53 protein-coding genes, 6 tRNA genes and 1 pseudogene (1 of these 60 only partly in view) are annotated in these 55,848 nt (G+C 65.8%); 42 read left to right on the forward strand and 18 right to left on the reverse strand.

What is annotated here, in order from left to right:
* Positions 1–740 (forward strand): annotated as a pseudogene (locus ZAL01S_RS07205) (hypothetical protein); the annotation flags it as partial.
* Between the two features lie 116 nt (positions 741–856).
* Here the strand turns inward: ZAL01S_RS07205 and pgm are convergent.
* A complete protein-coding gene (gene pgm / locus ZAL01S_RS07210) occupies positions 857–2,479 on the reverse strand; it encodes a phosphoglucomutase (alpha-D-glucose-1,6-bisphosphate-dependent) (protein ID WP_066081893.1) in 1,623 nt (540 codons plus the stop codon).
* 162 nt (positions 2,480–2,641) lie between these two features.
* Here pgm and ZAL01S_RS07215 point away from each other — a divergent pair, with 162 nt between their 5' ends.
* From ZAL01S_RS07215 to pheA, 3 genes are all read left to right on the forward strand, one after another.
* Complete coding sequence (locus ZAL01S_RS07215; protein ID WP_159421634.1) at positions 2,642–3,166, forward strand: hypothetical protein; 525 nt, start codon at positions 2,642–2,644, stop codon at positions 3,164–3,166.
* Positions 3,167–3,190: 24 nt separating this feature from the next.
* Positions 3,191–3,517, forward strand: coding sequence for a hypothetical protein (locus ZAL01S_RS07220; RefSeq protein ID WP_159421635.1), 327 nt, complete (start codon positions 3,191–3,193; stop codon positions 3,515–3,517).
* Between the two features lie 110 nt (positions 3,518–3,627).
* Positions 3,628–4,602: a prephenate dehydratase gene (pheA, locus tag ZAL01S_RS07225; RefSeq protein ID WP_066081762.1), complete on the forward strand. Its 975-nt coding sequence runs from the start codon at positions 3,628–3,630 to the stop codon at positions 4,600–4,602.
* Between the two features lie 4 nt (positions 4,603–4,606).
* Here the strand turns inward: pheA and ZAL01S_RS07230 are convergent, their stop codons facing one another.
* Positions 4,607–5,893: a diacylglycerol kinase family protein gene (locus tag ZAL01S_RS07230; RefSeq protein WP_066081764.1), complete on the reverse strand. Its 1,287-nt coding sequence runs from the start codon at positions 5,891–5,893 to the stop codon at positions 4,607–4,609.
* Between the two features lie 139 nt (positions 5,894–6,032).
* Here ZAL01S_RS07230 and serS point away from each other — a divergent pair, with 139 nt between their 5' ends.
* From serS to ZAL01S_RS07255, 5 genes are all read left to right on the forward strand, one after another.
* Entirely contained in the window at positions 6,033–7,298 is a 1,266-nt protein-coding gene (gene serS / locus ZAL01S_RS07235) for a serine--tRNA ligase (RefSeq protein ID WP_066081767.1), read from the forward strand.
* Positions 7,295–8,089 carry an HAD family hydrolase gene (locus ZAL01S_RS07240; protein ID WP_066081769.1) on the forward strand — a complete coding sequence of 265 codons (795 nt, stop codon included), beginning with the start codon at positions 7,295–7,297 and terminating at the stop codon, positions 8,087–8,089. Before serS ends, ZAL01S_RS07240 begins: the two co-directional genes overlap by 4 nt.
* 140 nt (positions 8,090–8,229) lie before the next feature.
* Positions 8,230–8,317, forward strand: a tRNA-Ser gene (locus ZAL01S_RS07245).
* A 55-nt stretch (positions 8,318–8,372) separates the two neighbouring features.
* Complete coding sequence (locus tag ZAL01S_RS07250) at positions 8,373–9,674, forward strand: LCP family protein (RefSeq protein WP_159421636.1); 1,302 nt, start codon at positions 8,373–8,375, stop codon at positions 9,672–9,674.
* Between the two features lie 36 nt (positions 9,675–9,710).
* Positions 9,711–9,800: transfer RNA gene (locus tag ZAL01S_RS07255), tRNA-Ser, on the forward strand.
* 138 nt (positions 9,801–9,938) lie between these two features.
* Here ZAL01S_RS07255 and ZAL01S_RS07260 read toward each other — a convergent pair.
* A complete protein-coding gene (locus ZAL01S_RS07260) occupies positions 9,939–11,219 on the reverse strand; it encodes an MFS transporter (protein ID WP_066081773.1) in 1,281 nt (426 codons plus the stop codon).
* Positions 11,220–11,388: 169 nt separating this feature from the next.
* On the opposite strand from ZAL01S_RS07260, the gene ZAL01S_RS07265 reads away from it, so the two are divergent.
* Positions 11,389–11,461 (forward strand) — tRNA-Arg (locus ZAL01S_RS07265).
* Between the two features lie 161 nt (positions 11,462–11,622).
* Here the strand turns inward: ZAL01S_RS07265 and ZAL01S_RS07270 are convergent.
* The 4 genes from ZAL01S_RS07270 to upp all read right to left on the reverse strand — a co-directional run bounded on the left by ZAL01S_RS07270 (position 11,623) and on the right by upp (position 14,524).
* Entirely contained in the window at positions 11,623–11,967 is a 345-nt protein-coding gene (locus ZAL01S_RS07270) for an ArsR/SmtB family transcription factor (RefSeq protein ID WP_217995475.1), read from the reverse strand.
* Positions 11,968–12,111: 144 nt separating this feature from the next.
* Positions 12,112–12,567 (reverse strand): MarR family winged helix-turn-helix transcriptional regulator, encoded by a 456-nt coding sequence (locus tag ZAL01S_RS07275; protein WP_066081777.1) that lies wholly within the window; start codon positions 12,565–12,567, stop codon positions 12,112–12,114.
* 100 nt (positions 12,568–12,667) lie between these two features.
* A complete protein-coding gene (locus tag ZAL01S_RS07280; protein WP_083523168.1) occupies positions 12,668–13,426 on the reverse strand; it encodes a winged helix-turn-helix domain-containing protein in 759 nt (252 codons plus the stop codon).
* Positions 13,427–13,888: 462 nt separating this feature from the next.
* A complete protein-coding gene (gene upp / locus ZAL01S_RS07285; protein ID WP_066081779.1) occupies positions 13,889–14,524 on the reverse strand; it encodes a uracil phosphoribosyltransferase in 636 nt (211 codons plus the stop codon).
* Positions 14,525–14,657: 133 nt separating this feature from the next.
* On the opposite strand from upp, the gene ZAL01S_RS07290 reads away from it, so the two are divergent.
* On the forward strand, positions 14,658–15,131 hold the full coding sequence (locus tag ZAL01S_RS07290; protein ID WP_066081782.1) for a nucleoside deaminase: 474 nt from the start codon (positions 14,658–14,660) through the stop codon (positions 15,129–15,131).
* Between the two features lie 129 nt (positions 15,132–15,260).
* On the opposite strand, the gene ZAL01S_RS07295 is transcribed toward ZAL01S_RS07290, so the two are convergent.
* Complete coding sequence (locus ZAL01S_RS07295; RefSeq protein ID WP_066081784.1) at positions 15,261–15,554, reverse strand: hypothetical protein; 294 nt, start codon at positions 15,552–15,554, stop codon at positions 15,261–15,263.
* 149 nt (positions 15,555–15,703) lie between these two features.
* On the opposite strand from ZAL01S_RS07295, the gene proC reads away from it, so the two are divergent.
* Both proC and ZAL01S_RS07305 read left to right on the forward strand, forming a co-directional pair.
* Entirely contained in the window at positions 15,704–16,582 is an 879-nt protein-coding gene (gene proC, locus ZAL01S_RS07300; RefSeq protein WP_066081786.1) for a pyrroline-5-carboxylate reductase, read from the forward strand.
* Positions 16,583–16,586: 4 nt separating this feature from the next.
* Complete coding sequence (locus ZAL01S_RS07305; protein WP_066081788.1) at positions 16,587–18,074, forward strand: DnaJ domain-containing protein; 1,488 nt, start codon at positions 16,587–16,589, stop codon at positions 18,072–18,074.
* A gap of 84 nt (positions 18,075–18,158) precedes the next feature.
* Here ZAL01S_RS07305 and ZAL01S_RS07310 read toward each other — a convergent pair whose 3' ends face one another.
* Both ZAL01S_RS07310 and ZAL01S_RS07315 read right to left on the reverse strand, forming a co-directional pair.
* The gene (locus ZAL01S_RS07310) at positions 18,159–18,824 is read right to left on the reverse strand and encodes a potassium channel family protein (protein ID WP_066081790.1); all 666 of its coding nucleotides are present in this window, start codon (positions 18,822–18,824) and stop codon (positions 18,159–18,161) included.
* Complete coding sequence (locus ZAL01S_RS07315) at positions 18,817–20,268, reverse strand: TrkH family potassium uptake protein (RefSeq protein WP_083523170.1); 1,452 nt, start codon at positions 20,266–20,268, stop codon at positions 18,817–18,819. The genes ZAL01S_RS07310 and ZAL01S_RS07315 overlap by 8 nt, the downstream gene beginning before the upstream one ends.
* Positions 20,269–20,558: 290 nt before the next feature.
* On the opposite strand from ZAL01S_RS07315, the gene ZAL01S_RS07320 reads away from it, so the two are divergent.
* The 4 genes from ZAL01S_RS07320 (at position 20,559) to ZAL01S_RS07330 (ending at position 22,734) form a co-directional block, all read left to right on the forward strand.
* Positions 20,559–20,765, forward strand: a complete 207-nt coding sequence (locus tag ZAL01S_RS07320; RefSeq protein ID WP_066081792.1) for a helix-turn-helix domain-containing protein — start codon at positions 20,559–20,561, stop codon at positions 20,763–20,765.
* 147 nt (positions 20,766–20,912) lie between these two features.
* Entirely contained in the window at positions 20,913–21,011 is a 99-nt protein-coding gene (locus ZAL01S_RS09815; protein ID WP_082775156.1) for a 30S ribosomal protein bS22, read from the forward strand.
* A 216-nt stretch (positions 21,012–21,227) separates the two neighbouring features.
* Entirely contained in the window at positions 21,228–22,493 is a 1,266-nt protein-coding gene (gene nhaA / locus ZAL01S_RS07325) for a Na+/H+ antiporter NhaA (protein ID WP_083523171.1), read from the forward strand.
* 4 nt (positions 22,494–22,497) lie between these two features.
* Entirely contained in the window at positions 22,498–22,734 is a 237-nt protein-coding gene (locus ZAL01S_RS07330; RefSeq protein ID WP_244875362.1) for a glutaredoxin family protein, read from the forward strand.
* A 27-nt stretch (positions 22,735–22,761) separates the two neighbouring features.
* Here the strand turns inward: ZAL01S_RS07330 and ZAL01S_RS07335 are convergent, their stop codons facing one another.
* Together ZAL01S_RS07335 and aspS are read right to left on the reverse strand one after the other, a co-directional pair.
* Positions 22,762–23,499, reverse strand: a complete 738-nt coding sequence (locus ZAL01S_RS07335) for a DUF1345 domain-containing protein (RefSeq protein ID WP_066081796.1) — start codon at positions 23,497–23,499, stop codon at positions 22,762–22,764.
* Positions 23,500–23,510: 11 nt separating this feature from the next.
* The gene (aspS, locus tag ZAL01S_RS07340; RefSeq protein ID WP_066081798.1) at positions 23,511–24,821 is read right to left on the reverse strand and encodes an aspartate--tRNA(Asn) ligase; all 1,311 of its coding nucleotides are present in this window, start codon (positions 24,819–24,821) and stop codon (positions 23,511–23,513) included.
* A gap of 75 nt (positions 24,822–24,896) precedes the next feature.
* On the opposite strand from aspS, the gene ZAL01S_RS07345 reads away from it, so the two are divergent.
* Genes ZAL01S_RS07345 through ccsB form a run of 5 tightly spaced genes read left to right on the forward strand, consistent with a single transcriptional unit; the run spans position 24,897 to position 29,685 of the window.
* A complete protein-coding gene (locus ZAL01S_RS07345) occupies positions 24,897–25,544 on the forward strand; it encodes a histidine phosphatase family protein (RefSeq protein ID WP_066081800.1) in 648 nt (215 codons plus the stop codon).
* Complete coding sequence (locus ZAL01S_RS07350; protein ID WP_244875363.1) at positions 25,541–26,152, forward strand: TlpA family protein disulfide reductase; 612 nt, start codon at positions 25,541–25,543, stop codon at positions 26,150–26,152. The genes ZAL01S_RS07345 and ZAL01S_RS07350 overlap by 4 nt, the downstream gene beginning before the upstream one ends.
* Positions 26,149–26,913: a cytochrome c biogenesis CcdA family protein gene (locus ZAL01S_RS07355; RefSeq protein ID WP_066081802.1), complete on the forward strand. Its 765-nt coding sequence runs from the start codon at positions 26,149–26,151 to the stop codon at positions 26,911–26,913. The genes ZAL01S_RS07350 and ZAL01S_RS07355 overlap by 4 nt, the downstream gene beginning before the upstream one ends.
* Positions 26,897–28,576, forward strand: coding sequence for a cytochrome c biogenesis protein ResB (gene resB / locus ZAL01S_RS07360; RefSeq protein WP_066081805.1), 1,680 nt, complete (start codon positions 26,897–26,899; stop codon positions 28,574–28,576). The genes ZAL01S_RS07355 and resB overlap by 17 nt, the downstream gene beginning before the upstream one ends.
* Positions 28,573–29,685, forward strand: coding sequence for a c-type cytochrome biogenesis protein CcsB (ccsB, locus tag ZAL01S_RS07365; protein WP_244875364.1), 1,113 nt, complete (start codon positions 28,573–28,575; stop codon positions 29,683–29,685). The genes resB and ccsB overlap by 4 nt, the downstream gene beginning before the upstream one ends.
* Before the next feature lie 142 nt (positions 29,686–29,827).
* Here ccsB and ZAL01S_RS07370 read toward each other — a convergent pair whose 3' ends face one another.
* Positions 29,828–30,862: an o-succinylbenzoate synthase gene (locus ZAL01S_RS07370; protein WP_244875365.1), complete on the reverse strand. Its 1,035-nt coding sequence runs from the start codon at positions 30,860–30,862 to the stop codon at positions 29,828–29,830.
* 113 nt (positions 30,863–30,975) lie between these two features.
* Between ZAL01S_RS07370 and ZAL01S_RS07375 the strand changes: the two genes are divergently transcribed.
* The 4 genes from ZAL01S_RS07375 to ZAL01S_RS07390 all read left to right on the forward strand — a co-directional run bounded on the left by ZAL01S_RS07375 (position 30,976) and on the right by ZAL01S_RS07390 (position 35,224).
* On the forward strand, positions 30,976–31,437 hold the full coding sequence (locus tag ZAL01S_RS07375) for a hypothetical protein (protein ID WP_159421637.1): 462 nt from the start codon (positions 30,976–30,978) through the stop codon (positions 31,435–31,437).
* Between the two features lie 273 nt (positions 31,438–31,710).
* A complete protein-coding gene (locus tag ZAL01S_RS07380) occupies positions 31,711–32,622 on the forward strand; it encodes a 1,4-dihydroxy-2-naphthoyl-CoA synthase (protein ID WP_066081810.1) in 912 nt (303 codons plus the stop codon).
* 20 nt (positions 32,623–32,642) lie between these two features.
* On the forward strand, positions 32,643–34,085 hold the full coding sequence (locus ZAL01S_RS07385) for an AMP-binding protein (RefSeq protein WP_159421638.1): 1,443 nt from the start codon (positions 32,643–32,645) through the stop codon (positions 34,083–34,085).
* Positions 34,086–34,255: 170 nt separating this feature from the next.
* The gene (locus ZAL01S_RS07390; protein ID WP_174519461.1) at positions 34,256–35,224 is read left to right on the forward strand and encodes a 1,4-dihydroxy-2-naphthoate polyprenyltransferase; all 969 of its coding nucleotides are present in this window, start codon (positions 34,256–34,258) and stop codon (positions 35,222–35,224) included.
* 22 nt (positions 35,225–35,246) lie between these two features.
* Here the strand turns inward: ZAL01S_RS07390 and ZAL01S_RS07395 are convergent, their stop codons facing one another.
* Complete coding sequence (locus ZAL01S_RS07395) at positions 35,247–35,720, reverse strand: DUF4229 domain-containing protein (RefSeq protein WP_066081814.1); 474 nt, start codon at positions 35,718–35,720, stop codon at positions 35,247–35,249.
* A gap of 148 nt (positions 35,721–35,868) precedes the next feature.
* On the opposite strand from ZAL01S_RS07395, the gene ZAL01S_RS07400 reads away from it, so the two are divergent.
* The 3 genes from ZAL01S_RS07400 (at position 35,869) to ZAL01S_RS07410 (ending at position 39,230) form a co-directional block, all read left to right on the forward strand.
* Positions 35,869–36,372 (forward strand): PLDc N-terminal domain-containing protein, encoded by a 504-nt coding sequence (locus ZAL01S_RS07400; protein ID WP_066081815.1) that lies wholly within the window; start codon positions 35,869–35,871, stop codon positions 36,370–36,372.
* Positions 36,365–38,218, forward strand: a complete 1,854-nt coding sequence (menD, locus tag ZAL01S_RS07405; protein ID WP_066081816.1) for a 2-succinyl-5-enolpyruvyl-6-hydroxy-3-cyclohexene-1-carboxylic-acid synthase — start codon at positions 36,365–36,367, stop codon at positions 38,216–38,218. The genes ZAL01S_RS07400 and menD overlap by 8 nt, the downstream gene beginning before the upstream one ends.
* Positions 38,219–38,372: 154 nt before the next feature.
* On the forward strand, positions 38,373–39,230 hold the full coding sequence (locus ZAL01S_RS07410; RefSeq protein ID WP_066081818.1) for a PPK2 family polyphosphate kinase: 858 nt from the start codon (positions 38,373–38,375) through the stop codon (positions 39,228–39,230).
* A 34-nt stretch (positions 39,231–39,264) separates the two neighbouring features.
* On the opposite strand, the gene ZAL01S_RS07415 is transcribed toward ZAL01S_RS07410, so the two are convergent.
* On the reverse strand, positions 39,265–39,774 hold the full coding sequence (locus tag ZAL01S_RS07415) for a TetR/AcrR family transcriptional regulator (RefSeq protein ID WP_066081820.1): 510 nt from the start codon (positions 39,772–39,774) through the stop codon (positions 39,265–39,267).
* A 56-nt stretch (positions 39,775–39,830) separates the two neighbouring features.
* Here ZAL01S_RS07415 and ZAL01S_RS07420 point away from each other — a divergent pair, with 56 nt between their 5' ends.
* Complete coding sequence (locus ZAL01S_RS07420) at positions 39,831–40,673, forward strand: EamA family transporter (protein WP_066081822.1); 843 nt, start codon at positions 39,831–39,833, stop codon at positions 40,671–40,673.
* Positions 40,674–40,911: 238 nt separating this feature from the next.
* On the opposite strand, the gene ZAL01S_RS07425 is transcribed toward ZAL01S_RS07420, so the two are convergent.
* Complete coding sequence (locus ZAL01S_RS07425; protein ID WP_244875367.1) at positions 40,912–42,231, reverse strand: isochorismate synthase; 1,320 nt, start codon at positions 42,229–42,231, stop codon at positions 40,912–40,914.
* 137 nt (positions 42,232–42,368) lie between these two features.
* Here ZAL01S_RS07425 and ubiE point away from each other — a divergent pair, with 137 nt between their 5' ends.
* From ubiE to ZAL01S_RS07450, 5 genes are all read left to right on the forward strand, one after another.
* Positions 42,369–43,076: a bifunctional demethylmenaquinone methyltransferase/2-methoxy-6-polyprenyl-1,4-benzoquinol methylase UbiE gene (gene ubiE / locus ZAL01S_RS07430; protein ID WP_066081824.1), complete on the forward strand. Its 708-nt coding sequence runs from the start codon at positions 42,369–42,371 to the stop codon at positions 43,074–43,076.
* Positions 43,077–43,146: 70 nt separating this feature from the next.
* Complete coding sequence (locus ZAL01S_RS07435; protein ID WP_066081826.1) at positions 43,147–44,289, forward strand: polyprenyl synthetase family protein; 1,143 nt, start codon at positions 43,147–43,149, stop codon at positions 44,287–44,289.
* 37 nt (positions 44,290–44,326) lie between these two features.
* Positions 44,327–45,679, forward strand: a complete 1,353-nt coding sequence (locus tag ZAL01S_RS07440) for an FAD-dependent oxidoreductase (protein ID WP_066081829.1) — start codon at positions 44,327–44,329, stop codon at positions 45,677–45,679.
* A gap of 114 nt (positions 45,680–45,793) precedes the next feature.
* Positions 45,794–47,335, forward strand: a complete 1,542-nt coding sequence (locus tag ZAL01S_RS07445; RefSeq protein WP_159421639.1) for a hypothetical protein — start codon at positions 45,794–45,796, stop codon at positions 47,333–47,335.
* 89 nt (positions 47,336–47,424) lie between these two features.
* The gene (locus ZAL01S_RS07450) at positions 47,425–47,889 is read left to right on the forward strand and encodes a hypothetical protein (protein WP_159421640.1); all 465 of its coding nucleotides are present in this window, start codon (positions 47,425–47,427) and stop codon (positions 47,887–47,889) included.
* A 180-nt stretch (positions 47,890–48,069) separates the two neighbouring features.
* Here ZAL01S_RS07450 and cls read toward each other — a convergent pair whose 3' ends face one another.
* Both cls and ZAL01S_RS07460 read right to left on the reverse strand, forming a co-directional pair.
* Positions 48,070–49,569, reverse strand: coding sequence for a cardiolipin synthase (cls, locus tag ZAL01S_RS07455; protein ID WP_066081835.1), 1,500 nt, complete (start codon positions 49,567–49,569; stop codon positions 48,070–48,072).
* A gap of 9 nt (positions 49,570–49,578) precedes the next feature.
* A complete protein-coding gene (locus ZAL01S_RS07460) occupies positions 49,579–50,067 on the reverse strand; it encodes a YajQ family cyclic di-GMP-binding protein (RefSeq protein WP_066081909.1) in 489 nt (162 codons plus the stop codon).
* A gap of 274 nt (positions 50,068–50,341) precedes the next feature.
* On the opposite strand from ZAL01S_RS07460, the gene ZAL01S_RS07465 reads away from it, so the two are divergent.
* The 7 genes from ZAL01S_RS07465 to ZAL01S_RS07495 all read left to right on the forward strand — a co-directional run.
* Positions 50,342–50,423, forward strand: a tRNA-Tyr gene (locus ZAL01S_RS07465).
* A 95-nt stretch (positions 50,424–50,518) separates the two neighbouring features.
* The gene (locus tag ZAL01S_RS07470) at positions 50,519–51,343 is read left to right on the forward strand and encodes an inositol monophosphatase family protein (RefSeq protein WP_066081911.1); all 825 of its coding nucleotides are present in this window, start codon (positions 50,519–50,521) and stop codon (positions 51,341–51,343) included.
* 210 nt (positions 51,344–51,553) lie between these two features.
* Positions 51,554–52,822 (forward strand): M23 family metallopeptidase, encoded by a 1,269-nt coding sequence (locus ZAL01S_RS07475; RefSeq protein ID WP_066081837.1) that lies wholly within the window; start codon positions 51,554–51,556, stop codon positions 52,820–52,822.
* Between the two features lie 69 nt (positions 52,823–52,891).
* A tRNA-Thr gene (locus tag ZAL01S_RS07480) sits at positions 52,892–52,963 on the forward strand.
* A 30-nt stretch (positions 52,964–52,993) separates the two neighbouring features.
* Positions 52,994–53,067: transfer RNA gene (locus ZAL01S_RS07485), tRNA-Met, on the forward strand.
* Positions 53,068–53,557: 490 nt separating this feature from the next.
* A complete protein-coding gene (locus tag ZAL01S_RS07490) occupies positions 53,558–54,289 on the forward strand; it encodes a hypothetical protein (RefSeq protein ID WP_066081839.1) in 732 nt (243 codons plus the stop codon).
* A 45-nt stretch (positions 54,290–54,334) separates the two neighbouring features.
* Positions 54,335–55,848 carry the 5' portion of a pyruvate formate lyase family protein gene (locus ZAL01S_RS07495; protein ID WP_066081841.1) on the forward strand. The gene runs 613 nt beyond the window's last position, so only the first 1,514 of its 2,127 coding nucleotides appear in the window; it begins with the start codon at positions 54,335–54,337; its stop codon lies off the right edge, out of view.

Genomic DNA, 55,848 nt, shown 5'->3' on the forward strand with positions numbered 1-55,848 from the left:
CCCGCGCGAACGCTGCCCCCGCTCCGGCAGCATCCGCACCGGCCAACCGTGGCCCGCGCGCCGCGACCGCTCCCGCCGCGGCTCCTGGCGGCGGCCAGAACGGTGGCCAGGACCGGATCGGCGCGATGCTCGCATCCCTGGACCGACCGGACCGCAAGCGTCTGCTCACGATTCTCGTGGCGGCAGCGGGTTCGCTCCTGCTCGTCTTGAGCGCCGTCATCATCGGCGGTGCGATCGGCAACCGTCAGGCACCCGTTGCTGCGCCGAGCCAAACGGCAGCCCCTGCGGCTCCCGCCGAGACGCCGACGCCGACCGAGACGACGCCTCCGCCGCTCGTCGCCGACCCGAACTTCGAGACGGTGTCGTTCTACTCGCCCACCCAGAAGATGGTCTGCCAGATCTCCGGCGACATCGGCGTGGTCTGCCAGCAGTGGGGCTACAACTACGAGAAGCCCGGTGAAGTGTGTGACCCGGACAACCTGCTCGGTACGGTCGTGGGCCTCACCTCGAACGGTGTGAGCTACCCGTGCATCCCGGCCTCCCTCTATGGCAATGTCACCGTCAACCCGGGCGACACCTTCGAGGCTGGCGAGTTCAGCTGCCACCTGAGCGAGACGACCGGCATGCGCTGCGTGAACAAGGCTGGGGATGCCTTCGTCCTCGACCGCAACAACGGCCTCATGACCGGCGGACGGATGGAAGAAGCCCAGCCGACACCGGGTGCAACCCCAAACAACTAACCCTCGCGCAGCTTTCGCTGAGCTGATCGAGTGCCCGAAGGGTGTATCGAGATCTCGACCACCTCACACAACTGCGGTGGCCGAGATATCGACCACCGCAGTTGCGTCGTGCGCCGCTACTGCGCGAGGGCTGCCTGGACGATCGTCTTTGCCTCAGCCTGCACCTCAGCGAGGTGCTCGGCACCCTTGAACGACTCGGCGTAGATCTTGTAGACGTCCTCCGTGCCCGAGGGGCGTGCCGCAAACCAGGCCGACTCGGTCGACACCTTGACGCCACCAATCGCAGCACCGTTGCCGGGCGCCTCCGAGAGCTTCTGCGTGATCGGCTCACCAGCAAGCTCGCTTGCCTGGATCGCGTCACCGTTGAGCTTCTTGAGCTTCGCCTTCTCGTCCGGTGTTGCCGCAGCATCCACGCGCTCGTACGCCGGAGCACCAAACTCGGCCTCCAGCTCGCGGTAGCGCTCGGACGGCGTCTTGCCCGTGACGGCGATGATCTCGGCGGCGAGGAGCGCGAGGATGATGCCGTCCTTGTCCGTCGTCCACACCGAGCCGTCCTTCGTGAGGAACGATGCACCCGCCGACTCTTCACCACCGAAGACGACCGTGCCATCCGAGAGACCCGGCACGAACCACTTAAAGCCGACCGGCACCTCGACGAGTGTGCGGCCGAGTGAGGCGACCACTCGGTCGATCATCGAGCTCGACACGAGCGTCTTGCCGACGCCCGCGCTGGCCGGCCACTCGGGGCGGTTCGCGATGAGGTAGTCGATCGCGACCGCGAGGTAGTGGTTCGGGTTCATGAGGCCGGCATCCGGGGTGACGATGCCGTGACGGTCAGCGTCCGCGTCGTTGCCGGTGAGGACATCGAAGTCGTCCTTCTTGGCGAGGACACTTGCCATGGCGTGTTTGCTCGAGGGGTCCATGCGGATCTTGCCGTCCCAGTCGAGCGTCATGAACGGCCAGCGGGCGTCGATCTCCGGGTTCACGACCGTGAGGTCGATGCCGTACTCGTCGCGGATCGCCTCCCAGTAGCGAAGGCTCGCGCCGCCGAGCGGGTCGGCGCCGATGCGCACACCCGCGCGCTTGATCGCTTCAAAGTCGATGATGTTCGCGAGGTCGGCGACGTACTCGGCGACGTAGTCGTGCTTCGTGAGCTCGCCCGGCTCGGTGCGCTTGACGCCCTCGAGACCAGCCTCAAGGAGTGCGTTCGCGCGGTTGGCGATCCAGCTCGTGGCATCCGTGTCGGCCGGGCCACCGTGCGGCGGGTTGTACTTGAAGCCGCCGTCCTGGGGCGGGTTGTGGCTCGGGGTGATGACGATGCCGTCCGCCTGCTCGGTGTTCGCCGGGTCGGCGTTGTAGCGGATGATGGCGCGCGAGAGGGCCGGGGTTGGCACCCATTCGCCGCGAGCCTCGACGCGGACATTCACGCCGTTCGCGACAAGCACCTCGAGGGCCGTGCGCTCGGCCGGCTCCGAGAGGGCGTGCGTGTCGCGACCGATGAACAGCGGGCCGGTGATGCCCTGCTCGGCGCGGTATTCGCAGATGGCCTGCGTGATCGCGAGGATGTGCTGCTCGTTGAAGGAGCCCTTGAGGCTCGAACCGCGGTGACCGCTCGTGCCGAAGGCGACGCGCTGCGCGGGGTTCGTCACATCCGGCGTCGTCGTCGAGTACGCGGCGATGAGCTCGTCGAGGTTGATGAGGTCTTCAGGCTTGGCAAGGGTGCCGGCTCGCTCGTGCATGCCGACATTTTCACAGGGCCAGATGACCGGAAGGTGTGCGGCTGACATCGGACCGTCTGCCAAAGCAAATGGGAAACATTAGCACAAAAGAGCCCTTGCGCAATGTAGAGATTCGCAGGGGGGGGAGGTCAGGGTGGCTTGATGATGAGGACAATGAGGTCAATGTTGGTAGTGGTCGCGCTCATGGCAACGGTCGTGTTGACGCTGAATCCCGTGGGTCATCATTCACTCGCCCACGCCGCTGAAACGAACACAACGGCCCAGACGGAAGCCGCCACGGTCGTGAGGTCACAGTCCGACGAAACGGCTGATCGGATCGTTGACACGTATGAGCTGTCGAACGGTGATGTTGTTCAAATGGTTGTCGACAAGCAGGACGACACCCTCACGGTGCTCACGAATGGGCAGGTAAAGCGAGTGTTCACAGCAGCTGAAATCCGTGAAATGCTTTCGAAACACTCGTCTGAAGGAGGCGAGGTCATCACGGCTTCGTCTTCGCAAACTGTCCCCTATAGCCAAGGTGACGCCCAGACGTGCAGCGCGGTGCTTGGTGCGCTCGGGCTCACAGCGGGAGCAATCTGGACCGCAGCGGGTGTCACCGCGGCCGCTCCGCCTGCTGCTGTCGTTGCAGCGGTTGCTGACGTCAGCGTGTCGACCGTCTTCTGGATGATTTCGCTCATGTGCTGAACTGGCATGTCGAAAGGAAACAACATGACTGACTCCATCCCTCTTGAACGGCGTATCCGGTGGGGTGCGTTGGTGCTGCTGGCGATGAGTGGAACAAGCGTGGTCCTCGCAATTGTGAGTTGGGTTGCATCGAAGTTCGACATCCTGCCATTCACGCAAGCGACTGCAGTGCTTGGAAGCATCGGCTTTGGCGGCGTGCTTGTTGCCGTGTACTGGCTGGTTCAGGTTCGCAGCGAGCCAGTGGGTGTGTCGGTGAAGACACTCGCTGTCCTCGGGGCCGCCATGGTGATCACCATTCCTGCCATGTGTGGCATCGCGGGCTATCTCGCCTACCCAGCGTTGGCGGGGTAGCCAGCCTCGGTGAATGGTGTTGCAGATAGCTTGCGCATCCTCGAAATAGCGAGGGATGCGCAAGCTATCTGCAATTCTGTGCACCGCTCCCGTGCACCTAGGCTGGTGACATGACCGCAGAGCTGCGCGAACGCATCGAGAACTTCTCCTATCTGGGGCCGAAGGGCACCTTTACGGAGGCTGCGCTCGCGCTCGCGCCCGAGGCAGCGGGGAAGCCCTGGCGTGCGGTGAACAATGTGCCCGAGGCGGTGCAGGACGTCGTTGAAGGCCGCAGTGTCGGCGCGATGATCGCGATCGAGAACTCGATCGAGGGCGGCGTGACGGCGAGCCAGGATGCGCTCGCGAGCACGCCCGGCCTTCGCATCCGCGGCGAATACGTCGTCCCGATCCGATTCTGCCTCGCTGTCCGCCCCGGCACGAAGCTCGAGGAGGTCACGACCGTCGCCGCCCACCCGGTCGCCTACGGCCAGTGCCGCCGCTGGCTCGCGGAGCATCTGCCCGCGCACAGCCACGTCCCCGCGTCCTCGAACGTCGCCTCCGCGGAGCAACTCTTCGAAGCTGGGGTGGATGCTGCGATCACGCCGCCGACCATCACCGAGCATCTGCCGGTCGAGCTCATCGCGAGCGATCTGCAGGACAACCACACCGCTCAGACCCGCTTCGTCCTCGTCGGCATGAACCAGCACGTGCCCGCGCCGACCGGTCGCGACAAGACGAGCATCATCGTCGAGCTCCCGGAAGACCGCCCCGGCGCGCTCCTTGAGATGCTCGAGCAGATCTCGACGCGAGGTATCAACATGACGATGATCACCTCGCGGCCGGTCCCCGACAAGCCCGGCAACTACCGCTTCGTTGTCGACCTCGACGGGCACCTGCACGATGCACGCGTCGCCGACGCGCTCCTCGGCATCCGCCGCTTCTGCCCGAAGCTCATCTTCCTCGGCTCGTACCCGCGCGTCGGGGTCGTGCTGAAGCAGGCCGATCCCGCCCACAGTGATGAGCGCTTCGCGGCGGCACGCGCCTGGCTCGCCTCACTCGAGGCGGAGGATGCGCAGGACGACCGCACCAGCTCGCCCAGCGTGTAACGCCCTAGTGCGTCGGCGTCTCGTCGGTCGGGGTCGCCTCGTCGACGTGGTCGCCGTGATGCTTGTCGACGTGGATCTCGGTGCCGTGCTCCCGCTGCAGCTGGTCGAAGATCGAGGCGGGTGCAGCGTCCGTCGAAGCGTCGCCGGTGGCTGCGGCCTCCTCGGTCGCGCACTCAACGGCCGCATCCCGCGAACCACCCGTCATTGAGATCGTGCCGAATCCCGGCAGCGACACCGAGTTCACCTGACCGATCATCCGCTGCAGCTTCGACACGGCCGCATCAATCGCAGCTGTCGCCGTTCGCGATTGCTCGGGCGCCTTCACCGTCAAACCGCCAGCTTCAAGGTGGATGCGCGCGGCACGCATCTCGCCGAAGGCATCACCGTCGACCTCAAACTCGGCAGGCTCCGAGTCGAGCCGAATGACGAACTCGCGGGCTCGCGAGTAGTCGAGCGCGCGCATCCTGCGGCCATCCACAAGCCAGCGCTTGCCCACCTCGGTGCGCTGGATGAGGCCAGACTGCGCGACAAGGCGCGCCCAGATCTGCATCCAGCCTCCGATGCCGTTAGGGCGAAGAATTGCGACGTCAAGCTCCCCGTCGTCGATGACGGCATCCGGCATGAGGACGACGTTGCCGGGCAATAGGCCGCAATTGCCGACCATGATCGTGTTTGCGTGCACGGAGATCGTCGGGCCCTGGTCAGTACGGCAACGGAAGCGCATCGTCGAGCCACCCTTCAATGAGCGGCGGATGCCGTCGACGTAGGCAACCCAGCCCACACGGCGTTTCAAGTCATCGTCCGTGTTCGCGATCATTGCCGCGTCAATACCGACGCCGCAAAGCACCGTGAACACCGTGTGCTCGCGTGACCCGTCAGGGCGCTCGACGTCGGCGATGCCGAGGTCGATCTTGCGCTCGCTGTCACCAAACGCGATCGCGAGGGCATGCGTCACCGAATTCACGTCAATACCGAGGTTTCGGGCGAGGAGATTCCCCGTGCCTGCGGGGATAAGTCCAAGGCGTGCGGAGCTGCCCTGCAACGCCTCCGCAACCACGCGCACCGTGCCATCGCCACCTGCAGCCACGATGAGGCTCGCGCCACGATCGAGTGCCTCGGCGGTCTGGCCAACACCTGGGTCGTCTTCGGTGGTTTCCAGGCAGATGCTCTCGGGCCAGCCAAATTCCTGCTCGGCGGCGGTCACTGCGCGCCTGAGCGCCGCAATGTCCACCTTCGCGGGATTCGCGATGATGGCGGCCTGTTTCGTGGCGGTCGGGGGAGTGGAAGCCATATCGACACGCTAGGCGAGCGAGCCGAGAAAGCTCTGGTGACCGGGGGTTGTTGCAGCACGGATGCGGAGCTGCCCTCCCGATGCGACCCACAGCCCCTTGCTGAATCGCCGTTTCACACGCCCCGACTACGATGTTCCTGTGATCGATGCTCAGCTTCTTCGCGACCAGCCGGATCTCGTCCGGGCCTCCCAACTCGCGCGCGGCGCCGACCCCTCGCTCGTGGATTCGGCACTCGAAGCAGACGCCGCCCGCCGTGCCGCGATCAGCGAATTCGAGTCGCTGCGCGCCGAGCAGAACGCGTTCTCGAAGCAGGTCGCCAAGGCCTCGAAGGACGAGAAACCGGCCCTCCTCGAGCAGGTCAAGGAGCTCGCCCAGCGTGTGAAGGTCGCAAACCAGGCTGCGAACGACGCCGACGAGGCCTACGCCGCCGTCGTCCGCCGCATCCCGAACCTCGTCATTGAGGGCGTCCCCGCCGGCGGCGAGGACGACTTCGTCACGCTTCGTGAGATCGGCGAGCGCCCGAGCTTCGATTTCGACGCGCGCGACCACCTCGAGCTCGGCGAGTTGCTCGGCGCAATCGACATGCAGCGCGGCGCGAAGGTCTCCGGCGCACGCTTCTACTTCCTCCGCGGCATCGGCGCCCGCCTCGAACTCGCCCTGATGACGATGGCGCTCGACAAGGCCATCGCGAATGGCTTCACGATGCTCACGACGCCGACCCTCGTCAAGCCCGAGATCATGCAGGGCACGGGCTTCCTCGGCGAGCACGCCGACGAGGTCTACCGCCTCGAAGCGGACGACCTCTACCTGACCGGCACGAGCGAGGTTGCGCTCGCGGGCTACCACGCGGATGAGATCCTCGACCTCTCGAACGGCCCGCTTCGCTACGCCGGCTGGTCGACCTGCTACCGCCGCGAGGCTGGCTCGCACGGCAAGGACACCCGCGGCATCCTCCGCGTCCACCAGTTCAACAAGCTCGAAATGTTCGTGTACGCCGACCCGGCCGAGGCAGAGGCAGAGCACGAGCGCCTCCTCGGCTGGCAGGAAGAGATGATGCACGCGCTTGGCCTCAGCTATCGCGTCATCGACACGGCTGCTGGCGACCTCGGCACGAGCGCCGCCCGCAAGTTCGACGTGGAAGCGTGGATCCCGACGCAGGGTACGTACCGCGAGCTCACCTCGACGTCGAACTGCATGACCTTCCAGGCTCGCCGCCTCGATACCCGCTTCCGCGGCGAGAACGGCAAGACGAGCCCGGTCGCCACGCTCAACGGCACGCTCGCCACGACCCGCTGGCTCGTCGCCATCCTCGAGACGCACCAACAGGCCGACGGCTCGGTCATCGTGCCCGAGTGCCTGCGCCCGTACCTCGGCGGCCTCGAAGTGATGGAGCCGATCGCATGATCCGTCGGCTCGTCGCGCTCGACATTGACGGCACGATCCTGACGCACGATGGCCAGATTCCTGAGGCCACCCACCGCGAGGTCGACCGGCTGCGCGCGGCGGGCCACGAGGTGATGCTCGCGACGGGGCGCAGCTGGTTCGACACGGCGCCCATCCACGAACGCCTTGGCCTCGACTCGCGCTTCGTCGTGAGTGCGAACGGTGCGTTCACGCTCGAGCGGCAGGCCGACGGCAGCTACGCGCCGTGCCGCATCGAAACCTTCGACCCGACGGCCGTGCTCAAGCGCCTGCGCGACGGGCTCGGTGAGGCGCATTACGCGATCGAGACGCCCGACGGTGAGTTCCGCTACGCGGGCGGCGCCTTCCCGGAGGCGAGCTTCGAAGCGGCCGGTCGCGAGTGTAGCTTCGAGGAGCTGCTTGGACTCGAGGCGACCCGTGTGGTCGTCGTCGCGCCGGATCGCTCGACCGAAGAGTTCATGTCGGTCGTGGAGCGTTCGGGGCTGCACCAGGTGAGCTACTCGGTTGGCTGGACGAGCTGGCTCGACATTGCGCCCGAGGGCGTCAACAAGGCGACGGCTCTTGAACGCGTGCGCACGGCGCTCGGGATTGATCGCTCGGCGGTGTTTGCTGCGGGGGATGGGCGAAACGACATTGAGATGCTCACGTGGGCGGGCGAGTTCGGGACGTCGGTCGCGATGGGCCAGGCGCCGCAGGAAGTCTTCGACGCTGCCTCGAGCATCACCGGCAAGATCGACGAAGACGGACTCGCCGAGGCGCTCGCGCAGCTGTAGCCCTTTCAACAGACTCCCGCGATGGAGGGATCCTGTCTCTCACGCGAGGGGGACTCTGTCGGGATGGCAGTATCTGTTCGGGCGGGTATCCCGTACGATAGACCGGAGCTGCGAACGATACACAATTGTTGCGCAGGACTGGAGGGCTGTCCGAGCGGCCGATGGAGCTGGTCTTGAAAACCAGTGGGCAGCAATGCCTCGTGGGTTCGAATCCCACGCCCTCCGCCAGAGTGGCGAGACCTTTTCGCGCTCCGTGCCCGCGACATGAATCCGAGGACGCCCCGTGACGAGTTCAACCCCCCGCCGCGCCATGCGGGACACTGCCTCGTCGCGCCGTGCCGCGCCGAAGGTCGGCATCGCCCGACACGGACGCCTCAAGCAGGTCACCCCGGCTGGCAGCATTGCCAAGTTCGTCGGCATTGTCGCCGCTGTCCTCGCCACCTCGGTGCTCATCCTGGGCACCATCGTGTTCGTGAAGTTCCGCACGAACCTCGACATCATCCCTGCCCAGCCGGGTGAGGATGCGCCGGTCCAGGCCACGCAGGTGGAAGGTGGCGTCAACATCCTCCTCGTTGGTTCGGATGACCGCACCGGTCAGGGTGAAGAGTTCGGCGAAGGGCTCGACGAAGCCTCCGGCCGCCTCAACGACGTGAACATGGTGATCCACCTCTCGCAGGATCTCAGCCACGCCGAAGTGGTGAGCATCCCGCGCGACACGATCATCGACACTCCCGCGTGCACGAGTGACGACGGCGAGGACATTGAGGCGCAGAGTTTCGTCCCGATTAACTCGGTGCTCGATACGGGTGGCATGAACTGCGTCATCAAGACCGTCGAAGCGTTCTCCGGCCTCGACATCCATCACGCGGCGATGGTGAAGTTCCGCGGCGTCATCGAAATGTCGAATGCTGTCGGTGGCGTGCCCGTGTGTGTCTCCGAGCCGATCAATGACACCTACGTGGGCCTTCAGCTCGATGCTGGCGACCACACGCTCCAGGGTGAAGACGCGCTGAAGTTCCTCCGCACCCGCCACGGCGTGGGTGACGGATCCGACCTCGCGCGCATTTCGAACCAGCAAGTCTTCTTGTCGTCCCTCATCCGCACGATCAAGAGCAACGACACACTCACGAACCCGGTGCGCCTCTACGGTCTCGCGCAAGCCGTCACGCAGAACATGACGCTGACGCAGTCGCTCAATGACGTGAACACGCTCATGGGTCTGGCGCAAAGCGTTGCGAAGATTCCGACCGAGAACATCTCGTTCATCTCGCTCCCGGTCGTTGAGTCAGCTTCCGTCCCCGGCAAGGTCGAACCGCTCGATGGTGAAGACGACGCCCTCTGGTCGATGCTCAAGGATGACCGCTCCTTCGCGGATGCGAAGCCTGAACCGACGGCTGCTGGCCCGAGCACCGACCCCAGTATGCAGTCTGATGACACGATGACCTCGCCCGAGGAAACGACGGTTCCTGAGGAAGATGTGACCGGCGACACTGCCACCTCGAGCCCCACGCCGACCGGTGCGCCGGACGTCCAGCACCTCAACGCCAACAAAGTGACCTGCGCGAACGCGAACACCTTCGGTTAGCGCCAGCTCCGGGTTATGGGTAAGATGGCACAGCCTGGAGACGTGCCAGAGCGGCCGAATGGGCTTCCCTGCTAAGGAAGTGATCGGGTTCCCGGTCCGCGGGTTCAAATCCCGCCGTCTCCGCCAGTCTGTAAACGCCCCGCCTCGTGCGGGGCGTTTGCTGTTGTCTGGGCGCTGTGCTGGCCGCTGCGTGACCAGATTGCACTGCATGGGGAAACGGATGCGTGGGGAGCATTCATGTCCCTGGAGCGTGCAATCTGGACGTTAGTCTCGCCCCTCCGGAAGGTGATCGCCGAGCACAAACCCCTTCGGCCGCCACGGCAGCACGAGGAGCGTCAGTGCCACGGAGGCTGACACAAGGCCCAGCACCATGAGCACGAGGCCAGGCCAGCCGAGCGCGATGAAGGCGATCCCGCCGATGAAGCCGAAGGTGCTCGAACCCGCGTAGTAGCCGAGGTTGTAGAGCGCCGTCGACTGCGCCTTGCCGGTGCGCGCTGCGGAGCCCGCCCAGCCGGAGGCGACGGAGTGCGCGGCAAAGAGCCCTGCAGTGAGCACGAGAAGCCCCACGACGACCATCCAGAGCGGCTCTCCGAGGGTTATGAGCATGCCGACGGCCATGATCGCGCAGCCGATGAGGACGGTGCGCTTGCGTCCCTTCGCGGCAGCGTAGCGCCCGGCGATAGGGGAGGAGACGGTGCCGGCGAGGTAGGCGAGGAACACGAAAGCCACGACCCAGCTCGGCAGATCGTACGGCGGTGCGGTCAATCGGTAGCCGAGGTAGTTGTACGTCGCGACGAAGCCACCCATGAGCATGAAGCCGAGCGTGTAGAGCACGACGAGGCGGCGCGAACGAAGGTGTGAGCGGATGTTCGTGAGTGCTTCGCGGAGCGCGTCCCGGAAGCGGTGCTCGTCGCGCGGTGGCGGCGTGAAGCCCTTCGCGGGTGGGGTGAGGATGAGGAAGAGGACGGCGGTGACGGCGGCAACTGCGGTGACCGCGAGCGATCCGAACTGCCACCCGAAGTGTTCGCCGATTGGTGCAGCGATGAGCCGGCCGAACATCCCGCCTGCGGTGTTTCCCGAGACGAAGACGCCCGCACCGGCAGGTGCAGCGCTGGGATGCAGCTCCTCGTTGAGGTAGGCGTGTGCGACGGCCGGGACGCCGCCCATGGCGAGGCCTTCGAGCAGGCGCGCCGCGAGCGAGAGCTCAAAGTTCGGCATCGTGACCGTGAGGATCGAGAAGAGCACCGCAAGGCAGATCGACCACGCCATCGCGCGCACACGTCCGATGCGGTCAGCGATGAGCGACCAGGGGAGGACCGAGAGTGCGACGCCGAGCGTCCCCATTGAGACCATGAGGGCCGCGCGCGGGGCATCCACGGTGAAGGCCGCAGAGATTTCCGGGAGGACGGCCTGCGGTGAGTAGAGCTGCGCGAAGATCGCGAAGCCGCCGCAGAACATTCCGAGCATGATCCGCTGATAGGCGCGGCTGGGTCGTTCATGGCCGAGCCACGCGCCGTCATCGGGGCGTGGTAATGCGTTCGTCATCAGCCTTTACGCTAGCTTCGCGGCGAACAGAACGCACTGTGCGAGGCGCCAATGAATGGCGTGAAGTTGGCCTTCGGACTAGCTTGCCACGCTCGGCAACACGCGGATTTGTGTTGAGGTGAACAGTCGGTATATGCTGTTCTCCGGTCCCGCAGGAGGCCGAGAACATGCGCCCGTAGCTCAATGGATAGAGCATCTGACTACGGATCAGAAGGTTGGGGGTTCGAGTCCCTCCGGGCGCGCGAGTGAAAGCCCCAGTAGCTGCATTAGCTACCGGGGCTTTTTCGTGTCCGCACGAATGACGGCGTCAACACACGCTTGTGCGTGGCCGGCGAGCGATCGCCCACACAACAGCGCCGCCCCGCAACAGCGCGGGGCAGCGCCTGGGGGAGTGCGATGGGGCCTAGGCCTGTTCCGGTGCGATGAGCTCTGCGAGCTCCTGGAGACGCTCCGGGATCGGCGAGTAGAGGCTCCACGTGCCGCGGCGCTCACGCGTGAGGTAGCCAGCGTCCGTGAGGACCTTGAGGTGGTGCGAGACAGTCGGCTGGTGGAGGCCGAGCTCAGCGACGAGCGCCTTCACCGAGATACCGTCGGATTCGGTTGCAGCCAGCGAGAGGATGCGAACGCGTGCGGTGTCCGAAAGGACGTGGAACGCGTGCGCGAGGCGTGTTGCCTCGGCGGCAGTGAGGGGCTCGGTGCCAGCGCATCCGGGCCACGCAGCGGTCATGCGGGCTGCTGAAGAAGTCATAACCAAAGAGTGCCTTGTCATCGTGTGAGGAGTACGACGAGCCTAGGTGGGGTGCCCGTCGACCGCCTGTGTGCTCACTGGGGAACGTGAGCGGTGCGTGACAAGACTGTAGCGCGAAAGAACCTGAGGAGGTGTCAGGAACGGTTACTTTTCAACCGTGTTGTGCATTTCACTCAATGGTGTGAGGAGCTTGCCACAAAGGCGTTCGAGGATTGCCCGCTCTTCTTCATTGAGCACACCGAATCGAGTTCCGATATTGGCGGTGTGGACGCGAGCGACGCGCTGGAATTCGCTGAGGCCAAACGGCGTGAGGCACACGATCGCGCCGCGAGCATCCTCGGGATCGCCGCACTTGTCGAGAAGCCCTCGCGAGACCAAACGATCGACCAAGCGACTTACCGAACTCTGGGTAATCAACACATTGGCATTCAATGCACGCAAACGAATTCGATGTTCCGGTTCGCGTGCGACATTGAAGAGCACATCGTATTCATTCATTGTCATGCCTTGATCAACAAAAGCCATTCGCAAATCACGCATGATCGACACCTGGGCTCGAAACAAGCTTTCCCAGGCATTCGCGGCACTCTGATCAGACATCGGGCAACATTCTACGGAGCCGAGGGACGCCACATCGCCGCCAGCGTGCGGATTGCGGAAGGGGGCGCCGCGAGCGCACAGGCGGCAGCATCCACCCGCGCTAGATGCGGTCGGGCGACTTCGAAGGACGACGCAGCACCTCAACATCCGCGTGACGGTCGAAGCGGTACCCCTGACCGCGCACCGTGCGAATAATGTCCGAGTAGCCGCCGAGCTTCGCGCGCAGGCGACGAATGTGCACATCGATCGTGCGCTCGCTCGGACGCTCCTCCTCGCCCTCGTGCCACACGACGTCGATGAGCTCGTCGCGGCTTGCAGCACGGCCCTCGCGCAGTACAAGCGCCTGCAGGAGCTCGAACTCCGTGTAGGTGGCGTGGATGTTCTCGCCGTCAATGAGGATGCGGTGACGCGTCGTGTCGATCGTGACGCCCTCCACCTCGTCCTGGGCGGCGTGGATGTCCTGCGGGAGGCCAAGCTGTGCGCGCTTCGCGGCTTCGCGCTCGGCAAGTGCCTGGCGGTCGCCGAGGGCGAGGCGGACGACATCCACATCCCGGCCGCCGGCCCCCTTCGGGGCGAGTGCGACCGAGGCGTGCGTGGTCGCGTGCGGGGCGAGCTGGGCGGTGAGGCGGCGGAGCTCCTGCACGAGCTCGGTGAGGCTCGTGCCATCCGCGGCAGCCTTCGCCTCGTCGAGGCCGACGTAGAGGACGAATCCGCGAGTTTCGGCCGCGCCGACAGCCTGCAGCGTGGGTGCGTGGGTCTCGGCTTCGGGAGCCTGCTGGATGTCGATCGCGCGGGCGGCGTTCGAGCGCGGGTCGGTAACGATCTGGTGGGGACGGAGAGCGGTGACGTTCGACGACATGGGAGAAAGACCTTTCGTGTGCCGGAGCTCATCGGTGAGCGTCCAGCGAATGCTGTGCGAGATGCACCGGTGCCACGGAGCGGGCGGGTGCGGTGCAGATGTGTGCGGTCAGCGCGAGCGATCGCGGCAGACCGAGGAGGCCGCATGGCCGGGAGCTGTGCTCAACCGGCTGAAGGGTGACTCAGGCGTGGATGCCGAGTCAGCGACACATTCGACAGCTCGAAGCAGCGAACGACATCATCATGCCGTTCGTTCCCATCGCCACGGGGGCGGACAGGGTCAGCTTCGTGTTGGTCATGGAATCAGTATTCGTCACGGTATTGCGGGCGGTCAACTCACCCGCGTGTCGGGGGGATGGCATCCAGAGTCCATTCGAGCCTCCACGGGCATCGCGCCGGGCATGACGAACGCCCCGCAGAAGGGGGGGCTGCGGGGCGTTCGAAATGTGACGGCGGTGCGGTGTTACTCGGCCGTGCCGTAGAGACGGTCGCCGGCGTCGCCGAGGCCAGGGGTGATGTAGCCGCGCTCGTTGAGGCCAGCATCCACAGCACCCACGACGAGGGTGAACTCGCGGTCGCCAACAGCCTTGCGCATCGCCTCGATGCCCTCGGGGGCCGCGACCAGGCAAATGGCGGTGACATCCTGCGCGCCGTGCTCGAAGAGGTAGTCGACCGTGGCCGCAAGCGAGCCGCCGGTTGCGAGCATCGGGTCGAGCACGAAGCACTGACGGTTCGAGAGGTCTTCCGGAAGTCGCTTCGCGTAGGTCTCCGGCTGCAGGGTGTCTTCGTTGCGCTGGATGCCGATGAAGCCAACCTGGGTGCTCGGGACGAGCTTCACGAAGCCGTCGAGCATCCCGAGGCCTGCTCGGATGATCGGCACCGCGAGGGGGCGGGGGTTCGAGATCTGGACACCCGTCGTCGGGGCGACCGGCGTCTCGATGTCGATCGGCTCAACGCGCACTTCGCGCGTTGCCTCGTACGACAGGAGCGTCACGAGCTCTTCGACGAGCTGGCGGAAGGTCGGCGACGGCGTCGTCTTGTCGCGAAGCACCGTGAGCTTGTGGGTGATGAGGGGGTGATCGGCGACGTGGATACGCATGGTTTGAGGGTATCGGGTTTCGCTGTCGTGGAGAACAGAAACATACTCAGCTCGGCGAGAAGAGGACGATCCGGGATGCTGGTGTGCGCAGCGGCGGGGTCGGGCGGGGAGAATGGAGGGGAGAGGAGGCCCGATGCACGCGACCGAAGCGATGCGCGCGCACATGCGCGAGGCGCTCAGTGAAGGCATCCGGGCAGCCTCCTGGGGCGATGTGCCGATCGGGGCCGTTGTCGTCGACGAGCACGGCACGATCATTGGCCGCGGACGCAATGAGCGCGAGCTGCGGAATGACCCGAGCGCCCACGCCGAAGTGGTGGCGCTACGTGAAGCTGCGGCGCACCGCGGCAGTTGGCGCCTCGAGGGATGCACGCTCGTCGTCACCCTCGAGCCGTGTGCGATGTGTGCCGGGACGCTCCTCGCGGCACGCGTGGATGCGGTCGTGTTCGGCGCCTGGGATGACAAGGCAGGCGCGGTCGGCTCGGTTTACGACCTCGTGCGGGACGGCTACCTGCCGCAGCGGGCAGGTGTCGTCGGAGGAGTGCTCGCCGAGGAGTGCGCGGAGCCGATCCGAGCGTTCTTCCGCGATAACGACGCCGCCAACAGCTGAGCTGGTCAAACCACACTTGAGCTGATCGAGTAGCCGCGCAGCGGCGTATCGAGATCACGCGGTGTGGCAGCGCTCCTGCCGGTGGTCTCGATACACCGCCGTCGGCGGCACTCGGCCACCTCGAGCGCGCTATTCGGAGGCGCGGATGACGATCGCTTCCGTATTCAAGGTCGGCTGGCGTGGGCCGGAGACATCCGGCTCGATGAAGATGTTCGCCGTTGGCAAGAACTCGCGCACGCGATTGCGCAGCGTCGCGATAACGGGCATGAAGTCCGCAGCGGTCTGCACATCGGTGAGCGAGACACGGATGCCAATGAACTCCGCACCAGACGGTGCAAAGGAGCGAACCGAGAGCACCTCGGCCACATAGGGATTCTCGAGGAGTGCTGCCTTGATCTCTGCGTTGAGCTCGGGGTTCGTCACGGTGCCTTCTTTCGTCCACACAGCTTCAGGTGGCGGGATATCTCAGCATAACCACGGTCCCCGAATTCCAGCGTGCTCATTGTCGTGAGCCTTGAGCTTGAAGGCGCGGCAACCGGGTACGAACAGGGGCCGCGCCTAGACTCTCGAACGTGACGATCAACGAGGAACAGCCCACTGCCCACACGCTCCCCGATCGCCTGCCCACGGTGGCCATGCTCGGCGGCGGCAACATGAACGGCGCCATCCTCGAAGGCCTGCTCGCCGCGGATCTTCGTCCAGAAGCGCCGATTCGTGTGACGACCCGCTCGAGCGCAAGCGCCGAGAAGCAGGGTGCGCGCGAGCACGTCGAAGCCTTCGCCGTCGAAGCTGACCCCGAGGCAAACCGCCGCGCCGTCAAGGGTGCGGGCCTCGTCTTCCTCGGCGTGAAGCCGTACGCGATCGCAGAGCTCCTCGATGAGATCCGTGACGCCCTCGAGCCGGGCACGGTCATCGTCTCGGTCGCCGCCGGCATCACGACCGCCGCGATCGAAGCGAGGCTCACCGAGGGTATCCGCGTCATTCGCTCGATGCCGAACACCCCCGCCACGATCGGCCTCGGCGTCACCGGCATCGCCGCTGGTGCGACCGCCGACGATGAGGCGCTCGCGCTCGCGGTTGCTGCGTTCGAGTGCGTCGGTGAGGCCGTCGTCGTGGACGAAACGCTCATCAACGCGGTGGGTGCCGCATCCGGTTCCGGCCCGGCACACCTCTACCTCTTCGCGGAAGCGCTCATGGCCGCATCCATCGCCGAGGGCCTCGACGAGGCGCAGGCGCGCACGCTCATTGTCGGGACGCTGCGCGGCGCCGCCGAGATGCTCCACAAGAACCCGGACCTTGAGGCGAGCGAGCTGCGCCGCCGCGTGACGAGTCCGAACGGCACAACCGAGCGTTCAGTCGCCGTGTTCCAGGATGCCGACCTTGAGGGCATCGCGAAGCGCGCCTTCCGCGCCAACATCCTCCGCTCCGAAGCGCTCGCCGGAGACAAGTAGCGCGGTGGCACGACGGCACGAATTTACTGAGGACCTCTACCGGGTCCTCGGTGTCGCGCGCGACGCGGACCTCGCCGAGATTCGCCGCGTCGGGCGGCAGCGGCAGCGCGCCGCACACCCCGATCTTGGCGGCAGCGCCGATGAGTTCGTGCGAGTGCGCATCGCCGTCGAAGTGCTCACCGACGAGGGGATGCGAGCTGAGCACGACGCGTGGCTCGCTGCCCGCGAAGGCAATCAGCGCCGCGGCCCCCGCATCCGCCGCCAACCGGTCCCGCGCACGACCCCAGCCAAGCGTGAGCGGGAGGCGACTCCCGCACCCGCGCCGGCCCCGACCGAATCCAAGCCGCCCGAGCGCATCCCCACCCCGGACACGGACGTGCGCAAGATGGCCTGGTTCCGCACCGCCTGGCCCGCCACTCCGACGCTCTGGCCTGCCCGCACGGCGAAGCTGCCGGAGCTGCGCCCGGGTGAGCTTGCCGCGGTCATCGCGCATGTCGTCGTACTGCTTGGCGCAACGCTCGCGCTCGCGCTCCCCATGTCGCCCGCTCGTCTCACGGCTCCCGACCTCATCAACGAGCAGCCGGGGTCGCTCGTGTGGCCGGTTCCCGTGGTGTACTGCCTCCTCGGGGTGACGTGGCTCACGCTTCGCCTGCGGGTTCGCCGCCCCGGCCTTGCCCGGACCCTCCTGCTCACGCTCATGCCGCTCGCGATCGTGTCGGCTCTGGTCGTGTGCGCGATCGGCCTCGTCTCGCTCATCGCGACGCTTGGTCACACCGACTCCGTGACGCTCTTCCTGCAGTCGCTCTGCTACGCCGCGACCGCGGTCACGATGTTCATCGCATCCGTGAAGCTCAAGCACCGGGCCAAGCTTGCAGAACGGGAACGCCTGCTCGTGAAGCTCGCCGAAGAGGCCCTGCCTGGTGAGTCTTCACTCACGCGCGTGTGGGGCCAGCCCGGGCAGACAGTCCTCGGCGGTGTCGGCCTCTACCCGGGCGTCAACCCGATGCGCGCGATCCTCGCGCAGCGCGAAGTCGGCCAGGCGCTCGAACAGCTGGCACGCATGCCGGGCGTGCGCATTGTTCACGGCTTGGATGCCCCGGGTCGCGCCTCCGGCTCGGTGCCGCACGCGGTCATTGCCGGTCGACGCATCGCGCTCATTGACGCGCAGCTGGTCGCGCCCGGCCGTTACGCGATCGACCGCAAGGGCCGCATGACGCGCGATGGCGTGTTGTTTCCGACAACGGCGACGGAATTCCCGCATGCGGTCGAGCGGTACCACGAGCTCTTCGGAGAGGGTGTGCAGCTGCGCGGCTGGATTACCGTGCTTGCCGAGCGTGAGGGTGAACTCACCGTCGACAACGCGCTCACCTGGGAGCGTGTGCGACTGGCCACCTGCCAGTCGATGCTCCGCGAGGTGGGGGATTGGCTCGCCGCCGAAGGTGAGCAGGTTGATCGGCTGCTCGTGCGCGATCTGCTCCGTCACCGGCTGTAGCTGCGCACGGTTTGGCAGATATGTTCTCCGTGCCCCGCAATGCGGCGGATGACGAACATATCTGCCCTTATCGTGCAGCGTTCACTAGAGCGAGGAGAACTTCTCCACGTCGTCCGAGGCACCCGACACGATGATGAGGTCGTGGTTCGAGATGACCGTGTCCGCCGTCGCGTAGGTGAAGGGGCGGCCCGGGCTCTTCACGCCGACGACCGTCACGCGGTACTTCGTGCGCACGCCCGAGTCCTTGAGTGGCACGCCGCGGATCGACTTCGGCGGGTAGAGCTTCGCGAGCACGAAGTCGTCGTCGAACTGGATGAAGTCGAGCATGCGACCCGTGAGCAGGTGCGCCGTCCGCTCACCCGCCTCAGCCTCGGGGTAGATGACGTGGTGCGCGCCGATGCGGGCAAGGATCTTGCCGTGCGTGGCGCTCATGGCCTTTGCCCAGATCTGCGGGATCTTGAGGTCGGCAAGGTTCGCGGTCACGAGCACGCTCGCCTCGAGGGAGGTACCGACGGCAACGACGGCGACCGAGAACTCCTGCGCGCCAATCTGGCGGAGCGCGTCAATGTTGCGAGCGTCGGCCTGCACGGCGTGCGTGACGCGGTCGGCCCACTTCTGGACGAGCCGCTCGTCGGTGTCGACCACGAGCACTTCACGGCCCTGACGCTGCAGCTGACCCGCGGTTGCGGCGCCGAAGCGGCCAAGCCCAATCACCAGGACGGGTGCATCGTGCGGAACTGGGTTACCCAACGATGATCCTCTCTTCGGGCAGCCGGAACAGCTGCTTTGTTTCACTCGACGCGAGGGCCGCGGCCATCGTGACGGTACCAACTCGTCCCAGCCACATGGTGGCCGAGAGCACGTAACTGCCCGCTTCGGGCATGTCGGAGGTGAGGCCCGAGCTCAGGCCGCACGTCGCGAAGGCGCTGATCGCCTCAAAGAGTGCGTGCGAGAACGGTGCCCCCGTGATCTGCTGCATCGCGATCGTCGAGACTGCGACGATGGTCGAACCCCACAGAGCAACCGAGACGCCGAGGCGCAGGACATCTTGCGGGATGCGGCGGCCAAAGGCCTGGATATCGCTCACACCGCGCGCTTCAGCAACGGCTGCGAGGAAGAGGATCGCGAGCGTCGTCACCTTGATGCCACCCGCAGTTGAGGCCGAACCGCCACCGACGAACATGAGCATCGCGAGCACCTGAAGCGTCGACTCATCGGCTTGCGCGATGTCGATCGTCGAGAAGCCGCCCGAGCGGGCCATGCCCGAGAGGAAGAAGGACGTGAAGGGTCGCATCCAGGGGTCTTGCGCGCCTATCGTCGCGGGATTGTTGCCCTCGATCGCGTAGATGAGGAGCCCACCGGCGACAAAGAGGAGGATCGTCGTGACGAGGGTGAGCTTGACGTGCACGGAGAGGTGCTGGCGGCGGCGTGCCCAGCGGGCGAGCGCGAAGATGACGGGGAAGCCGACGCTGCCGAGGAAGACTGCGGTGAGGAGGCAGCCGAGCATCCACGCATCGTGCGTGAACGGCTCAAGGCCCTCATGGTTCGGCGTGAAGCCGGTGTTCGTGAATGCGGATGCAGCGTAGTAGAAGCCCTCAAAGATCGCCATCACCGGTTCGGTGCCGTACATGATGAGGCGCGGAATGATGAGAAGTGCGATGACGCACTCAATGACGAGGAGGGACACGGCAACGGTCGTGAGCATCCCGCCGATTTCGCCGAGGCGAACCGCCTGTGACTCCGCGACCGGGCCCGCATGCAGGCGCAGCGAGTTCGAGTCGCTCGCGGCCATGAGCTTCTGACGGAGCCCGAGGCGGCGCGTGACGACCGCACCCATGATGCTCGCGAGCGAGAGCACACCGATCGCACCCACCTCAATACCGATGAAGATCACCACATTGCCGAAGGCCGACCAGTAGCTCGACATATCGACGACGGCGAGGCCGGTGACACAAATCGTGGAGACAGCAGTGAAGAGGGCCACGTGGAAGGGGGCTGCGGTGCCGTCGGCGGTTGAGATAGGGAGCATGAGCAGCACCGTCCAAATGAGGATGATGCTGGTGAAAATGACGACGGCAAAGCGAGACGGGCTGTGCTGTGCGAAGCCGTTCACCCAGTCGTGAAAGCGCTCAGTGGGGGACTTGCGGCCAGGGAAGATCGCAGCGACCGGTGAGCTGCGGCGGCCGAGAGACATTGCGCTCCTTGATCTGGCGCCGGCGGGATGTCGGCACATGCGCGGTCAATGCTATTCCCAACTCGTGGGCCATTCACAGAGAGTGTGGGCGCTGGGGTAGAAGTCCTGATTGGCGGCCCGCAAGATACGTGACGATCGGATGAAATCAAGGATTTTCACTGGGCGTGTCGCACGTTGGACTTGTCACATGCGTCCCTTCCAGCATAGGCTCACCACGGAGCGCAGGAATCACTCTGATCACGCGCCATCACTGCTGATCGCTTTTCTTTCACCACAGGGAGAACCACCACATGCCGAACGACCTGTCCGACGTGCGCTTCCTCACGGTGGCTGAGGTGGCGGAGCTGATGCGCGTGTCGAAGATGACTGTGTACCGCCTCGTTCACTCGGGTGAGCTTCCGGCCGTGCGTTTTGGTCGTTCCTTCCGCGTCCCCGAGTCGGCTGTTGCCGAAGCGGTCGCGCAGACCAACCGCATGTACGGCGAACAGTCTGCCTAGTCGCCGACACCGCAGAAGCCACACGCGACACTCCGCGTGTGCACGCAGCGTGTCAGCGTGTGCACGCAGCGTGTAAGCTCGAAGAAGCGCGAATTTCGCGGTGCGTCGTCATCGCGTCCGCTCATCCGCAACTGTAAGGAAGATCCCATGGGCTCTGTTGTCAAGAAGCGCCGCAAGCGCATGGCGAAGAAGAAGCACCGCAAGCTTCTCCGTAAGACTCGCCACCAGCGTCGCAACAAGAAGTAAGTCGCGACACCGCGCAGAACGCGCCGACCATCAGGACGGCGCGTTTTTGCGTTCCCGGATGGGCGGGGAACCGAGTGCTCACGATCCTCTGTGACCCGCGCCACGCCGTCCGGGGCCTGACTTGTTACCCTTGACCCCTCAACTGGTGAGCCGGGAAGTCTGGTCGGCGTCGCGCATAAGCGCGTCTTCGTGACCACGACCACCCGAAAGAGGCCCATGGCTCGCAACGCCCTCGCTCACAAGCTGCACCGTCCCGACGACACCTTTTCGCTCCGCGACCAACTCAACGGTGAGCGCCTTGGCGGCATCCTGCTCCTCACCGCCGCCGCCATCGGCTTCGTCCTCGCAAATTCGCCGCTGTCGGAGTGGTTCAGCGATCTTGCACACACCGAGATCGGACCAGAGGCGCTCGGCCTCAAACTCTCCCTCGCGCACTGGGCAGCCGACGGTGTCCTCGCCATCTTCTTCTTTGTCGTGGGCCTTGAACTCAAGCGCGAGTTCGTCACCGGTTCGCTTCGAGATCCCCGCAAGGTCTCGCTGCCGATTCTTGCGGCGGTCGCTGGCATGGCCGTCCCCGCGGTGATCTACTCGATCGTTGTCTCTGTTGCTGGCCTGGATGCCGCGCTCCGAGGCTGGGCCATCCCCGTCGCCACCGACATTGCCTTCGCCATGGGGCTGGTGGCGGTGTTCGGTCGCGGGATGCCGCCTGCCTTCCGCGTCTTCCTGTTGACCCTCGCCGTCGTTGACGACCTCCTCGGCATCACGGTCATCGCGATCTTCTACACCGCGAACCTCTCGCTCATCTGGCTGGCCGCCGCGCTCGCGGTCATCGCCGCGTACTGGGTCATGACGCACCGGGGCTGGAACCCGCGCTGGCTGCTCATCCCGCTGGGTGTCCTCGCCTGGTACTGCATGCTGCAATCCGGCGTCCACGCGACGATCGCTGGTGTCCTCCTTGGCCTTTCGGTTCCCGCGCGCCCCATCGGCAACGACGAAATCTCGCTCGCCGAAGATATGGAGCACGACTGGAACGCGCTCTCCCAGGGCGTCGCACTCCCCGTGTTCGCCTTCTTCTCGGCGGGTGTCCCGGTTGCGGCTGGCGGTGGAGATCTCTCGAGCGTTGTGAGCGACCCGGTGTTTCTCGGTGTCTTGCTCGGCCTGTTTGCTGGCAAACCGCTCGGCATTTTCGCGAGCGTGGCGATCTTCCGCTGGGTGCCGGGCTTCGCGCTGGATGCGAGCCTCAAGCTGCGCGACATCCTCGCCCTTGGCGGTCTCGCGGGCATTGGGTTCACGGTGTCGCTCCTCATTGGTGAGCTCGCTTTCCGAGGCGACGAAACGCACATCGACCACGCGCATCTTGGCGTGATCGCGGGATCGCTCCTCGCAGCCCTCGCAGGCGGGATGCTGCTCTCCTGGTGCTCCGCCGCACACCGACGCTCGCACGATGCGGGCCTTGAGGACGAGCAGGGTGCGTCAAGCTAGAAGCGTGAAGACCGTTGACTTCTATACCCGCCAGGGGTGCCACCTCTGCGAGGCCGCCCTCGCCATTGTTGAGCCGATCGCTCGTGAATGTGGTGCACAGCTGCGCTTGCACGACATCGACGAAGACGTCGCGCTGCAGGAGCGCTACGGCGAACTCGTCCCGGTCGTGAATATCGATGGTGAGCGTCACGCGCAGTGGCGCGTGTACGAGAGCGAACTGCGGGCGGCACTCGTCGAGTGAGACGGCCTGCCTCGTTGAGATACGTGCCTAGAGCGTCGAGCTCGTCGCGACCGAGAGGAACAGCGCGATGACGACGGTGTTGAAGCCGAAGGCGATGATCGAGTTGAGTGTCACCCAGTTGCGGGCCGAGGCTGTCCGCGTTTCGACGTCCGAGGTGGCGAAGGTCGTCGCAACCTGGATGGAAGCATAGAGGAAGTCGCTGAAGTGCTCGTCCTCATCCCCGGGGATGTGGACGCCGTCCGACTGCGCCCACTCGCGCAGGTACGTGACCGCAAACGCGACGACCATGAGCAGCCACGAGCCCGTGATGAGCGCGAAGGCGGCAGTGACCATGATCCAGTCCTCACGCATCCCCGGGGTCAGCACGAGGGCCATGACGCCGATGAAGCCGACGACTGCGCCCGTGAGCGGGAGGGAAACGCCATCCATGAGCGTGAGGCGCTGCACGAGCCGTTCGTGCTCGGTCTGAGGCGTACTTGCGCGGGTCACGTCGCGGAGCGTCTCGCCGTGGAACGGGCGGAACGCGAGCCACGACCACACGAGGAAGATAACCGCGTAGACGAGCCAGAGGACCGCCGTGCTCACAAACAGGATGATGTAGCGGGGGATCGCCGGATACATGGCGAGGAGTGCCCACGCGACGACCGCGGCGATCGGGATAGACATCGCGGTCGCGCCGGTGAGGCGCCAGCTATCCCGCGTCCAGCGTGGAGCACGGGGTGCCCCCGACGCAGTGGTCAACGGGTACCCCGTGTCGCCTGCCATGACGCTGATCCTTACGGGGTCAGACGGTTCGGGCCGCGGAAGAGGAAGGTCACCTCACGCAGGTTCGGCTGGTGCAGCATGAGCATGAGCATGCGCGCAAGGCCCATACCGAAGCCACCGTGCGGGGGAGCGCCGTAGCGGAAGAAGTCGAGGTAGAAGCCGAGCTCCTCGACGTCCATGCCCTTCTCACGAGCCTGCTCCTCGATGACGTCCACGCGGTGCTCACGCTGGGCACCGGTCGAGATCTCGACACCGTTCCAGATGAGGTCATAGCTCTTCGTGAGCGAGGCGTCGTCCTCGTGACGCATGTGGTAGAACGGGCGAATCGAGGCCGGGTAGTCGGTGAGGAACACGAACTCGTGGCCGTACTGCTCCTTCACATGCGCCGCAATCTGACGCTCGCCTTCGGGGTCGAGGTCGAGGTCGCCGCGCTCGATCTTGTGGCCGCGAGCCTCAACGATCTCGCGTGCCTCAAGGAGCGGGATGCGCGGGAACGGGAGCGAAGGCACGACAACGTCAACGTCGAAGAGTTCCTTGATCTCTTCGCCGTGAGCTTCCTTGACAGCGGTGAGGCCGGCGACGAGGAGCTCCTCCTGCATCTTCATGACGTCCTCGTGGGAGTCAATCCAGCTCATCTCGGAGTCAACACCCGTGAACTCGGTCGCGTGACGGCTCGTGAACGACGGGTCGGCGCGGAAGACCGGGCCGATCTCGAAGACGCGACCGAAACCGGCCGACTGGGCCATCTGCTTGAAGAACTGCGGCGACTGGGCGAGGTACGCGGTCTGCTCGAAGTAGTCGACCTTGAACAGCTCAGCCTTCGTCTCCGAGGCGCTCGCCATGAGCTTCGGCGTGAAGATCTCGACGAAGCCGTTCTCGATCCAGTAGCAGCGCATCGCGTGCGCGAAGGTCGTCTGGACGCGGAACATGAGGTTGTTGCGCGGCGTGCGCAGGTCGAGGAAGCGCCAGTCGAGACGCTTGTCAATCGAGGAGTCATCCGCGATCGGCGTCTCGGCAATTGCCTCCGACTCGACCTTGAGCTCAGCGATCTTCACCTCGAGGCCGCCAAGCTTCACGCGCTCGTCGTGCTTGAGCTCGCCCGACACCGTGAGCATCGTGCCCTGCGCGAGGCCCGCAATCGTGGTCGAAATCTCCTCGCGATCCTCCGAGCGCGGATTCACGAGCTGGAGCGCTCCAGACTCGTCGCGCAGCACAACAAACTGCACCTTCTTCTGATCGCGCACCTTGTCGACCCATCCCTGGACGGTGACGGGGCCATCGGCGCGCTCGGACAGCTGGGAGATAAGGGTGCGTTCAGTCACCCAGCCAGCGTACCCGTCCCGCGTGTCGCTGTGGTTCCTCGGCTGTGCCTCAGCCCGAATCCGTAGCATGCCCGCATGGCAACTCAGCGCGTCCACCTCGTCCGTCACGGCGAAGTTGAGAACCCGAATGGACTCCTTTACGAACGACTCCCCGGGTTCTCGCTGTCCGAGCGCGGACACCGGATGGCGCGCCTCGCCGCCGAAGACCTCCGCGAACGCGACATTCAGGCGACAAGGCTCATCGTCTCGCCCCTCGAACGCACGCAGCAGTCGGCGGCCCCCATCGCCGAACTGCTCGGCCTCGATCCCGAACTCGACGAACGCGTCATCGAGCCCTGGAACACCTTCGCCGGGAAGACCATGCACGGCCGCTACTCGGCGCTGCGCCGCCCCATGAGCTGGCGCCACCTCGTGAACCCGACGAAGCCGAGCTGGGGCGAGCCCTACCGCGAGATTGTCGAGCGGATGAAGGCGGCGATCCTCGACGCGACCGCGGCAGCAGAGGGCGGCGATGTTATCGTGGTGACGCACCAGCTGCCCATCTGGATGGTTCACCGACGCCTTCGCGGAGTGCCGCTCGTGCACAATCCGAAGCACCGTCGATGCGCACTCTCGAGCATCACGACGCTCGAATACCACCCGGCAACGGGACTCGTTGAAGTGGACTACCGCGAGCCCGCCGCAGCCGAGCTTGCCGGGGCCATTGACGAGGGAGCCGTGTGACCCAGACTGCACCGATCCGACGCCTACGTGCCGGACTCGCGCTCGTGCTGACCGCTGGACTCAGCCTCGGCCTTGCCGCGTGCAGTGACGAATCCTTCGCCCAGAACTACGGCACCGCCGACAAGGGCTACGTGGCTGGCGACGGTTCGTGGCAGGAACTCCCCGCCGAACAGCGTGGTGCCGCCGTGAGCTTCAGCGGCGAGACGAGTGACGGCAGCACCTTCACGAGCGCCGACTACACGGGCCAGGTCATGGTCGTGAACTTCTGGTACGCAGCCTGCCCGCCCTGCCGTGCCGAAGCGAAAGACCTCCAGAAGGTTGCCGACGAACAGGCCGCCAACAAGGTGCAGTTCGTGGGCGTCAACATCTACGACCAGGCCGCGACCGCGCAGAGCTTCGAAGACAGCTACGGGATCACGTACCCCTCCATCCTTGACGTCGACTCGGCTGCCGTGCGCCTCGTCTTCTCGGAGTCGGTGCCGCCGCAGGCCATCCCCTCCACCGTTGTGCTCGACCACGAGGGCCGCGTCGCCGCCGTCGTACGCGGCCCCATCGACACCACCATGCTCGGCGACATGATCGACCGAGTCGTGGCAGAGAAGGCATGATCGCGCTCCAAGCAAGTCCGGGCGAACTGGTGCTGAGTGGCGACCTCATCGTCGCCATCCCCATCGCCCTGCTCGCCGGCCTCATCTCCTTCGCCTCGCCGTGCGTGCTGCCGGTTGTCCCCGGCTACCTCGGGCTCGTGAGTTCGGTCGCGGAACCCTCCGGCACGGGCGAATCCGCGAAGCCCTCGCGCTCGCGCGTGGTCACCGGCGCGGCCCTGTTCGTCCTGGGCTTCGCGCTCGTGTTCGTGCTCAGCGGTGCGGCCTTCGGGCAGCTTGGCGTGTGGCTCCTGCAGTACCAGAGCACGATCCTGCGCGTGCTCGGCGGCATCGTCATCCTCATGGGACTCGTCTTCCTCGGCCAGATCAGCGGCCTGCAGCGGGAACATCGCTCGCACCGCCAACCGGCAGGGCTCATCGGGGCACCGCTGCTCGGCATGATCTTCGCCGTCGGCTGGGCGCCCTGCATCGGGCCGACCCTCATCGCCATCAACGCGCTGAGCTTCGAACAGGGATCCGCGTGGCGCGGGGCGCTGCTTGCCGCCGTGTACGCGCTCGGGCTCGGCATCCCCTTCATCCTCGTCGCCCTCGGATTCGGCACCGCCACGCGAAGCATGGCGTGGCTGCGCAAGCACGTACGCGCCATCAACCTCTTCGGCGGCGTCCTTCTCATCATCATCGGCACGCTCATGATCGCGGGCGTGTGGCAGCAGTTCATCGCAACGATCGGAGCGTGGATTCCCGGCTATGTCTCGCCCGTCTGATCACATTGACGCCGGTCGTGAAGGATTCGAATCCCGCGACCGTGTGAAGAAGTCATCCAGCACTACGAACCCGGTGCTATCGGTATTGCGCGTGCTCTGGCGCCAGCTCACCTCGATGCGCGTGGCGCTCATCCTCTTGCTGCTCCTCGCCATCGCCGCAGTGCCAGGATCGCTCGTCCCGCAACACCAGAGCGACCCGAACGGTGTCACGAAGTTCTTCGACGAGAACCCGCAGCTTGCCGAGTTCTACGACAAGATCCAGCTCTTCGACGTCTACAGCTCGGTGTGGTTCACCGCCATCTACCTGCTGTTGTTCGTCTCGCTCGTCGGCTGCATCCTGCCGCGCATCGCCCACCACTGGCGTGCGCTCCGGAGCGCACCACCCGCGACGCCCGCGCGCCTCGACCGGCTTGCCGCCTACTCGACCCTCAAAGTGAGCGGTGAGGAGCTGCCCGACCGCGGCCAGATCATTGCCCGCGCGGAAGATCTGCTCAACAAGCGCGGCTACCGCACCGTCATCATCGACCGCGGCGAGCGAGGCCTCTCCGTCTCGGCCGAGCGCGGCTACCTTCGCGAGACCGGCAACCTCATCTTCCACATCGCGATGCTCGGCGTCATCGTCGCGATCGGCATCGGCAGCGGCTTCTCGTGGCACGGACAGCGCGTGCTCGTCGAAGGGCAAACCTTCCAGAACGGGCTCGTGAGCTACTCGTCCTTCACGCCCGGACGCTTCTTCGACCCCTCGCAGCTTGCGCCCTACTCGGTGAAACTCGACAGCTTCACCGTGAACTACGAAGAGCAGAACCAGCACGCCATCGGGCAGCCCACCCTCTTCGACGCGAACGTCACCGTGCAAGAACCCGGTCAGGAGGCCCGCCAACAGTCAGTTCGCGTGAACGAGCCGCTTCGTGTGGCAGGGACCGACATGTACCTCCTCGCAAACGGCTACGCCCCCGAAATCACGGTGAAGGACCCCTCCGGCAAGGAAGTGTTCCGCGACCGCGTCATCTTCATTCCGCAGGACAAGAACCTCACCGGCCTCGGCGTCGTCAAGGTGCCGGATGGTCTTGAGCAGCAGATCGGCATGCTCGGCTTCTTCTACCCGAGCGCCACGAAGCTTGAATCCGGCGCGTACACCTCGAACCACCCCGACCTCAAGGACCCGCTCCTCACCCTCAACGTGTACGAGGGTGACCTGGGGCTCGACTCCGGTGTGCCACAGTCGGTCTACAAGCTCGACACCGACACGATGACCGAGATCGCGGGGCGCAAGTCCGAGCACAAGCCGCTGCAGCTGCGCCCGGGTGAGACGGTCGAACTGCCCGGCGGACGCGGCACGGTCACGCTCGGTGACATCCCCCGCTACGCATCCTTCGACATCCACCACGACCCGACGCAGATGCCCGTCATGGTCTCGGCGATTTTCGTGATCGGCGGCCTGCTCATGTCGCTGCTCGTCCCGCGCCGACGCCTCTGGGTGCGTGCCGTGCCGAGCGGTTCCGGACTCCTTCTTGAATATGCGGGCCTTGCGCGCGGCGAAGACCCGCGACTCGTCCAAGCGGTGAACCAACTGCTCGACGATCACGCCGCGAACCTCGTAGGCTCTTCACACACTTTCCGCCCCCGTCCACGGGTGGATGACACGAAAGCGATGGAACCGTGACGCAAGTGCAGTCTGACTGGTCGAACGTCCTCATTTACGTCACGATGGCGATGTACGCGATCGCGCTCATCCTCTTCTCGATGGACCTCGCGAACCGTAGCGCCGCCCGCACGCGACAGCGCCAGGGCTCGGCGCTCGGTGCGACCAAGCGTCGTGAGAGCGTGACGGCCGGGGCATCGGCAGCTGGCGCTGCGTCATCGTCGGTGTCGACGGTGGGGACGCTCGTCCTCGAGCGCGGCGGCGACGCGGCCGACACTGCGGCGGATGCTGCGGACGGTGACGCCTCGTCGAGCGAGCTCGCCATGGCGCACTCGAAGGCGGGCGACGCCGACGAGTGGCGCGACGAACGCGCCTCCACCTCGCTCCGCATCGCGATGGCGCTCATGTGGGCAGGCTTCGCCGTGCACCTCGTCGCAACCGTGCTCCGCGGTCTCGCCGCCTCGCGCGTGCCGTGGTCGAACATGTACGAGTTCACGATGACCTCGACGCTGCTCGTCGTCCTCGTGTTCCTCCTCGCCCAGTTCTGGAACGACCTGCGCTTCCTCGGCACCTTCATCTCGGGATTTGTGACCCTCTGCCTCGGTATCGCCGCCGTCGGCTTCTACGTTGAGGTGGCGCCACTGCAGCCCGCGCTCCAGTCGTACTGGCTCGTCATCCACGTGTTCGTCGCCTCCCTCTCGACCGGATGCCTCGCCCTCGGCTTCGGGCTCTCGATCGCGCAGCTCATGCAGAACGCCCGCACGAAGCGCATCCGCGAGGGTGGCCGCTCGCACCTCGGCTTCCTTGCCGCGATCCCGAGCGAAGAGCGCCTCGAGGACCTCGCCTACCGCGTCATCGTCGTCGGCTTCATCCTCTGGACCTTCACCCTCATCGCGGGTGCCATCTGGGCGGAGCGCGCCTGGGGCCGCTACTGGGGCTGGGACACGAAGGAAGTGTGGACCTTCATCATTTGGACGGTCTACGCCGGCTACATCCACGCGCGCGCGACGAAGGGATGGCGTGGCACGCCGTCCGCGTGGCTCGCGATCGTCGGCTTCGGCACGGTGCTCTTCAACTTCGGCATCGTGAACGTCTTCTTCAAGGGCCTCCACACCTACTCCGGCCTCTAGGTCTCGGCTGAGCTGGTCGAGCCCGCGACTGAGCTGATCGAGTAGCCGCGTAGCGGCGTCTCGAGATCACGCGGTGTGGTGGTGCTGACGTTGGTGGCTTCGATACACCGCATGCGGCGGCACTCGACCACCTCGTGGTGACTCAGGGGAGGAGCGGGAGGCAGCGCTCGAGGCGGGCGAGCCACCACGCACGGCGCTCAGCGCTCGCGGCGTGCTGCTCGACGAGATCGCGGTCGGGCACAACCGGCGCAAGCGAGATCGTGCCCTCGACCGGACGCTTTGGTGCCCTCGTGACATCCGCGCTCAAGAGCGCCGCTGTGCCAAGCCCCGCGGGCGAGACCTCCGTGCCCGTCTCGCGGGCAATGCGTGCCGCCAGCTGTGCACCCATCGTGAGCCCGACCGAGGTGTCGAGCGCGCTCGAGACCGTCACCGGAAGCCCCACCTCGCGGACGATCTCGGTCGCGCGACGGAGGCCACCCAGGGGCTGCGCCTTCACAATGATCCGGTCGGCCGCACCAAGCTGCGTGACTCGGAGCGGATCACTCGCCTTCCGAATCGACTCATCCGCGGCAATCGCCACTCGTCCGTCAAGCTGTTCACGAAGCCGGGCAAGATCCTCAACGCTCGCCACCGGCTGCTCCGCGTAGTCGAGCGTGAAGGCGCCAAGCTGCTCGAGTGCCCGCGCGGCCTCCTCGAGACTCCATCCGCCATTCGCATCCACGCGCACGAGGACGTCATCTCCGAGCACCTCGCGCACGGCCCGCACTCGAGCCACGTCATCTTCGAGCGTTTGACCGGGCTCCGCGACCTTCACCTTCACGGCGCGCACCGTCCCGTACCGCTCGAGGAGGGCGGGCACCTCGGCGGCCGCAATCGCCGGCACCGTCGCATTCACGGGGATGCTGCCGCTGTCGGCAAGATTCAGCTCGGCATCGTTCGCGTACTCGAGCGCAGCGTGGAGCCATTGGGCTGCCTCGGCGTCGCCGTACTCGAGAAATGGCGACCATTCACTCCAACCCTCCGGCCCATCAATGAGCACTGCCTCGCGCTCGGTGACGCGGCGGAAGCGGGTCACGAGCGGCAGCGAGACGACATGGATGCGGGGGAGGAGCTCGTCGAAGGATGGCACCGCTTCATCCTCGCACGGCGGCGGGATGGCATCCCTGGGCCGGGTCACGCGGCACCCTGCATCGATCTCGAACGAACTATGGAGTGATTTCGGAGCATGCCGGGTAGGCTTGTTCGTCGCACATTCTTCGATGTGTGTCCCCGATTCGCGAAAGCGAGACCATGAGCCTCGACACCTCCGCACTGCAGCGCTGGCTGCAGCACGACGGCACCCCCGAGGGGCAGCCCCGTCGACCGGAGTTTCGGCACGGCACGGTCCTACCGCAGAAGTGGTTCGCGGTGCTCTTCAACCCGGCCTCCTGGAAGGTTGGCCACTGGGCGCTCTTCGGGGCCCTGCTCACGGCGATCGCCGACCTCATCACCTTCTTCTACGTGGCGAACCTGCTCGGCATCGGGCACGCGTTCGAGACTGAGATGTGGCTCGTCATCGCTGGCGTGACGGGATTCCTCACGATCACGGCGGCGCTCTGGGCGATCTGGAAGAACCGCGGACGCGGCCCCGCAATCTGGGCGCTCCTGCTTGGGCTGGCTTTTGGTGCGGCACCCGCGTGGCTGCTCGGCAACACGATCGTGCAGTTCATCGTGAACGGCGGCACGCTGCCCCCGCCCGACAACCTGCTCTAGCTCTCCACTGCGCTGGGCGCGCCCGCGACTGAGCTGGTCGAGTAGGCCTGAACGGCCGTATCGAGGTCACGCGGTGACCACGACGCCAGACACGAGTGACCGGTTTCGGTTCTCTAGCGCGCATCCCCTCGTATACGGCGGGATAGTCGCTATATGACGAAAACCGGTCAGCTGACCGGTGGCCGGCGGTCTCGATACACCGCCTTCGGCGGCACTCGACCACCTCAAGGCGCACTCGGGCAGCTCTTTCGCAGGCGCGGCTACCCTGGTGGCATGACTGGCGCCCACGTCTCTGAGATCTTTGACCCTGCCGAATGGACTGAAGTCCCCGGTTTCGGCTTCGAAGACCTCACATACCACCACGATACGAGCGGTCGCATCGCCCGCATCGCCTTCGACCGCCCCGAGGTGCGCAACGCGTTCCGACCCGGCACCGTCGACGAGCTCTACCGCGCACTCGACGACGCCCGCATGAATCCGAGGATCGGCGTCGTCCTCCTCACCGGCAACGGCCCGAGCCCCAAAGACGGTGGCTGGGCGTTTTGCTCCGGCGGCGACCAGCGCATCCGCGGCCGCGACGGCTACAAGTACGCCGACGGTGAGACGCGCGACACGATCGATGAAGCCCGCGCCGGACGCCTCCACATCCTCGAAGTCCAGCGCCTTATCCGCTTCATGCCAAAGGTTGTCATCGCCGTGGTCGGCGGCTGGGCAGCAGGCGGTGGGCACTCGCTCCACGTCGTCTGCGACATGACGATCGCGTCCCGCGAGCACGGCAAGTTCAAGCAGACCGATGCGGATGTGGGCTCCTTCGACGCCGGCTACGGCTCGGCCTACTTCGCCCGCCAGGTCGGCCAGAAGATCGCCCGCGAAGTGTTCTTCCTTGCCGAGGAGTACTCCGCAGACCGCGCCTACGAGATGGGCACCGTGAACCGCGTCGTCCCGCACGCCGAGCTCGAACGTGAGGCGCTCAAGATGGCGCGCACGATCCTCACGAAGTCGCCCACCGCGATCCGCATGCTCAAGTTCGCCTTCAACGCGGTCGACGAGGGCATCGTTGGCCAGCAGGTGTTCGCCGGTGAAGCCACGCGCCTCGCCTACGGCACCGACGAAGCAGTCGAAGGTCGCGACGCGTTCCTCGAGAAGCGCGAACCCGACTGGTCGCCCTTCCCGTGGCGGTTCTAGGGATGCTGGACGAGACCGCCATGCGCACGATCAAGATCGTCGATGCCCGTTCCCCGCGCCGCGTGAAGCGGGCCCTCGACGACGCCATGCACGGGCGCGGTCCCGCAATCTTGGCCCGCCGCTCTGCCGCCGAGGTCGTCTCGATCGGCGGCGCCGTGCTCGATGAAGGCGGGGATGACGGTCACTTCACGCTCCCTGACAACGCCCCGGAGGACGCCTGCCTCATCGTCGAAACGAGCGGCTCCACCGCGCAGCCGAAGCGCGTCGTGCTCACGGCGAGCGCCCTGCGTGCCTCCGCGAACGCGACCCATCAGCGCTTCGACGAGCTCGCCGGACGCCACGCAGGCCGGGCCACTCGGCAGTGGCTGCTGGCGCTTCCCGCCGAGTACGTCGCGGGCATGCAGGTGCTTGCCCGCTCAATCGTCGAGGGCACCGAGCCGATCATCCTCCCCGAAGGCAGCTTTGACCCGCGCGAGTTCTGCGATGCTGCGCAGCGGATGACGGCTGAGCGCCGCTATGTCTCGCTCGTCCCCGCGCAGGTGCAGCGCCTCATCGAACTCGGCGAGGTCGGCCTCAAGCTCGAGCGCGAGCGGGATCTCGATGCGCACGACAACGCCGACGGCTGGTTTGCGCCGCCGGTCACGATGGATGCGATCGCCTCCGGTGAGCCACTCGACGAGCACGAGGCGCTCGGCGACGACGTCCTTCGCATCGGCCGCCGCTTCGACGCGATCCTCGTCGGCGGGCAGGCAACCCCCGGGCCCTGGCTGAACCGCGGCCGCGAGCTCGGCTGGCGCGTCGTCACGAGCTACGGCTCGAGCGAAACGTCGGGCGGATGCGTCTACAACGGCATCCCGCTGGATGGCGTCTCGCTGCGTCTCAACGACGACGAGCTCGAAATCTCCAGCCCGACGCTCGCCTGGGGCTACCTCGACGATGAGGCCCGCACCGCCGAACGTTTCACGAGCGAGGGCGAGCAGCGCTGGTACCGTACCGGCGACCGCGGCGCGCTCGGCCCACGCAGCGGTGTGCGTCCCGCCGACGTACCGCCGGAGCACTGGCAGCGCGTGCGTGTGTACGGACGCATGGATGATGTCTTCATCTCCGGCGGCGTCAAAGTACGACTCGGTGCAGTCGAGGAGATCGTGCGCGCCCAGCCCGGATTCGAGGGCGCCGTCGTCGTGCCGGGGCCGCACGAGCGCTGGGGCGAAGTGCCGATCGTCGTCGTCACCGGCGACCCGGAACATCCGGGGGATCTTGCCGAACAGCTCGTGGAGATCCGCGCCGAAGTCCGCGCAGAAGTCGGCGTCGCCGCACGGCCAGACGACATCATCGAAGTGAGCGAACTGCCGCTCCTCGGCAGTGGCAAGCCCGACCGCCGCCGCATCGCCGACTTCGTTCGCGAGCACATTGAGGCGCGCTATTCGCCGCACGCGCTCGACCCTGACGACGAGCTCAACTAGCGGCCTGCCCGCGCGGAGCACCGCATCGGCGCTACCATGCCCGGGTGAGCCCCAAGAAGAAGCCCGCCCAGGTCAAGCGCGCCGAGCAGACGCGTCGTCGCGAAGCGAACGCGAAGAAGGCGCAGTCGCCCGCGCTGCCGAAGGGCATCCGCAAGCGTCCGCACGCGGCCGTGACCCCGAAGAAGGCGCACCCGAGCCAGCAGCCGCGTAAGCAGCTCACTGGCGGTGCGCACTCGGGCGGACGTCGTGTCTCGACCTTCGGCGCATGGCTTGAGGGCGCACGCCTGCGCACCCTGCCGCTTGCAATCGTCCCCGTGCTCCTTGGCACCGGTGAGGCACACGCGAGTGCTCGCCCCACCGAATGGCAGTGGCTGCTCGCACTCGGCTGCCTCGCCGTGGCGCTCTTCCTGCAGATCGGCGTGAACTACGCGAACGACTACTCAGACGGCATCCGCGGGACAGATGACTTCCGTGTCGGCCCGCCGCGCCTGACCGGATCCGGCCTCGCAAAGCCCGAGCACGTGAAGCGCGCGGCCTTCATCTGCTTCGGCATCGCCGCTGTCGTCGGCCTTGCCCTCGTCATCGCCACCGCGCACTGGTGGCTCCTCGTCGTCGGCGCGGCAGCGATCGCGGCAGCCTGGTTCTACACGGGTGGCAAGCACCCCTATGGCTACTACGGCCTCGGCGAAGTGTTCGTCTTCATCTTCTTCGGCCTCGTCGCGACGGCCGGCACGCTCTTCATTCAGCGCGGCGTCGTCACGACGAACGGCTGGCTCCTCGCGGTCGCGGCAGGACTCTTCTCCTGTGCCGTGCTTATGGTGAACAACATCCGCGACATTGAGCAGGACCGTCTCGCACGAAAGCGCACGCTTGCGGTCCTCATCGGCGACCGCGCCGCGCGGATCTCCTTCGCCGTCATGGCGCTCGCACCGTTCGTGGTTGCGGCGATGTTCTACATCACGATCCCCGCAACGGTGTTCTCCTTCGGCGCACTCCTGCTCATCGCGCCGGCGGTCATCATCACGCTCATGGCGGATGAGTCGAAGGACCTCGTGCTCGCGCTCAAGCTCACGAGCCTCGGTGCGCTCGTGTACGCACTCGGGATCGCGATCCCGCTCATGCTGCCGACCGTGTACTAGGACGCGGGCGGCGCTCTCCGGGCTACCGGTCGCTCGGGGCGATCTCGAGCGACGAGGTGTGGGCAGGGACGACGTCCTCCGGGTCCGGGCGCTGCTCGACCGGCTCAACATCCTCTGTCGCCGGAGCGAGTTCCTCGTCGAGCTTGTCGGCATCGTCAGCCGCGGTGTCGTCGCTCGACGGATCCTTCGGGACGTCGTGTTCGAGCGAGGACTCCGCTGCACCGTCGAGCGCCTCATCCTCAGCGAGCTCGTCCTCGCCGCGAACATCGCTCGCGTGCTTCGCCTCACGGCGCGCGATCATGCCCGCGGTCATCGCCTGACGCTGCTCCCGCAGGAAGAGGTACGACACGAGCGCACTCACGAGCGCGCCGATACCGACGCCCAGCAGCCAGTTCCACTCCCACGTCGGCAGGGCGAGCATGATGCCCGCGCAGGGGAGCGCGAAGGCGAGAAGGCGGACGATGGTGTACGAAATCCACGCACGTGTGCTGGTCATTCCGCCAGTCTATGGCGGCGGTCGGCTCCTGTCAGGCCCCGACTGTGACGTCTCGGCAGTGTGGACGCACCGCGTCACGGGTGCGCTTTGTGCATCCCCCCACACGGCAGAATCTGCCCAGAACGTGCCCGCCTAGACTGTCACCACCATGGTTCGCTTCCTCATCCTCGGTGCCGCCCTCACGATCGCGCTGTCCATTTACGCGGTCGTGGACTGTGCGATGAGCGAGCCGCGACGCATCCGCATCTTCCAGAAGCAGCTCTGGCTCGTCATCGTGCTGCTGCTGCCGCTCATCGGGCCGCTGTGCTGGATTCTTTTCGGCAAGGGCCTCATTACGATCAATGGAGGCGGCGCATCCAGCGCAGCATCGTCGACGGCCACCCCGAACTACGGCGGCCAGCGTGCCCCGGACGACGACACCGAGTTCTTGCGGAAGCTGCGCGAAGAGACGCCGGAGGAGCGCCTCAAGCGGCTCGAAGAAGAGCTTGCCTCGCTCGATGAGGTGACGTTCCCGGCGTCCAGTGAGCCAGCGGCACGTGGCCGCGATGCTGACGCCACGACGGACCCTGCTCCCGGGGCAGGTTCAGACGATGCGGCCGAGGACGACCCTGACGACTCGACGACGGACGGTCAGACCCGGCGCAATGACTGAGCCCACCGCATCCCCCTCTTCACGCGGTGTGACGCCCTCGTTGCTGCCGCCGCGCAGTGGCGACCCCTCAACAGATAGCGCGATCGCGCTGCTGTGCGCCGCCGTTGAGCGGGGGCTCCGGGATGTCGTGGTGTGCCCCGGTTCGCGCTCGCAGGCGCTCGCCCTGGCCGCCGCCGAGCTTGAGCGGGTCGGCGCCATCCGCCTCCACGTGCGCATCGATGAACGCTCCGCTGGGTTCTTCGCGCTCGGACTGGCGCGGGAAGGTCGCGTGCCCGTCGCCGTCATTGTGACGAGTGGAACGGGGCCTGCGAACCTGCATCCCGCGCTCCTCGAAGCCCACCACGCGGGCGTCCCGCTGGCAGTCATTACCGCCGACCGTCCCTCGGAGCTTGTCGGCATCGGGGCGAACCAGGCGACCGTGCAGAGCGACATGTTTGGCGCGATCTTGCCGAGCGTCGAGGTACCGCCCGCTGTGCCGCTGCCGGGAACCGCTGACGACGAAGCTCAGATCGTCATCGAAGACGGGATCGACATGGCGCGCGACACCGGGCGCCTGCTCATGGCATCCCCGGGTGCGCTGCACATCAACATGCAGTTCCGGGCGCCGCTCTCGGGCGCGATCCCGTCGCTGGATGCCTGGTGGGGTGACGTGCAGGAGTGCGTTACTTCGACCGTGACCGGGCCCATCGCGCGGTCGCGCGTCGCGCAGGGCGGGAGCGTCCCGGTGCTGCTTGACGGCCGTCCGACCCTCGTGATCGCGGGCGCGGACGCCGGCGACGAGGCCGAAGCGATCGCCTACGAGGGCGGTTGGCCACTCCTTGCCGAGGCAAGCTCCGGTGTGCGCTTCGGACGCAACCTCATCACGCACGTGCGCGAGCTGCTCGGGCCCGCATCCCCCGTGCCGGAACTTCGCGACGCGATCGAACGGATCATCGTCTTCGGGCACCCGACGCTCACGCGCGAGGTGCCAGCCCTCATTGCCTCCGACGTTGAGGCGTACGTCGTGGACCGGGTCGGCGCGGCCGACCCCGTGGGCGCCGATCGCGAGGGGCTGCAGCGCGTGAGCTCGGTGGAACTCGTGGCCGCCTCGGAGCTCAGCGCGGACGAGCAGCACGCGGCACTCATGGCACGGCGTGGCTGGCTGCGGGCATGGCTTGAAGCAAGTCACGAGTGTGCGGAGCGGGCAAGTTCTGATGCGCCAGCGCCGAGCCTTGGCCAGGCGCGCTCGGAGGACCGCCACGAACGGGCAGCGTTCGCCCGCGGCGAGCTCGCGGTCGCGCGCGAAGCCGTCACACGGGAGATGCTGGTGGATGCGGTGTGGCGCGCGAGCTGGCCGCATGACCGGCTCGTGCTCGGCGCATCCCGGCTCATCCGTATCCTCGACGAGCGCGTGCCAGGGAAGGCCATCCGGGTGCACTCGAACCGCGGTCTTGCCGGGATCGACGGCACGATCGCGACCGCGCTCGGTGTCGCGACGATGAGTCAGCTCGGCGATGGATCGGCGCAAGATGCGCTCGGGGTGACACGGGTGCTCGTGGGTGATCTCACGCTCCTCCACGACGCCTCCTCCCTGCTCGTTGGTCAAGGAGGCGAGACGGCGCCGCGGATGCAGGTCATCGTCGGCGTGGACGGGGGCGGGACGATCTTCGACGGGCTCGAGGTGGCATCGACCGCTGGGGCGCTCCACGAGCGGGTGCTCTTCACACCGGTGTCCGCGGACCTCGCGAAGCTTGCGGCGGCCTACGGCTGGGATCACCGCCTGGTGCGGACCCGCTCGGAGCTCGAAGCGGCGCTGCTTGATCGCGGCCCCGAGCGCATCCTCATCGAAGTCCCTCTGCCCCGGTGAGCCGCCTGAGCTGAGCCGGTGGCTGAGTGCGTGACCAGATTTGGGAATAGAGCGCCTATCCCTCCTCTGGGGCGGGATGCGAGCTATATTCCCAAATCTGGTCAGTGGCTCGACTCCCGGGAAGGCACGCAGCGAAGCGGAGTAGCGTGCGGGTATGGCACACGACAACATTGCTGCAGCGCTCGATGAGCTCCGCGTCGGCCCCGACTTCAAGCTCGCGGACATCGACCCCGACTCGAAGCCCGGCTACTCCGGCTCGAAGGACGACGCAGCAGCCGCGTTTGACGACAACGACGCCGAACTCGACGAGCTCCAGCAGAAGCTCTTCGCCAATGCGCGCGCCGGCAATCCCGACGTCCCCACCGTCCTCCTCGTCCTCCAGGGTATGGACACCTCCGGCAAGGGTGGCGTCGTCCGCCACGTTATGCAGGGCATTGACCCGCAGTCGGTGAGCATCGCATCCTTCAAGGCGCCCACCGAAGAGGAACGCAAGCACGACTTCCTCTGGCGCATTGAGAGGGCACTTCCCGAGCCGGGAGCGATCGGTGTCTTTGACCGCTCGCACTATGAAGATGTCCTCATCCAGCGCGTGCGCCAGTTCGCGCCGCCCGAGGAGATTGAGCGCCGTTACGGTGCGATCGTCGACTGGGAGCAGAAGCTCGTCTCGGAGCGGAACTTCCGCATCGTGAAGTGCATGCTCCACATCTCAAAGGAGGAGCAGGGTGCGCGCCTGCTCGAGCGCCTTGAGCGTCCGGACAAGCACTGGAAGTTCAACCCGGGTGACATTGATGAGCGCGGACTCTGGGATGAGTACATGCAGGCGTATGAGATCGCCCTCACGCGCACCTCGACGGATGCGGCCCCCTGGTACTGCGTTCCAGCGAACCGCAAGTGGTACGCACGCATGATCGTGAAGCAGCTGCTGCTTGAGACGCTCCGCTCGCTCGAGCTCGACTGGCCGAAGGCCGACTTCGACGTCGAGGAGCAAAAAGCCCGCCTCGCCGCCAGCTAGCTGTACTGACCGGAGACGTTGGTTGAGTGCAACATCAGGCCAGGATGCGCGCGAGTAGCGCCTGCGGATCCGCACCAACCAAGTCCAGGGCACGTCGTGCACTGAGGGTGGCGATCCCATGGATTCCGGTCCATGCCGTGATGGCATCCGTCTTCGTGCAATGGGGCCGCTCGCCTTGGAACAGCTCGCACCACCCCTGCAGCAGGGGCAGCGACACCCCGCGCAGATTCGAGCCAGCACCTTCGAGATCGTCGTGGCGGAACAGGAGCTCAAACGTGTCGGGGCGCGCCATGGCGAAGGCAACGTAGGCGCTGGCCCACGCATCCGTCGTCCCACCAGCCGCATGCAACACTGTGGCCAGGTCCGTGAGGCCGCGGTGGGCGACGGCGGCGTGCAAGGACTCCAGGGTTGGGAAGTAGCGTCGCGGGGCGCCATGGGAGACGCCTGTGCGTCGGGCGACTTCTCGCACGGTTACCGCGGCAAGTCCTGACTCGTCCAGGATCTGTGCGGCTGTGGTGACCAGCTGATCCGCCAAGTTCTCCATGCTGACAGCATGACGCAGGTAGACACCGTCTACAAATGAGTAGACACTGTCTACTTATGAGTCAGATGACCCCTCTCCTGTTGATCGCTGCTGGTGCAGTCCTTCACGCCTGGTGGAACTACCTCGTCAAGCGCAGCGGTTCAGACGACGTGATGTTCGTCTGGTGCTACGGCATCGTGTCCCTGCCGCTGCTGGCTATGGCGCTGGTCGGATGGCTCCTGTACGACGGCAGCCTCGGTCCAGCCTGGTGGGCGGGCGTGGTCAGCATGATGCTTCACACGAGCTACGCGGTGGTGCTGCAGAAGGCCTACGCCCGAGCCGACATGAGCGTGGTTTACCCAATCTCGCGCGGACTCGCGCCCGTGCTCGTCACTCTTGCCTCCCTGGCCTGGGCAACGGGCCCCACACGATGGGGATGGACTGCCATGGTCCTCGTGATCGCGGGTTCCGCCTGTGTGGGCGGAGGCGAGGCCTCTCCAGGCAGGCGGGGCGCGGTCTGGGGCGTCTTCGTGGCTGCCGCGACTGCCTCGTACACGCTGTGGGATGCCTTCGCCGCGGAAGTCCTCCACGTCGCGGTGATTCCATACATGGCCCTGTCGGGTGCGGGGCAGTCCCTGCTGCTGACCGGTGTGTTGTGGCGCCGGCGCGGAGAATTCGGTTCCCGGCTACGCAGCGATGGTCTGCGGGCGCTGCCGATCTCGCTCCTGGCTCCGTTGAGCTACGCGATGGTGATCCTGGCCCTGCAATCGGGAACTCCGAGCATGGTGTCGACGGCCCGCTCGCTCAACGTGGCGGTCGGCAGCCTGTTCGCCATCCTGTTCCTGCGCGAACGCCCCAGTCGCACGTCGTGGCTCGGAATCGGCCTGATCTGTTGCGGCGCCATTGTCAGCGCGTTTTGAGAAGAGCACCATGTCCCATCCCAACGCTGCCCTCAGGCCTCGGCATCCCCCTGACCCCGCATCCCGATCCTGCCCCCTGCATCCCGCAACCCCGCAGCAAATGGGTCGAAAACTGTTCGTCCGGTCGCAAATGTTGTGGCCGGACGAACAGTTTTCGACCCATTTCCGAGGGGGATGCCGGGTCAGGGGACGCCGGGTCAGGGGACGCCGGGTCAGGGGATGCCGGGGCGGTCTTGCGCTAGACGCCGGTGCCGAAGTCGGTGAAGAGGGCGTCGCCGTACGGGTCGATCGAGCCGGAGCTCAGGGCATCCTGCAGCGGACGCAGCTTCCACTCCGTCTCGCGGAACTCGTCGGCAGCAACCGAGGTCGCGACGATCCCGCCACCCGCATACGCCGTCGTCGTCCCATCCGGGTCGATCTCGGCACCGCGCAGCGCGATCGCCCACTCGCCGTCGCCCTTCGCCCCAATCCAGCCGACCGGGCCCGCGTATCGGCGACGGTCGAACGGCTCAATCCGGTCGATCGCCTCGAGCGCCGCCTTGCGGGGCGTCCCACCAACGGCAGCGGTCGGATGCAGTGCCTGCACGAGGTCGAGCACCGTGTGAGCCAGCGGCAGCGTGCCGCGGATGTCACTCGCGAGATGCCACACATTCGGCAACGCGAGGAGGAACGGCTCCGGACTCGCGGTGAGACTGTCGCCCGGATCCGTGTAGTCATTGAGGCTCGAGAGCGCGTGCAGCGCCGACTCAACGGCGAAGCGGTGCTCCTGCTGGTTCTTCGGGGATGACTTCAGCTGCTCGGCGATATCGCGGTCGATGTGCTCCTCAAGCCCGCGCGGCGCCGTGCCCGCAAGCACGCGTGCACGAACCTCGCGGCCACGCACCCGCACGAGCGTCTCCGGGCTTGCGCCCGTGAGGCCATCCACCGAGTAATTCCAGCAGTCCGGGTACGTCTCGGCAAGGCGGCCAATGAGGTGGCGGCGGTCGGTCCACTCCGGCAGCTTCGCGATGAGGTCACGCGCGAGCACAAGCTTCGAGAGGACGCCGGAGCCGATGAGGTCGACGACGTGATCCACTGCCTGCTGGTGCTGGACGACATCCATCTCGCCCGTCTCAAACACCGCTCGCTCGTCGGGGCCAAGGGGTGCCGGGTCGCGCAGGCTCGCATCCGGCTTCGTGCTGTCGGCTGTGATGGCGGTGACGAACTCGATGCCGTCTCGGCGGCCCACGATGAGGCTTGGGACGATAAGGACGCTTGCCTGCTGCGAGTTCTCGGAGAACGCAAACGCGCCAAAGCCGACCAGGCCCGAACCCGGCACCTTCGCACGGTCCTTCACCTCGGCAAAGGACGTGAGCTTCGACCAGGCATCCGCCGCTTCGCGAATCCGGTCGGGGCCGAAGAATTCACGGCGCCAGAGAATCTGCCCGGAACCAACGATTCCGTCGCCGTTGCGCAGGAACACGAGCGGCGAGTGAGGGTCGGAATAACGCCACAACTGGCGGAGTGTGCCGGGCTCAAGCCGCACCGTCCGCACGCGGAGGCTGGGGAATTGATTCACGCTGTCACGATAGCCAGCGGATTCGAAGCTGGCAGGAGTCTTGGCGGAACCCACACAGGGTGTCGGGACTGGTCGCATCCCAGGCCCCGCGCAATGTCGGGAGTGCACTAACGCGCCGCGTCAGTAGGATGGTCGCGATGAAGCCCGATCTTTCGAAGCAGCCCGAGCAAGTGGCGTCGATGTTCGACCGCGTCTCGCCGAACTACGAGCGCATGAACAACGTCATGACCCTGGGGAGCCACGTCTATTGGCGTGCCGAGACCCGCCACGCACTCGGGGCGCGCGAAGGCGAGCGCATCCTCGACGTGGCTGCCGGCACCGGCACGATGAGCGCCCAGTTCGCCGCCGACGGTGCCCACGTCACCGCCCTCGACTTCTCCGCCGGGATGCTCGCCGAAGCGAAGCGCCGCCACGGTGACAACCGGCGCATCGAGTTCGTGCAGGGGGATGCCACGCAGCTTCCCTTCGAGGACAGCACCTTCGACGCGACGACCGTGAGCTTCGGCATCCGCAACGTTCAGGAGCCGATCACGGCGCTCAAGGAGATGCACCGTGTGACGCGCCCCGGCGGCCGCATCCTTGTCTGCGAGTTCTCACGCCCCGTGAACGCGCTTGCCTCGCGCTTCTACGACAGCTGGAACAGCTACGTCATCCCGGCGCTCGCCCGCATCGCGAGCACCGACCCGGAGGCGTACGAGTACCTCGACCAGTCGATCGACGCGTGGGCCGACCAGCGCACCTTCGCCTCGTGGCTGCGCGAAGCCGGTTACACGGAGGTCAAGTACCGCAACCTGAGCTTCGGTATCGTCGCCCTGCACCGCGGGCGCGTCCCGGCCAGCAAGTAGCTCGGCTCACCCGAACCCCTTTCGAACCCCACCCCGTGGCTGCGGCCACCACCACATCAAGGAGCAGCGCGTGAACTTCACCGCCCCCGAGGCTCGGCGTACCCCGGCCACCTCGACCGGCAGCGAGGTCGGCATGTTCGACGGCCCCGGTCAGGCTGAGCTGCGCGAGACGATCGAGCAGGGCCTCGGCCGTGTCGAGGAGTATCTGCACGAGCAGGTGGATTACGCGGACGAGGTTGCCCGCGTCACTGCCACGTACCTCATGGATGCCGGCGGCAAGCGCATCCGCCCCGTGCTTACGCTCCTCGCGAGCCAGTTCGGTGCCCACCCCGAGAACGAGACCGTGACACGTGCCGCCGCGGCCGTCGAGCTCACGCACCTCGCCTCGCTCTACCACGACGACGTCATGGACGAGGCAGACCTGCGCCGCGGCGTCCCGGCCGCTCACCTCAACTGGTCGAATTCGGTCGCGATCCTCGCCGGTGACCTCCTCTTCGCCCGCTCGAGCCTCATCTTTGCGACGCTCGGGAAGCGCGCGATCGAGCTGCAGGCGACGACCTTTGAGCGCCTCGTGCTCGGCCAAATGCGCGAGACCGTCGGCCCGAAGGAGGGCGACGACCCGGTGGCGCACTACATCCAGGTGCTCGCCGACAAGACCGGTTCGCTCATTGCCGCAGCCGCCCAGTTTGGTGCGATCTGCGCGGATGCCCCGCAGGACGTCGTCCCGGCCCTCGCCGACTTCGGTGAGAAGGTGGGCGTTGCCTTCCAGATCGCGGACGACGTCATTGATCTGTCGCCGAAGCGTGAAGCCACCGGCAAGCTCGCCGGCACCGACCTTCGTGCGGGCGTCGAGACGCTGCCGGTGCTGCTGCTCGCGGCGGATGCTGCAGCGGGGAATGCTGCTGCGGCGTCGCTCCTCGAACGCATTCGCACCCGCGTCGCCGGTTCGGCGAAGACCCGCCAGCTGGGTGCCCCGGCGCCCGGACAGATGGCGGACGGTATGCCCGGCGTCCCCGAGCAGCAGCCCGCAGATGACGCCGAAATCGACGCAATCGTTGCTGAACTTCGCGAGCACGAGGTGACCGAGCGCACGCGCGCCGAAGCCCGCCGTTGGGCGGATGACGCAGTCGCCTCCCTCGCCCCGCTTCCGGATGGGCCCGCCAAGGAGGCCCTCATCGCGTTCGCCCGACAGATTGTCGAGCGCGACCGCTAACCACCCACAACTGCGCCCAGGCGCACCAGGAGGACTCATGGAGAAGCTCCGACTCGCGATTGTCGGTGCGGGCCCGGCAGGCATTTACGCCGCCGACATTCTGCTCAAGGCGGAACGCAACTTCGATGTGTCGATCGACCTCTTCGACCGACTCCCCGCCCCGTACGGTCTCGTCCGCTATGGCGTCGCCCCCGACCACCCGCGCATTAAGGGCATCATCACGGCCCTGCGCGAGGTGCTCGACCGCGGCCATATCCGCATCTTCGGCAACGTCAACCTCGGCACCGACATCACGCTCGACGACCTCAAGCGTCACTACCACGCGGTCATTTTCGCGACCGGCGCCATCAAGGATGCTCCGCTCGACATCCCGGGCATTGAGCTCGAGAACTCCTTCGGTGCCGCCGACTTCGTGAACTGGTACGACGCGCACCCGGATGTGCCGCGCGAGTGGCCCCTCGACCAGGAGCACGTTGCGGTGATCGGCAACGGAAACGTCGCGCTCGATGTCGCCCGCATGCTCGCGAAGCACGCGGATGACCTCCTGCCGACCGAGATCCCGGCGAACGTGTACGAGGGCCTCAAGAGTTCAAAGGTCACCGATGTGCACGTGTTCGGTCGCCGCGGCCCGGCACAGGTGAAGTTCACGCCGCTCGAGCTGCGCGAGCTCGGCGAGGTGCCGGATGTCGACATCGTCGTCCACGAGGAAGACTTCGGGAAGGACCCGGAGGCCGAGAAGCTTGCTGAAACGAATAAGCAGCTGCTCGTCATCAAGCGCATCCTCACCTCGTGGCGCGAGCGCCCCGAGGGCACGGCTTCGCGTCGCATCCACCTGCACTGGTACTCGCGTCCCGCTGAGGTGCTCGGCGAGGACGGCAAGGTGTCGGCGCTGCGCATCGAGCGCACCGAGCCGGACGGCGAGGGCGGCGTGCGCGGCACGGGTGAGTTCCGCGACTTCCCGGTTGGGCAGATCTACCGCGCGGTCGGCTACTTCGGTTCGCCGCTCGATGGCGTTCCCTTCGACGAGAAGCGCGGCGTCATCCCGAACCGCGAGGGCGAAGTCATCGGGGACGACAACGAGCAGGTTCCCGGCATGTACACGACCGGCTGGATCAAGCGTGGCCCGGTTGGCCTCATCGGCCACACCAAGTCGGACGCGATGGAAACGATTCAGCACCTCATCAACGGCCAGGCGAACTGGTGGACGCCGGCCGAGCCGTCCGAGGAAGCCGTGACGGCGCTGCTTGAGGAGCGTGGCGTGAAGTACACGAACCTTGATGGCTGGCACAGCCTCGACGAGCACGAGCTTGCGCTCGGTGAGGCGCAGGGTCGCACCCGCGTGAAGGTCGTCGACCGCGACGAAATGGTGCGCATCTCCCGCGGCGAGTAGCCCGGCGGCGCGCTCATCCCGCCCGATCCACTTCGCTCAGGTCGCAGTTTCGACCTTAGGTATCGACACCTCAGGTCGAAACTGCGACCTGAGCTGGTTCTCGGATGGGGACTCATGCCCATTGAGAAGCGCACGCGGCCTGCTTACCTTGGGCGGCGAGTGAGGGGGATGCTCGTGGTTGGGATGTTCGGCGCGAATACGGACGAACTTCGCGCACTGGCTGCAGAATTCACCGGCGAAGGTGAGATGCTGCAGGGCGTGCCCGGCATCACCGATCCCGGGATCGAACGCCGGGAGATGTGGATCGGCCCGGACGCTGAGGCCTTCCGCGCCGACTGGAGCGCAGGCCCCTCAACCCAGCTCACTGAGCTCGGCACCGTCCTCGGCCAGATTGCCCGCGAACTCCAGGCGCAGGCGGACGAGCAGGACGAGTGCTCGAGCCCCGGTGGGGGAGCAGGGCTTACCTCGATGTCCGCCTTCGGAGACATCGTCGGTAGTGGCATCGGGCACGGTGCAGGACGCAGCATCGGGGACGTCATGAAGATGGGCCTCCCGGAAGGCCCGGGCATGACCGGCGGCCTCGGCATCACGCTGGATGACGTCCTCGCCGACGACTCCCCGAACGATCGACGTGACCTCTGGACGCGGCTCCCCGAGGCGGAGCGTGAACGCATCCTCGCCGAAGAACCCGAGCGGGTTGCGAACGTGGATGGCATCCCCTTCGAAGACCGCGCCCGCGCGAACCAGGCCGTGGCCGAGGACATCCTCGCCGACGGCGGTCGCGGCCTCTCAGAGGATCGGCTGAAGGTTGTTGAGAAGGTCGCGAGCGGCGAGCTCAAGGTCGTCCTCTTTGACCCCGCCAAGGGCGACATCGTTCAGATGGTCGGCACCCCGAGCGAGAACACCGACAAGGTCATCATCTTTGCGCCGCCGACGGGTGGCCGTTTCGAGGACTTCAACACTCGCCACTACTTCGGACACGTCGACCACCTGCACAGCATGCACCCGGATTCGGTCGCCTTCATCTACCAGCGTGGCGACTGGGCGCAGAAGGTGGCGCCACCGTTCGGCGAGGCTGACCGCTACGCGAACGACCCAACGGTCGCCATCAACAACGGCAAGCAAATCGCGAGCTTCCATCACGACGCGCTCGGCAGCGATCCGCGACTCGCCAACGCCTCCAAGGCAGGTATCGGCTTCAGCTACGGGCACTCGGCGCTCACCGCCTCAGAAATGTTCGGAGCCAAATACGACCACATCGTGTCGCTCGCCGGCAGCAACATGCCGGAAGGGTGGACGCCGAACCCGGACACGAAGTACGCGAACGTGCAGCACTCGAACGACATGCTCAACGTTGCGCAGAAGCCGTGGCCACTGAGCGAAGTTCTCTACGGCTCCTCGCCGGACCAGTCGAAGACGTACGAGCAGTACGACGCCGGCAAGTTCAAGGGCGACAAGCCCATGGTCGACTTCAAGGTCGAATACGGCGAGAAGGACTTTGGATGGATCAAGGTCCCGACCATTGAAAACGCGGATGTTGACTTCGAATTCCGTAACCACGATGGGGCTGAAGCGCACGCTCACATCACGAAGACCGACGACTCGAACGCCTTCGCCCGCGACTCGATCGAAGAGTTTCTGTACAGGAAGAAGTAGCGTCGGGCGAACCGTCAGCGAAAGCGGTAACACTTGCAACAGCGGCAGCACCGCGCTGCGACGTCTGGAGGTCAGTGATGGTCAACCCCATGGATCCGCGTTTCGATGAACTGCGCGCAGCGCAGGCCGAAGTGATTCGCCTCTCGGTGCCCGACATCGAGTCACTTGGTGCCCTCGCGACGCCGCGCCACGGTGGACTCCTCGATGACCGGGTCGTGTCGCAGCGCATCCAGGTGGAACTCCCGACGGGCGCCTTCGACGAAGAAGCCGTGCTGCAGGCGGCGCTCACGGTGTGGAACCCGAAGCTCGATGAGCGCTTCGGCTACGAGAAGGCCGACGGTGCGCTCCGGCTCGACATGCTGGACGCGAGCGGTGGCTTCCACTCGGTGACGTTCCTGCACGAGCATCGCGTGCTGCAGATCACCTCGTTTACTGCGAGCACCGAGGACGAGATTGCTGAACCGGGGACGCAGAATGACGTCCGCCGCTCCGCGCTCGATGCGGAAGAGCAGGTTTTCGGGCCGAACTACGGGTACGAGCTGCAAGCTGGATAGAGGCGTGCCCAAATTGCACGCTCAGCGGAACACACCCCCATATACGGCCTCGTAACCCGTATATCGTGCAATTTTGCCGCGCCGGTGGTCTCGATACGCCGCCTGCGGCGGCACTCGACCACCTCACCTGAGCTGATCGAGTAGCGCGAAGCGCGTATCGAGATCACGTCCCAGCGCCGTTTACTGCAGCACGCTCGTCAAGCGCGCAATGTTGTCGAAGGCGCGCCCCGCGATCGGCCGCGCACGCCATTCCTCGAGCGTCAGCTCGTGTGAACGCTGCCGGTAGCCGTTCTCGACCTCGCGCATGCGCTCCACAAACTCCTCGCTGCACACGAGCATCATGAGCTCCGCATTTAGCGTGAAGGAGCGCATGTCCATATTGCTCGAGCCAACGAGCGCGACTGCGTCATCCACCGTCAGATGCTTCGAGTGGAGGATGTACGGCCTGCGGTAGAGCCGAATCCGCACGCCCGCCTCGAGCAGTGACTCGTAGTAGGAGCGCTGCGCGTGGAACGCGAAGAACTGGTCACCCACCTCGCTCACGTAGAGCGTCACCTCCACACCGCGCTGGGCTGCGGTCGTGATCGCGTAGAGCAGCGAGTCATCCGGCACGAGGTATGGCGAGGCGATCGTGATCCGCTCCTTCGCCGAGTAGATGAGCTGGTTGAAGATGCGCAGATTGTTCTCGTGCTCATAGCCAGGCCCTGAGGGGATGAGCTGGCAGAGGTAGCGGGAGCGCTCGCGCTCATCGTCCGGCTCCACGAGTGGCTCGCGGAAGGGACGCATCTCATCGGGCGAGACGAGCTGCTCGTTCGTCTCGCCGAACCAGTCGCTCATGAAGACACCATTCACGGCGGCGGCGATTGGGCCGTCCACCTGCAGGAAGAGGTCCTTCCAACGCCGCTCAGCATCGCCGCTCGCGTTCTGGTGGTACCGGCGATCGATGAGGTTCTGCGAACCCATGAACGCGGTGCGGTCGTCGATGATGACCATCTTCCGGTGGTTGCGCAGATCGATGCGCTGCAGCCCGCCCTGCCAGGGCCAGATCGAGAGGACTGGGCGGTGCTCGCAGCCGATCGCCTTGAGGCGTCGCTTCATCTGCCGGTATCCGGAGTATCGGATGGAGCCGATGTGGTCGTAGAGGACGCGGACAGACACGCCGCGCTGCACGGCCCGCTCGAGTGCATCGAAGACGGGCTTCGTCACCTCGTCGTAGGCGAGCGTGTAGTAGAGCATGTGGACTCGCTCTTCAGCGGCATCGATCTCACGCGCGATCTGCGTGAAGGAACGGTCGTAGCTGCTGAGGAGTGTGATGCGGTTGCCTGGAACCACCGGGATAGAGGAGAGCTCTCTGCTGAGGTTCACAAGGGGCGCAATCCAGTCAGGATCGCTCGGCATGACCACCTCGTGGTCGATGCTCTTGGTGGCATCCCGGATGATCTTGTCAATTTCTGCCTGCTTGCGTCGGCGTGTACTCGAAAGGTGGTTCGTACCGAACAGCAGAAAGATGAGGAACCCGAGATACGGGATGAGAAAGATTGTGAGGAGCCAGGCGAGTGCGGTGGTGGGCCGCCGCTTACGGGGGATCGTGACCGCGGCCGCGATGATGACGGCGGCATTCACGAGCAGCAGGACAAGCGTGACCCACCAGTCAGCGTCCTGCGGGGACCACCACCACACGCGCTTGGGCTATCGGAAGTTGATGAACTGGAGGTCGATGTCGAGGTCCGAGCTCTTGAGGAGCTGGATCGTCGCCTGCAGGTCGTCGCGGCTCTTCGAGGTGACGCGGAGCTCGTCGCCCTGGATCTGCGACTTCACCGACTTGGGGCCTTCGTCGCGGATGATCTTCGAGATCTTCTTCGCGTGCTCCTGGTCGATGCCCTGCTTGAGCGCAACCTCGATGCGGAACTCCTTGCCCGAGGGATAGGGGTCGCTCGCGTCGAGCGACTTGAGCGAGATGCCGCGCTTGATTGCCTTCGACTGGAGGACGTCGAGGGCAGCGACGACGCGGTCTTCGCTCGACGCCTTGAGGAGCATCTTTTCGCCCGACCATTCGATCGAGACGCCCGTGTTCTTGAAGTCGTAGCGCTGCTCGACTTCCTTACGTGCCTGGTTGAGGGCGTTGTCCGCCTCCATCTTGTCGACCTTGGAAACGACATCAAACGAGGAATCAGCCATGGCCGACATGGTAGCCAGACCGGGTGACGTGCTTCTTCGGGGTCGAGTGAGCTGATCGAGGAGCCGCGAAGCGGCCTATCGGCATGACGCGCCGCCTGCGGTGTGCACAAATGGCAACATTTGGGTGTTTGAGGCGTGTGGAGGCTTGTGACCCCGTTTTCTTGCCATTTGTGCACATGGGTGAGCGCCTCGCGCCAGGCTGCGACGCGCCGAGGTGCGCGCGGGAGTGTTTTCCGTGTAGTCTGAACGCTGCTCATCGCATGCGATGACTCCTGGCGAGTTGCCCGAGCGGCCAAAGGGAGCTGACTGTAAATCAGCCGGCACTGCCTTCGGGGGTTCGAATCCCTCACTCGCCACGCTCAGCGCCTCGGCTCCGGCCGGGGCGCTTTTCGTTGTGTGGATGCGCTTCCAAAGGTGTGAGCCGGACACATCGGCTTGTTACGGTGCGGGTATGACGACTCTCACGGTTCCTGACGCAGCTGAGCTGCTGGAGATTGCGCGCATGCTCGCTCGGGAAGGGGCGGAGCTTGCACGCCGTCGCCGTGAAGAGGGAGTCGAGCTCGCAGCGCGAAAGTCGAGTATCACGGATGTCGTGACGGAGGCCGACCGCGAGGTCGAAGAACACATTCGCGCGCGCCTTGCCCAGCTGCGCCCCGAGGACGGCTTCTACGGCGAAGAGGGCGATCCGCGTACGAGTGTGGACGGCCTCAACTGGGTGGTCGACCCCATCGACGGCACCGTCAACTATCTCTACGGCATCCCGCACTCGGCGGTGAGCGTCGCTGTCGCCGAGGGTGACCCGGCCACGCAGCCCGCGTCCATGCGCGTCCTTGCCGGTGCCGTCGTCAATATCTTCACGGGGGAGGAGTGGGCGGCTTCCCTCGGCTGTGGTGCCACACACAACGGTGAAGCGCTCGCGGTTGAGCCTGCGCCGAGTCTTGCCGAGTCGCTCGTCGGCACCGGGTACAGCTATGACGCGGCCGAGCGACGCGATCAGGCTCGCGTGTGGGCCGAGCTGGCCGAGCACACGCGCGACGTGCGCCGAATGGGTGCTGCGGCGCTCGACCTCACGGCGGTCGCGTGCGGTCGACTCGATATCTATTACGAGCGGGGGCTGAAGCCATGGGACCTCGCGGCGGGCTCGCTCATCGCGCGCGAAGCTGGCGCAGTCGTGAAGGGCCTCGGCGCTGATCGTGAGGGGATGGGGATGCTCATAGCGGGGCATCCGGATGCTGTGGCGGAATTTGAGCCGCGGCTTGCTGCAGCGCTCGGTTGAGCTGGTCGAGTAGCGCGCCAGCGCGTATCGAGATCACGCGGCTCATCGATGACACGCGAAGCTAACGACCGGATCCTCTGGAAACGGCACGGATTCAAGCGCTCTGCGGGGTTCTGGAGCTTCTTGTCATAGCGTCTTGATCTTTCCGTGACCTTCCCGTTACGCTTTACCGAGTCGTTACAAACAGAAGGACTGTGGATCGAAGAGCTTATGACTGACATCACCACCATCGAGGCGCAGCCCCTGACGCGTCGCGCACGTCGCGAAGCGGAACGCCAGGCTGCCGCTTCCCAGACGGTGATTGCAGCCGCCTCGACCACCTTCTCCTCGCGCCGTGAGCGCCGTGCCGCAGAGGCTGCTCAGCGCGCCAACGCCTTCAACGTCGCCGACGTCCTCGCCGAGGCTGCCGCCCTTCAGGCTCGCCAGCAGCTCATGACGCGTTCGGTTGAGGCGTCCTCCTCGAACTTCGTGCCGGCCGGCGACGAGGTCCGCACCGGTTCGACGCGCGTCTCGCCGTCGTCGCTCGCTCGCCGTCCGAAGTCGGCAACCCGTCAGCTCGCTGGTTTTGCTGCCCTTGGTATGGCCGCCAGCGCTGGCGTTGCCGTGACGGTCCCGGCCCTCGCTGATGTTGCGAACGCCGCTGCTGGCGGTGCTAACGCGCACGCGCAGAGCCTCGACCTCCACGCTGTTGTGAACCAGTCGGGCGATTCTGGCCCGGAGGCTCCGCAGGTGTCGCGCACCGACACGGTCACCGTCTCGACGATGGGTACCGCAACCGCGCAGCAGGTGCAGAATGGCATCAAGCGCCTGGACAACACCACGTACCAGAACGACATGACGGCTGCCGTCCAGTTCCCGTTCTACACGGGCGTTGAGATGACCGACATGTACGGCGTTCGAAACAACCCGACTGGTGCTGGTTACGACTTCCACACCGGCGTCGACTTCACGCCGGGTGCTGGCACACCGATTGCTGCGATCGCTGATGGCCGCGTCGCGCACGTGCAGAAGGTCGATCAGGGCGGTTACGGCTGCTACGTCGTTATCGAGCACGTCATCGACGGCCAGACGATCTTCTCGACCTACGGACACATGGTGCAGGATTCCTCGCCGCTCAAGGTTGGCGACAAGGTCCACGTTGGTGACCTCGTCGGACTCGTGGGTACCACTGGCCGTTCAACCGGTGAGCATCTTCACTTCGAGATTGGTATCGGCACTCAGCAGAACCACACCGACCCGATGGCGTGGCTCAAGGCTCACAACAACCCGAACACGGTTGTTTCCGAGGTGACCAACCCGGTCGGTTACGACGCGGGCACGCAGGTTGTCACGGTGACGCCGAGCCAGGTTTCGGATGTCGCGTCGCAGAATGATTCAAACTCGTACGACCAGTCGTACGGCGGCTCGTACCAGGAGCAGTCGAGCAACGGCGCGACGTACACGTACCACCCGGACGGCACGTACACGTACACGTACTAAGTCCATGTGGCGAATGACCGACTAAGCTGTTATAGTTGCTCGGTGCCGTGCGCGAGACGTGCGGAACATGCCCCGATAGCTCAGTGGTAGAGCACTTCCATGGTAAGGAAGGGGTCGTCAGTTCAATCCTGACTCGGGGCCCTGTCTTCAGCCTTCGGGCTCGGAGGCTGCGGCTGAGTAGCTCAGTTGGTGAGAGCGCACGACTCATAATCGTGAGGTCGCGGGTTCGAGTCCCGCCTCAGCTACGAAAAGAACGCCCCGAAAGGGGCGTTTCTTGTTTGGCTAGTGGATTGCGAGGATATGGGCGTTCGTGCCGTGGCTGAGCTGGGTAGAGGAGCGGACCTATCAGTGTGATTGCAGGTGGTGACTTGTTGGTTACGGCTGTCAACAAGCCAATACTCGGCCAACGTTCAGTAGGAAACATCCACTCGGAGCGATTCGGCCAAGAATGACTCGTTTCTGTCCGCAACGTGACGAGCTCTGCAGCTTGTTGTGACTAAAGCTGAACAAACGTTCTTCGTTGGCTCAGTCTTCCGAGGTTCGCTTGCGTCGACTTGCATCCGTTGGGTCCCTGTGGCGACGCAAAATCTCACTGAGGTGTGCCAGCCCGGGCATCTCGAACTACCTGAGAAAACACGTGTTGCATTCAGAACAACTCCCCAAAAGCCTGAGAACGGTGGTGGCCTTCAGCCGTGCGCTGCTCCTTGCAGTTTCAGGGATGTTGCAGTGTCAGGGATGACGGGCATCAACCTGTTCGTCGCCAAGGTGCCAGCTGCTGAGGCAGCCGGCCCCGTCTCGTCCAGTGGCGCCTACACCAACGGGCTCTTCAGCGTGACGTCGTCGGTGACGCCTATCTCGCTGCCCGCTGGTGATGGCACGGTCAAGCTCACCTACACGCTGACCAACACCGGCAGTGAAGCGCTCTGGTACACGACGGAGAACAACAACGTGTGCGCTACGCAGGTCATTGGCTTCACGGCGAGTGTCTACTCGCCGGGCGAGTACTTCCGCATGCCTGGTGAGACGGCGAGCTTCTCGTGTTCCGGCAAGGTGACGCACCAAGACAAGGCGAATGCGCACGTCCATGGCCCGAACGGTGAACCGCTCGTGTCGACGGGTGCCCAGGGCTTCGTCTCGGTCACCGCCGTTTCTGCCGCGCGAAGGTGCTGCTCCAGAACTGGTCAGAAATCAGGGGTACGTGGCGCAGATGTCGACGTACCCCCGATTTCTGACCAAGTGCGGAAGCCGCTGCCGGTCGCGGTCTCCGGAAATGTGGCATCTGGCGGGGGTACGCGGCCATATGTGGGTCGTACACCCACCAGATGCCAGATTTTGGAAGGGCGGCACGTCGCGAGGTGGCACGGCATGAGGCCGCGCGATGGCCACAAAGCTGGATGGCATCGGGCTCCGAGCTTCGTGCACATCCACACATCCACCCGACACGTTCATTTCGGCGCGCGAAAATAGAGACAGCGGGTGAACCCTGACGCCCGCCAAAGGGAAGTGATTGGCATGCCCGAAGCCCAGAACACCACCCACGCTGCCGACGAGATCCGCGATGCCTGGCGCGGATTCGAGCGCGGAGCCTGGACCGAGTCCATCGACGTCCGCGACTTCATCGTCCGCAACTACACGCCCTACGACGGTGACGCCTCATTCCTCGCCGGCCCCACCGAGAAAACGACGCGCCTCTGGAACACGCTCGAGGAGAACTACCTCAAGGTGGAGCGCGAGCGCCGCGTCTACGACGTCGACGTCGACACCCCCGCCGACATTGATGCGTTCCCGGCCGGCTACATCTCCGAGGACGACGACGTCGTGGTGGGCCTGCAAACGGACGTCCCGCTCAAGCGCGCGATGATGCCGAACGGCGGCTGGCGCATGGTCCGCACCGCCATCCAGGAGGCGGGCAAGGACGTCAACCCGACCATCGAGACGGCCTTCACCCGCTACCGGAAGACGCACAATGACGCCGTCTTCGACATCTACACGCCGCGCATCCGCGCCGCCCGCAGCTCGCACGTCATCACCGGCCTCCCGGACGCCTACGGCCGCGGCCGCATCATCGGCGACTACCGTCGCGTCGCGCTCTACGGTGTCGACGCCCTCATCGCCGAGAAGCAGGCTGCGAAGGACCGCTACGCCGACATGCCCTTCAGCGAGCACTGGGCCCGCTACCGCGAAGAGCACGCCGAGCAGATCAAGGCGCTCAAGAAGCTCCTCAAGCTCGGCGAACTCTACGGCTTCGAGCTCGGACGCCCCGCCGCGAACGCTCGCGAAGCCGTGCAGTGGACCCACCTCGCGTACCTCGCCTCGGTGAAGAGCCAGGACGGCGCGGCCATGTCGATCGGCCGCCTCTCCGCCTTCTTCGACTGCTATGTGGAGCGCGACCTCGCCGAGGGCACGCTCACCGAATCCGAGGCGCAGGAGCTCATCGACGCGCTCGTCATCAAGCTCCGCATCGTCCGCTTCCTCCGCACGATCGACTACGACCAGATCTTCTCCGGCGACCCGTACTGGGCCACCTGGAGCGACGCAGGATTCGGCGAGGACGGTCGCTCGCAGGTGACGAAGACCTCCTTCCGCCTCCTGCAGACCCTCCGCAACCTCGGTCCCGCACCCGAGCCGAACATCACGATCTTCTGGGACCCGGCCCTGCCCGCCGGCTACAAGGAGTTCTGCTCGGCGATCTCCATCGAGACGAGCTCGGTGCAGTACGAGTCCGACGCACAGATCCGAGAACGCTGGGGCGACGACGCAGCGATCGCCTGCTGCGTCTCCCCGATGAAGATCGGCCAGCAGATGCAGTTCTTCGGCGCCCGCGTGAACGCGGCGAAGGCGCTCCTGTACGCCATCAACGGTGGCCGGGATGAGATGAGCGGCAAGCAGATCGTCGACGGCCACACCGCCGTCGAGGGCGACGGCCCGCTCGACTTCGACGACATCTGGGACAAGTACGAGGACATGCTCGACTGGGTCGTCGGCACGTACATCGAGGCGCTCAACATCATCCACTACTGCCACGA

The organism is [Zimmermannella] alba NBRC 15616, from assembly GCF_001570905.1.
GTDB classification, from domain to species: domain Bacteria; phylum Actinomycetota; class Actinomycetes; order Actinomycetales; family Microbacteriaceae; genus Pseudoclavibacter; species Pseudoclavibacter albus.

Coding starts and splice junctions, on each gene's coding strand:
- menD (WP_066081816.1), top strand. CDS start 36,365: ATGACTGAGCCCACCGCATCCCCCTCTTCACGCGGTGTGACGCCCTCG.
- ZAL01S_RS07475 (WP_066081837.1), top strand. CDS start 51,554: ATGACTGACATCACCACCATCGAGGCGCAGCCCCTGACGCGTCGCGCA.
- ZAL01S_RS07240 (WP_066081769.1), top strand. CDS start 7,295: ATGATCCGTCGGCTCGTCGCGCTCGACATTGACGGCACGATCCTGACG.
- ZAL01S_RS07345 (WP_066081800.1), top strand. CDS start 24,897: ATGGCAACTCAGCGCGTCCACCTCGTCCGTCACGGCGAAGTTGAGAAC.
- ZAL01S_RS07315 (WP_083523170.1), bottom strand. CDS start 20,268: ATGTCTCTCGGCCGCCGCAGCTCACCGGTCGCTGCGATCTTCCCTGGC.
- ZAL01S_RS07470 (WP_066081911.1), top strand. CDS start 50,519: ATGACGACTCTCACGGTTCCTGACGCAGCTGAGCTGCTGGAGATTGCG.
- ZAL01S_RS07335 (WP_066081796.1), bottom strand. CDS start 23,499: ATGGCAGGCGACACGGGGTACCCGTTGACCACTGCGTCGGGGGCACCC.
- ZAL01S_RS07375 (WP_159421637.1), top strand. CDS start 30,976: ATGAGCCTCGACACCTCCGCACTGCAGCGCTGGCTGCAGCACGACGGC.
- nhaA (WP_083523171.1), top strand. CDS start 21,228: ATGGCTCGCAACGCCCTCGCTCACAAGCTGCACCGTCCCGACGACACC.
- ZAL01S_RS07320 (WP_066081792.1), top strand. CDS start 20,559: ATGCCGAACGACCTGTCCGACGTGCGCTTCCTCACGGTGGCTGAGGTG.
- pgm (WP_066081893.1), bottom strand. CDS start 2,479: ATGCACGAGCGAGCCGGCACCCTTGCCAAGCCTGAAGACCTCATCAAC.
- ZAL01S_RS07410 (WP_066081818.1), top strand. CDS start 38,373: ATGGCACACGACAACATTGCTGCAGCGCTCGATGAGCTCCGCGTCGGC.
- ZAL01S_RS07445 (WP_159421639.1), top strand. CDS start 45,794: ATGCCCATTGAGAAGCGCACGCGGCCTGCTTACCTTGGGCGGCGAGTG.
- ZAL01S_RS07460 (WP_066081909.1), bottom strand. CDS start 50,067: ATGGCTGATTCCTCGTTTGATGTCGTTTCCAAGGTCGACAAGATGGAG.
- ubiE (WP_066081824.1), top strand. CDS start 42,369: ATGAAGCCCGATCTTTCGAAGCAGCCCGAGCAAGTGGCGTCGATGTTC.
- ZAL01S_RS07380 (WP_066081810.1), top strand. CDS start 31,711: ATGACTGGCGCCCACGTCTCTGAGATCTTTGACCCTGCCGAATGGACT.
- ZAL01S_RS07230 (WP_066081764.1), bottom strand. CDS start 5,893: ATGGCTTCCACTCCCCCGACCGCCACGAAACAGGCCGCCATCATCGCG.
- ZAL01S_RS07215 (WP_159421634.1), top strand. CDS start 2,642: ATGTTGGTAGTGGTCGCGCTCATGGCAACGGTCGTGTTGACGCTGAAT.
- ZAL01S_RS07220 (WP_159421635.1), top strand. CDS start 3,191: ATGACTGACTCCATCCCTCTTGAACGGCGTATCCGGTGGGGTGCGTTG.
- ZAL01S_RS07275 (WP_066081777.1), bottom strand. CDS start 12,567: ATGTCTGATCAGAGTGCCGCGAATGCCTGGGAAAGCTTGTTTCGAGCC.
- ZAL01S_RS07385 (WP_159421638.1), top strand. CDS start 32,643: ATGCGCACGATCAAGATCGTCGATGCCCGTTCCCCGCGCCGCGTGAAG.
- ZAL01S_RS07260 (WP_066081773.1), bottom strand. CDS start 11,219: ATGACGAACGCATTACCACGCCCCGATGACGGCGCGTGGCTCGGCCAT.
- ZAL01S_RS07280 (WP_083523168.1), bottom strand. CDS start 13,426: ATGTCGTCGAACGTCACCGCTCTCCGTCCCCACCAGATCGTTACCGAC.
- ZAL01S_RS07400 (WP_066081815.1), top strand. CDS start 35,869: ATGGTTCGCTTCCTCATCCTCGGTGCCGCCCTCACGATCGCGCTGTCC.
- ZAL01S_RS07355 (WP_066081802.1), top strand. CDS start 26,149: ATGATCGCGCTCCAAGCAAGTCCGGGCGAACTGGTGCTGAGTGGCGAC.
- pheA (WP_066081762.1), top strand. CDS start 3,628: ATGACCGCAGAGCTGCGCGAACGCATCGAGAACTTCTCCTATCTGGGG.
- ZAL01S_RS09815 (WP_082775156.1), top strand. CDS start 20,913: ATGGGCTCTGTTGTCAAGAAGCGCCGCAAGCGCATGGCGAAGAAGAAG.
- ZAL01S_RS07450 (WP_159421640.1), top strand. CDS start 47,425: ATGGATCCGCGTTTCGATGAACTGCGCGCAGCGCAGGCCGAAGTGATT.
- resB (WP_066081805.1), top strand. CDS start 26,897: ATGTCTCGCCCGTCTGATCACATTGACGCCGGTCGTGAAGGATTCGAA.
- ZAL01S_RS07420 (WP_066081822.1), top strand. CDS start 39,831: ATGAGTCAGATGACCCCTCTCCTGTTGATCGCTGCTGGTGCAGTCCTT.
- ZAL01S_RS07415 (WP_066081820.1), bottom strand. CDS start 39,774: ATGGAGAACTTGGCGGATCAGCTGGTCACCACAGCCGCACAGATCCTG.
- ZAL01S_RS07490 (WP_066081839.1), top strand. CDS start 53,558: ATGACGGGCATCAACCTGTTCGTCGCCAAGGTGCCAGCTGCTGAGGCA.
- ZAL01S_RS07290 (WP_066081782.1), top strand. CDS start 14,658: ATGCACGCGACCGAAGCGATGCGCGCGCACATGCGCGAGGCGCTCAGT.
- ZAL01S_RS07440 (WP_066081829.1), top strand. CDS start 44,327: ATGGAGAAGCTCCGACTCGCGATTGTCGGTGCGGGCCCGGCAGGCATT.
- ZAL01S_RS07395 (WP_066081814.1), bottom strand. CDS start 35,720: ATGACCAGCACACGTGCGTGGATTTCGTACACCATCGTCCGCCTTCTC.
- ZAL01S_RS07270 (WP_217995475.1), bottom strand. CDS start 11,967: ATGACTTCTTCAGCAGCCCGCATGACCGCTGCGTGGCCCGGATGCGCT.
- upp (WP_066081779.1), bottom strand. CDS start 14,524: ATGCGTATCCACGTCGCCGATCACCCCCTCATCACCCACAAGCTCACG.